The 53,803-nt window shown below is 72.3% G+C and carries 55 protein-coding genes, 1 pseudogene and 1 riboswitch (1 of these 57 running past the window's edge); of the genes and pseudogenes, 24 read left to right on the top strand and 32 right to left on the bottom strand.

Annotated elements, in window-relative coordinates:
- The 3 genes from FHU40_RS29910 to FHU40_RS24235 form a co-directional block, all read right to left on the bottom strand.
- The coding region (locus tag FHU40_RS29910) for a helix-turn-helix domain-containing protein (RefSeq protein ID WP_183595065.1) at positions 1 to 278 on the bottom strand (278 nt) is incomplete at its 3' end.
- Positions 279 to 341: 63 nt separating this feature from the next.
- Positions 342 to 641, bottom strand: a complete 300-nt coding sequence (locus FHU40_RS24240) for a type II toxin-antitoxin system RelE family toxin (protein WP_183595064.1) — start codon at positions 639 to 641, stop codon at positions 342 to 344.
- Positions 638 to 904, bottom strand: coding sequence for a type II toxin-antitoxin system Phd/YefM family antitoxin (locus tag FHU40_RS24235; protein ID WP_183595063.1), 267 nt, complete (start codon positions 902 to 904; stop codon positions 638 to 640). Before FHU40_RS24235 ends, FHU40_RS24240 begins: the two co-directional genes overlap by 4 nt.
- A 247-nt stretch (positions 905 to 1,151) precedes the next feature.
- Here FHU40_RS24235 and FHU40_RS24230 point away from each other — a divergent pair, with 247 nt between their 5' ends.
- The gene (locus FHU40_RS24230; protein WP_246391522.1) at positions 1,152 to 2,069 is read left to right on the top strand and encodes an aminoglycoside phosphotransferase family protein; all 918 of its coding nucleotides are present in this window, start codon (positions 1,152 to 1,154) and stop codon (positions 2,067 to 2,069) included.
- 150 nt (positions 2,070 to 2,219) lie between these two features.
- Positions 2,220 to 3,305, top strand: coding sequence for a phospho-N-acetylmuramoyl-pentapeptide-transferase (gene mraY, locus FHU40_RS24225; protein WP_183595061.1), 1,086 nt, complete (start codon positions 2,220 to 2,222; stop codon positions 3,303 to 3,305).
- A 57-nt stretch (positions 3,306 to 3,362) separates the two neighbouring features.
- On the opposite strand, the gene FHU40_RS24220 is transcribed toward mraY, so the two are convergent.
- From FHU40_RS24220 to FHU40_RS24200, 5 genes are all read right to left on the bottom strand, one after another.
- Entirely contained in the window at positions 3,363 to 3,674 is a 312-nt protein-coding gene (locus tag FHU40_RS24220; RefSeq protein ID WP_183595060.1) for a hypothetical protein, read from the bottom strand.
- The gene (locus FHU40_RS24215; RefSeq protein WP_183595059.1) at positions 3,671 to 4,009 is read right to left on the bottom strand and encodes an AbrB/MazE/SpoVT family DNA-binding domain-containing protein; all 339 of its coding nucleotides are present in this window, start codon (positions 4,007 to 4,009) and stop codon (positions 3,671 to 3,673) included. Before FHU40_RS24215 ends, FHU40_RS24220 begins: the two co-directional genes overlap by 4 nt.
- Positions 4,010 to 4,095: 86 nt before the next feature.
- Positions 4,096 to 4,911, bottom strand: a complete 816-nt coding sequence (locus tag FHU40_RS24210) for an acyl-CoA thioester hydrolase/BAAT C-terminal domain-containing protein (protein ID WP_221200227.1) — start codon at positions 4,909 to 4,911, stop codon at positions 4,096 to 4,098.
- Positions 4,912 to 5,128: 217 nt separating this feature from the next.
- Complete coding sequence (locus tag FHU40_RS24205; RefSeq protein ID WP_183595058.1) at positions 5,129 to 5,305, bottom strand: hypothetical protein; 177 nt, start codon at positions 5,303 to 5,305, stop codon at positions 5,129 to 5,131.
- Positions 5,306 to 5,478: 173 nt separating this feature from the next.
- Positions 5,479 to 5,811 (bottom strand): hypothetical protein, encoded by a 333-nt coding sequence (locus FHU40_RS24200; protein WP_183595057.1) that lies wholly within the window; start codon positions 5,809 to 5,811, stop codon positions 5,479 to 5,481.
- 107 nt (positions 5,812 to 5,918) lie between these two features.
- Between FHU40_RS24200 and FHU40_RS24195 the strand changes: the two genes are divergently transcribed.
- Entirely contained in the window at positions 5,919 to 7,073 is a 1,155-nt protein-coding gene (locus FHU40_RS24195) for a GDSL-type esterase/lipase family protein (protein ID WP_183595056.1), read from the top strand.
- A 3-nt stretch (positions 7,074 to 7,076) separates the two neighbouring features.
- On the opposite strand, the gene FHU40_RS24190 is transcribed toward FHU40_RS24195, so the two are convergent.
- Both FHU40_RS24190 and FHU40_RS24185 read right to left on the bottom strand, forming a co-directional pair.
- Positions 7,077 to 7,952 carry a TIGR03560 family F420-dependent LLM class oxidoreductase gene (locus FHU40_RS24190; protein WP_183595055.1) on the bottom strand — a complete coding sequence of 292 codons (876 nt, stop codon included), beginning with the start codon at positions 7,950 to 7,952 and terminating at the stop codon, positions 7,077 to 7,079.
- A gap of 9 nt (positions 7,953 to 7,961) precedes the next feature.
- On the bottom strand, positions 7,962 to 8,672 hold the full coding sequence (locus tag FHU40_RS24185; RefSeq protein ID WP_183595054.1) for a M50 family metallopeptidase: 711 nt from the start codon (positions 8,670 to 8,672) through the stop codon (positions 7,962 to 7,964).
- Between the two features lie 42 nt (positions 8,673 to 8,714).
- Between FHU40_RS24185 and FHU40_RS24180 the strand changes: the two genes are divergently transcribed.
- From FHU40_RS24180 to FHU40_RS28625, 4 genes and pseudogenes are all read left to right on the top strand, one after another.
- Positions 8,715 to 9,209 carry a hypothetical protein gene (locus tag FHU40_RS24180; RefSeq protein WP_183595053.1) on the top strand — a complete coding sequence of 165 codons (495 nt, stop codon included), beginning with the start codon at positions 8,715 to 8,717 and terminating at the stop codon, positions 9,207 to 9,209.
- A gap of 14 nt (positions 9,210 to 9,223) precedes the next feature.
- Complete coding sequence (locus tag FHU40_RS24175; protein ID WP_183595052.1) at positions 9,224 to 10,060, top strand: aldo/keto reductase; 837 nt, start codon at positions 9,224 to 9,226, stop codon at positions 10,058 to 10,060.
- Positions 10,061 to 10,107: 47 nt separating this feature from the next.
- Entirely contained in the window at positions 10,108 to 10,785 is a 678-nt protein-coding gene (locus FHU40_RS24170; protein ID WP_183595051.1) for a peptidylprolyl isomerase, read from the top strand.
- A 32-nt stretch (positions 10,786 to 10,817) separates the two neighbouring features.
- A pseudogene (locus FHU40_RS28625) lies at positions 10,818 to 12,266 on the top strand (sulfatase-like hydrolase/transferase); the annotation flags it as partial.
- A 55-nt stretch (positions 12,267 to 12,321) separates the two neighbouring features.
- Here the strand turns inward: FHU40_RS28625 and FHU40_RS24165 are convergent.
- From FHU40_RS24165 to FHU40_RS24155, 3 genes are read right to left on the bottom strand one after another with little or no spacing between them, the layout of a single operon-like run.
- On the bottom strand, positions 12,322 to 12,951 hold the full coding sequence (locus FHU40_RS24165; RefSeq protein WP_183595050.1) for a CDP-alcohol phosphatidyltransferase family protein: 630 nt from the start codon (positions 12,949 to 12,951) through the stop codon (positions 12,322 to 12,324).
- Positions 12,952 to 12,995: 44 nt separating this feature from the next.
- Positions 12,996 to 13,886: an oxidoreductase gene (locus tag FHU40_RS24160; RefSeq protein ID WP_183595049.1), complete on the bottom strand. Its 891-nt coding sequence runs from the start codon at positions 13,884 to 13,886 to the stop codon at positions 12,996 to 12,998.
- Positions 13,887 to 13,888: 2 nt separating this feature from the next.
- Positions 13,889 to 14,338 carry an OsmC family protein gene (locus FHU40_RS24155; RefSeq protein WP_183595048.1) on the bottom strand — a complete coding sequence of 150 codons (450 nt, stop codon included), beginning with the start codon at positions 14,336 to 14,338 and terminating at the stop codon, positions 13,889 to 13,891.
- A 112-nt stretch (positions 14,339 to 14,450) separates the two neighbouring features.
- On the opposite strand from FHU40_RS24155, the gene FHU40_RS24150 reads away from it, so the two are divergent.
- From FHU40_RS24150 to crcB, 4 genes are all read left to right on the top strand, one after another.
- Positions 14,451 to 14,735, top strand: a complete 285-nt coding sequence (locus tag FHU40_RS24150) for a Fe-S cluster assembly protein HesB (protein WP_183595047.1) — start codon at positions 14,451 to 14,453, stop codon at positions 14,733 to 14,735.
- 179 nt (positions 14,736 to 14,914) lie between these two features.
- Positions 14,915 to 15,469: a fluoride efflux transporter FluC gene (locus FHU40_RS24145; protein WP_183595046.1), complete on the top strand. Its 555-nt coding sequence runs from the start codon at positions 14,915 to 14,917 to the stop codon at positions 15,467 to 15,469.
- Positions 15,470 to 15,588: 119 nt separating this feature from the next.
- Positions 15,589 to 15,978: a DUF190 domain-containing protein gene (locus tag FHU40_RS24140; protein ID WP_252275350.1), complete on the top strand. Its 390-nt coding sequence runs from the start codon at positions 15,589 to 15,591 to the stop codon at positions 15,976 to 15,978.
- The gene (gene crcB / locus FHU40_RS24135; protein WP_183595045.1) at positions 15,975 to 16,343 is read left to right on the top strand and encodes a fluoride efflux transporter CrcB; all 369 of its coding nucleotides are present in this window, start codon (positions 15,975 to 15,977) and stop codon (positions 16,341 to 16,343) included. The genes FHU40_RS24140 and crcB overlap by 4 nt, the downstream gene beginning before the upstream one ends.
- 18 nt (positions 16,344 to 16,361) lie before the next feature.
- On the opposite strand, the gene FHU40_RS24130 is transcribed toward crcB, so the two are convergent.
- Together FHU40_RS24130 and FHU40_RS24125 are read right to left on the bottom strand one after the other, a co-directional pair.
- Positions 16,362 to 16,772 carry a VOC family protein gene (locus tag FHU40_RS24130; RefSeq protein WP_183595044.1) on the bottom strand — a complete coding sequence of 137 codons (411 nt, stop codon included), beginning with the start codon at positions 16,770 to 16,772 and terminating at the stop codon, positions 16,362 to 16,364.
- Between the two features lie 74 nt (positions 16,773 to 16,846).
- A complete protein-coding gene (locus tag FHU40_RS24125; protein WP_183595043.1) occupies positions 16,847 to 18,469 on the bottom strand; it encodes an aminotransferase class V-fold PLP-dependent enzyme in 1,623 nt (540 codons plus the stop codon).
- Positions 18,470 to 18,603: 134 nt separating this feature from the next.
- On the opposite strand from FHU40_RS24125, the gene pepN reads away from it, so the two are divergent.
- From pepN to FHU40_RS24090, 7 genes are all read left to right on the top strand, one after another.
- Positions 18,604 to 21,063, top strand: coding sequence for an aminopeptidase N (pepN, locus tag FHU40_RS24120; RefSeq protein WP_183595042.1), 2,460 nt, complete (start codon positions 18,604 to 18,606; stop codon positions 21,061 to 21,063).
- Positions 21,060 to 21,893 carry a formate dehydrogenase accessory sulfurtransferase FdhD gene (locus tag FHU40_RS24115; RefSeq protein WP_183595041.1) on the top strand — a complete coding sequence of 278 codons (834 nt, stop codon included), beginning with the start codon at positions 21,060 to 21,062 and terminating at the stop codon, positions 21,891 to 21,893. Before pepN ends, FHU40_RS24115 begins: the two co-directional genes overlap by 4 nt.
- Positions 21,894 to 22,112: 219 nt before the next feature.
- A complete protein-coding gene (locus FHU40_RS29765; protein WP_183595040.1) occupies positions 22,113 to 23,294 on the top strand; it encodes an exonuclease SbcCD subunit D C-terminal domain-containing protein in 1,182 nt (393 codons plus the stop codon).
- A gap of 2 nt (positions 23,295 to 23,296) precedes the next feature.
- A complete protein-coding gene (locus FHU40_RS24105) occupies positions 23,297 to 25,930 on the top strand; it encodes an AAA family ATPase (protein ID WP_221200264.1) in 2,634 nt (877 codons plus the stop codon).
- A gap of 18 nt (positions 25,931 to 25,948) precedes the next feature.
- Positions 25,949 to 26,710 carry a class I SAM-dependent methyltransferase gene (locus tag FHU40_RS24100; RefSeq protein WP_183595038.1) on the top strand — a complete coding sequence of 254 codons (762 nt, stop codon included), beginning with the start codon at positions 25,949 to 25,951 and terminating at the stop codon, positions 26,708 to 26,710.
- Between the two features lie 122 nt (positions 26,711 to 26,832).
- The gene (locus tag FHU40_RS24095; RefSeq protein WP_183595037.1) at positions 26,833 to 28,353 is read left to right on the top strand and encodes a TldD/PmbA family protein; all 1,521 of its coding nucleotides are present in this window, start codon (positions 26,833 to 26,835) and stop codon (positions 28,351 to 28,353) included.
- Positions 28,353 to 29,741 carry a TldD/PmbA family protein gene (locus FHU40_RS24090; RefSeq protein WP_183595036.1) on the top strand — a complete coding sequence of 463 codons (1,389 nt, stop codon included), beginning with the start codon at positions 28,353 to 28,355 and terminating at the stop codon, positions 29,739 to 29,741. Before FHU40_RS24095 ends, FHU40_RS24090 begins: the two co-directional genes overlap by 1 nt.
- Here FHU40_RS24090 and FHU40_RS24085 read toward each other — a convergent pair.
- Entirely contained in the window at positions 29,666 to 30,553 is an 888-nt protein-coding gene (locus FHU40_RS24085; RefSeq protein WP_183595035.1) for a CHAD domain-containing protein, read from the bottom strand. The two genes, FHU40_RS24090 and FHU40_RS24085, sit on opposite strands and share 76 nt — an antisense overlap.
- Before the next feature lie 200 nt (positions 30,554 to 30,753).
- Between FHU40_RS24085 and FHU40_RS24080 the strand changes: the two genes are divergently transcribed.
- Positions 30,754 to 31,497: a hypothetical protein gene (locus tag FHU40_RS24080; RefSeq protein ID WP_183595034.1), complete on the top strand. Its 744-nt coding sequence runs from the start codon at positions 30,754 to 30,756 to the stop codon at positions 31,495 to 31,497.
- An 8-nt stretch (positions 31,498 to 31,505) separates the two neighbouring features.
- Here the strand turns inward: FHU40_RS24080 and FHU40_RS24075 are convergent, their stop codons facing one another.
- The 13 genes from FHU40_RS24075 to FHU40_RS24015 form a co-directional block, all read right to left on the bottom strand.
- Positions 31,506 to 32,846, bottom strand: a complete 1,341-nt coding sequence (locus FHU40_RS24075) for a serine hydrolase domain-containing protein (protein ID WP_183595033.1) — start codon at positions 32,844 to 32,846, stop codon at positions 31,506 to 31,508.
- Between the two features lie 31 nt (positions 32,847 to 32,877).
- Positions 32,878 to 35,763: an aminomethyl-transferring glycine dehydrogenase gene (gene gcvP / locus FHU40_RS24070; RefSeq protein ID WP_183595032.1), complete on the bottom strand. Its 2,886-nt coding sequence runs from the start codon at positions 35,761 to 35,763 to the stop codon at positions 32,878 to 32,880.
- Between the two features lie 93 nt (positions 35,764 to 35,856).
- Positions 35,857 to 35,958, bottom strand: a riboswitch (glycine riboswitch).
- Positions 35,959 to 36,047: 89 nt separating this feature from the next.
- Positions 36,048 to 36,641, bottom strand: coding sequence for a MerR family transcriptional regulator (locus FHU40_RS24065; RefSeq protein WP_183595031.1), 594 nt, complete (start codon positions 36,639 to 36,641; stop codon positions 36,048 to 36,050).
- Between the two features lie 307 nt (positions 36,642 to 36,948).
- The gene (locus FHU40_RS24060; protein ID WP_183595030.1) at positions 36,949 to 37,416 is read right to left on the bottom strand and encodes a bifunctional nuclease family protein; all 468 of its coding nucleotides are present in this window, start codon (positions 37,414 to 37,416) and stop codon (positions 36,949 to 36,951) included.
- Positions 37,417 to 37,514: 98 nt separating this feature from the next.
- Entirely contained in the window at positions 37,515 to 38,264 is a 750-nt protein-coding gene (ftsR, locus tag FHU40_RS24055) for a transcriptional regulator FtsR (RefSeq protein ID WP_183595029.1), read from the bottom strand.
- A 7-nt stretch (positions 38,265 to 38,271) separates the two neighbouring features.
- Positions 38,272 to 38,793, bottom strand: coding sequence for a zinc-ribbon and FHA domain-containing protein (locus tag FHU40_RS24050; protein WP_183595028.1), 522 nt, complete (start codon positions 38,791 to 38,793; stop codon positions 38,272 to 38,274).
- Positions 38,794 to 38,932: 139 nt separating this feature from the next.
- Entirely contained in the window at positions 38,933 to 39,319 is a 387-nt protein-coding gene (gcvH, locus tag FHU40_RS24045; RefSeq protein WP_183595027.1) for a glycine cleavage system protein GcvH, read from the bottom strand.
- A gap of 77 nt (positions 39,320 to 39,396) precedes the next feature.
- Positions 39,397 to 40,173 (bottom strand): DUF881 domain-containing protein, encoded by a 777-nt coding sequence (locus FHU40_RS24040; RefSeq protein WP_183595026.1) that lies wholly within the window; start codon positions 40,171 to 40,173, stop codon positions 39,397 to 39,399.
- A gap of 4 nt (positions 40,174 to 40,177) precedes the next feature.
- Positions 40,178 to 40,510 (bottom strand): small basic family protein, encoded by a 333-nt coding sequence (locus FHU40_RS24035; protein WP_183595025.1) that lies wholly within the window; start codon positions 40,508 to 40,510, stop codon positions 40,178 to 40,180.
- Positions 40,507 to 41,370: a DUF881 domain-containing protein gene (locus FHU40_RS24030; protein WP_183595024.1), complete on the bottom strand. Its 864-nt coding sequence runs from the start codon at positions 41,368 to 41,370 to the stop codon at positions 40,507 to 40,509. The genes FHU40_RS24035 and FHU40_RS24030 overlap by 4 nt, the downstream gene beginning before the upstream one ends.
- The gene (gene clsA / locus FHU40_RS24025; RefSeq protein ID WP_183595023.1) at positions 41,363 to 41,962 is read right to left on the bottom strand and encodes a cardiolipin synthase ClsA; all 600 of its coding nucleotides are present in this window, start codon (positions 41,960 to 41,962) and stop codon (positions 41,363 to 41,365) included. The genes FHU40_RS24030 and clsA overlap by 8 nt, the downstream gene beginning before the upstream one ends.
- 244 nt (positions 41,963 to 42,206) lie before the next feature.
- A complete protein-coding gene (locus FHU40_RS24020) occupies positions 42,207 to 43,256 on the bottom strand; it encodes a hemolysin family protein (RefSeq protein WP_183595022.1) in 1,050 nt (349 codons plus the stop codon).
- Positions 43,253 to 44,617, bottom strand: a complete 1,365-nt coding sequence (locus FHU40_RS24015) for a hemolysin family protein (protein WP_183595021.1) — start codon at positions 44,615 to 44,617, stop codon at positions 43,253 to 43,255. Before FHU40_RS24015 ends, FHU40_RS24020 begins: the two co-directional genes overlap by 4 nt.
- A 249-nt stretch (positions 44,618 to 44,866) precedes the next feature.
- Here FHU40_RS24015 and FHU40_RS24010 point away from each other — a divergent pair, with 249 nt between their 5' ends.
- From FHU40_RS24010 to FHU40_RS29760, 3 genes are all read left to right on the top strand, one after another.
- On the top strand, positions 44,867 to 46,309 hold the full coding sequence (locus tag FHU40_RS24010) for a DUF1800 domain-containing protein (RefSeq protein WP_183595020.1): 1,443 nt from the start codon (positions 44,867 to 44,869) through the stop codon (positions 46,307 to 46,309).
- 5 nt (positions 46,310 to 46,314) lie between these two features.
- A complete protein-coding gene (locus FHU40_RS24005; protein WP_183595019.1) occupies positions 46,315 to 47,562 on the top strand; it encodes a DUF1501 domain-containing protein in 1,248 nt (415 codons plus the stop codon).
- A gap of 131 nt (positions 47,563 to 47,693) precedes the next feature.
- The gene (locus tag FHU40_RS29760; protein WP_183595018.1) at positions 47,694 to 48,749 is read left to right on the top strand and encodes a dihydrodipicolinate reductase; all 1,056 of its coding nucleotides are present in this window, start codon (positions 47,694 to 47,696) and stop codon (positions 48,747 to 48,749) included.
- A gap of 141 nt (positions 48,750 to 48,890) precedes the next feature.
- Here the strand turns inward: FHU40_RS29760 and FHU40_RS23995 are convergent, their stop codons facing one another.
- Positions 48,891 to 49,994, bottom strand: coding sequence for an NAD(P)H-dependent flavin oxidoreductase (locus FHU40_RS23995; RefSeq protein WP_183595017.1), 1,104 nt, complete (start codon positions 49,992 to 49,994; stop codon positions 48,891 to 48,893).
- Between the two features lie 12 nt (positions 49,995 to 50,006).
- Positions 50,007 to 51,668, bottom strand: a complete 1,662-nt coding sequence (locus tag FHU40_RS23990) for an acyl-CoA synthetase (protein ID WP_183595016.1) — start codon at positions 51,666 to 51,668, stop codon at positions 50,007 to 50,009.
- A gap of 45 nt (positions 51,669 to 51,713) precedes the next feature.
- Between FHU40_RS23990 and FHU40_RS23985 the strand changes: the two genes are divergently transcribed.
- Positions 51,714 to 52,529 carry a crotonase/enoyl-CoA hydratase family protein gene (locus FHU40_RS23985; RefSeq protein ID WP_183595015.1) on the top strand — a complete coding sequence of 272 codons (816 nt, stop codon included), beginning with the start codon at positions 51,714 to 51,716 and terminating at the stop codon, positions 52,527 to 52,529.
- A 118-nt stretch (positions 52,530 to 52,647) separates the two neighbouring features.
- The gene (locus FHU40_RS23980; protein ID WP_183595014.1) at positions 52,648 to 53,466 is read left to right on the top strand and encodes a phosphatase PAP2 family protein; all 819 of its coding nucleotides are present in this window, start codon (positions 52,648 to 52,650) and stop codon (positions 53,464 to 53,466) included.
- On the opposite strand, the gene fadD8 is transcribed toward FHU40_RS23980, so the two are convergent.
- On the bottom strand, positions 53,425 to 53,803 hold the final stretch of the coding sequence (fadD8, locus tag FHU40_RS23975; RefSeq protein WP_183595013.1) for a fatty-acid--CoA ligase FadD8. 1,226 nt of this gene lie beyond the right edge of the window; the window shows 379 of its 1,605 coding nt (coding positions 1,227–1,605); its start codon lies beyond the right edge, outside the window; the stop codon is at positions 53,425 to 53,427. The genes FHU40_RS23980 and fadD8 overlap by 42 nt on opposite strands.

Here is a 53,803-nt window from a genome sequence, read left to right as displayed (position 1 = left end):
CATGAAACATCAAGTGGTAGTTCAAGTTGGGCGGTATCGCCATAAGTGTTGTACGTACGTTCTCTAATCTCAGGACGTAGACGAAGCCTCAAAGCCTCACAAGGAATCCTGATGAACCAAGCCGACGAGTCACCAATGCGGTTATGAGGGAAGGTTCCTGACGCGCAAGCGTCATAGAGCGTGTCTGTGTGAACTCGGAGAAGACGTGCAGCATCCTCAACAGTCCACCAAGCACGCTCAGTCCAGACGACAGGCCACTCATGGCCGTACTTGTCCATGTCTCACCCAGATCTGTGAAGGGTGTGACAAGAACCGATTGATCGCCGATAACTGGCATTATGTCAAGTTCTAGCCTTGCGTGCTACGCCAGATGAGCGGCGGTAGACGTTGCGTCGGTGCCCGACCGCGAGGACTAGCACCCGCAGCACGTGGTCGTGGATCTCGTACACGATGCGGTAGTCGCCAGTCCGCACGCGCCACTCACCTTCGCCTCCGACGAGCTTCTTGGCGCCCGGAGGCCTCGGATCGCTAGCGAGCAGCTCGACGGCGGCCTGGATGCGACGCCGAGCGGGATGGTCCAGCTTGCGCAGTTGGCGGGCTGCCGTTAGCGCTACCTCGATCCGGTAGGTCGGGCCGGTCATGCGAGCCCGAGGTCGGCCTTGACCTGGTCCCAAGGGATCGCGGCCTCGCCGGTCTCGGCCATCTCCGCGCGGGCCTCGGCTGCCGCCTGGATGTCGGCGAGATCCTCGGCGTCCTCGAGCAGCTGCTGGAGCTGCTCAGCATCTACGACGGCCGCGACCCGGCGACCACGCCGAGTCAGGAACACCGGGTCTCGTGCGACGCGGGCCGCGTCAACGACGTCGGCCAGCCGGGCCCGGGCCTCACTCACGGTCATCTCGCTCATGACGTCCAGCGTAGGTAGGACCGCGAAACTGTACAAGAGCGCATAATTCGCGGAACCTTGGAGGCGCGAGGCTTCGCGAGACGGAAGTGCGCTGCTGACAGAAGAGCTCAGCTCCCTCCTGGCCCCGTCCCGCTCATCCGCCGTCAAGTCCGACTCCAACAGTTCTGCGCCGCAGCCGCATGCCCCTGCTCGCTCGAAACGGGTGGCGAGCCCCCACGGAGTCGGCAACGATCCACCCGTGGCCGCGATGCATGACGATGAGTTGACCATCGACGCCTCCCTGGTGCGGAGCCTCGTCCAGGTGTCACTGCCGGAGCTCGGCGATCTTGCTGTCGAGCCGGTGGACGCCTCCGGTTCGACGAATGCGCTGTTCCGTCTCGGCGACGACCTGCTTGCTCGGCTGCCACGCCAACCCGGCGGGTCGGCAACCGTCGAGAAGGAGGCGCGGTGGCTCCCCCACGTCGCCAGCGGACTGTCGACCGCGGTGCCGGAGCTCGTCGCGGTCGGCGACCCCGGGTTCGGCTACCCCGAGAAGTGGTCGGTCGTGAGGTGGATCGAGGGTGCTGCGCCGTCGGTGCCATGGGACTCGTCCCGGCACCGGTCGTCGGAGCCCCTTGCCGCCGACCTTGCCGAGCTGGTCGCGGAGCTGCGGCAGGTGCCCGTCCCGGTCGAGGCACACGACGACCCGGCGCTGCACTCCTATCGTGGCGGTCAGCTGGCGGAGTTCGCGGATGACTTCCACGAGTTGGCCGAGGCGTGCCGCGCCATCCCCGACCTCGGCCTGGACCTCGACCGCGCACGGGCGATCTGGACCGACGCCGTCGCGGCCGAACGATCCCTCGTGGAGAGCCGCAGCTGGTACCACGGCGATCTCCTGGCCGAGAACCTGCTGCTCCGGGACGGTCGGCTGGCCGCGGCTCTCGACTTCGGTGGCCTGGCGGTAGGCGACCCCACCGTCGACCTGATCGTCGCCTGGGAGGTGCTCGACGGCGCCGGCCGTGCCGAGTTCCGCGGGCTGCTCGACCTCGACGATGCGACCTGGGCGAAGTCGATGGGCTGGGCGCTCCTGATCGCCCTGATCACCTTTCCGTACTACTGGCAGACGATGCCGTCCCGGTGCGCAGACCGCCGGGCGATGGCGGCGGCGGTCCTGGCCGAGGCTTGAGACAGCGCGCTCGCCGCCTCTCCCCCGATCGCCACCGGCCGGTGTGCCGTGGCCGCCTCCCCGCTCCCGCTACCCCACAATGGCGGTGAGACGACTCCCTCGTGCCTGGAAGGGATCGACCGATCCTGATGGCCGAGGGGGCTGGACTGCATGCGGGCGATACTCCTGAGCGGCGGGCTCGCCGTGATCTGTTCGCTGCTGGGCACCCGGATCGCGATCGGATGGTTCACCCGGCACGGCTTCGGCCAGCCGATCAGGGACGACGGACCGACGACCCATCACGTCAAGCGGGGTACGCCGACCATGGGCGGGCTCGTGATCCTGCTGGCGGCGACGGCGGCCTACCTGGCCGCCACGGCCCTGACCGGCAGGTGGCCGAGCGCGAGTGCCTGGCTCGTGCTGCTGCTGTTCCTCGGCTGTGGCGTCGTGGGCTTCCTCGATGACTTCATCAAGGTCTACACGCAGAACAACGCGGGCCTGAGCAGCCGGGCGAAGATGGCCGGTCAGACCCTGATCGCGCTCGTCTTCGGGGTCCTGGCCACCCAGTTCTTCGCCGACGAACGGGGAGTCACGCCGGCGTCGCAGTACCTCTCCACCACGCACGACTGGGGAGTCAAGCTGCCGCTGGTCGTGGTCCTGCTGCTGATCTGGTTCATCGTCACCGCGACCTCCAACGCGGCCAACCTGACCGACGGCGCCGACGGGCTCCTCGCCGGCGCCTCGACGTTGATCTTCGGTGCCTACACGATCGTGAACGTCTGGCAGAACAACCAGATGTGCGGCTCCTCCCGACCCACGGTGGTGGAGTCCCAGTGCTACCAGGTGCGCGATCCCCTCGATCTCGCGGTGTTCTCCGCCGCCGTCATGGCGGCGTGCATCGGCTTCCTCTGGTGGAACGCCAAGCCCGCGCAGATCATCATGGGCGACGTCGGCTCGCTCGCGATCGGGGGCGCGCTGGCCGGGCTGGCGATCATGTCGCGCACCGAGCTCCTGATGGCCGTCATCGCGGGACTGTTCGTGCTCGAGACGCTGTCCGTGCTCCTCCAGATGAGCTACTTCAAGCTCACGAGGCGACTCACCGGCACGGGGCGGCGGATCTTCCGGATCACCCCCATCCACCATCACTTCGAGCACCTGGGATGGGACGAGGTCACCGTGGTGATCCGCTTCTGGATCGTCGCGGGGATCTTCGTCGCGACCGGGCTCGGGATCTTCTACGCCTCGTGGCTGGCCTGAGCCTCGACGAGCTGTCTTACGTCCATGCGCCAGCCAGGACTCCCCCGTACCTGGCGTCTACGGCTCCTTGAAGACGTCGTGATCGCCGACCCGGCGCCACCGGCACCGCAGCTCGCCGCCGATGGTCACGAGCTCGAACGTTGCGCGACCGTCAGGGCTGGCGAACGACCAGGTCATCTCGAGCACGCCGTCGGCTCCGCGGAGCGACTTCACGCGCAGTGAGGCCGGCCACGGCGTCGCAGGGTCAGCGACGTAGGCATCGCACGCCGGCGCGAACCTCTCCTTCACGACCGCCCTGAACTCCGCCAGCCACTCGCGTTCGAGTCTCCGAATGTCGCGGTCGAACGCCGGGGTGGTCTCGAACTTCACTCGCTATCGCTGTCACTGTCAGCGGAACCGTCGGCCACGTCGTCGACGTGGGCGAGGAAGTCCGTCACGTCATCGTGGATCGTGAGCTCGCCGGCCGCGACATGGACCTCGACCTCGCGCTCACGCTCCTGCCAGCTCTGGGTCCAGAACCAGGCCTGCTCGGCCGGCACCGGCAGCGCCGCCCGAAGCTCCAGAACCCCGTCCTCTCGCTCGGTGACCTCAAGCTGCGCGCCCGGCTCATCCAAGTGCATACGCTGCCGAACTTCGGCCGGCAGGGCAACGAGCCCGCGGCGCTGGAGACTCACGTAGCCGTGGTACCGGGGCTTGGTGTCCATGTGTCGATGGTGGCACGCGTACGGAAAAGCCGCAAGGCTGCGATGCGGTAACGTGGCACGGCCGTTGCGTGCCGAAGAGGTTCGGTTCAGTCCAGCCTCAGTACGTTGCGGATGGCCGGCCACGCCAGCGCGCCGATGCGCTCCGCAGCGCCCTCGTCGCCGCCGACGAGATAGCTGCGGGCCGGGTCCGGGGCGACCTCCCCGGGGAGCACGCTCGGATGCCCGGCTCGGGAGTCCTCGATGAGGACGGTCTCCAGGCCGTGTGCCGCTCGACGCGCCACGATGGCCCGAGCGGCCGCGACGCTCGGCCACACCTGATCGTCACCGCCCGCGACCAGCACCAGATCGCCGCGTAGCCGTTCGACCGGGATCGTGGCCGCGTCGACGGTCGCGTCGCCCGCCAGCTCGCGACTGCGCGCGTAGTGCGGGGCGAAGGCGGGCAGCTCCCGGTCCGGCACCCAGCCGCGGTCCAGCGGCACGAACGGAACAGGCCTCCCCCGCCAGGTCCACTTGCTTCGCCGCGGATCGGCATCGTGCCGGTGCTGCCCCTCCCAGACGACGTCCGTGGGCGCGAAGGCGACCACGGCCTGGACCCGCGGATCGCGGACCGCGGTGAGCAGCGCCGCCTCTGCGCCGTAGGACAGGCCCACGACCGCGAGCCGGTCGCACACCGGTGCGAGCAGGTCGAGCGCGTCGACGAACGTCTCGAGGTCGACCTCGCACGGCACTGCGGGTTGCCCCTCCCCGCCGAACCACCGCAACGCGAGCGCGGTCGCGCCGGCGGCGGCGAGGACCTCTGCACGACCCGTATCGAGCCGGCCGCTGGACCCCGCCAGGACGAGCACTCCCGTCCCTCCCCCGCGGCGAGCGCGCGCCCAGTGCAGGTCAGCGTCCGCGATCACCGTCACCGCACGTCACCCAGGCTCCGACGCTACTCAGGCCCGGCGCCCGGACCGGCTAGATGAGTGATTCCAGGGTGTCGTGCAAGCGAGCGGCGGCTCAGCGCCGCGCTGGCCAGGCGCCGGCGCGAAGGCAGACCGGGCGTCTCTCGAGCGCTGGCAACGCAGCCAGCGTGGATGCTGAGCGTCGCGCAGCGTGCGAGACCCTGGAATCGGTCATCTAGGCGTGCGACAGGGCCCGTCCGCCGAGCAGCAGCGCGGTGGCCGCCCGCACGCGGAGCTTGGCTCCGCCCTCGTCGACTTCCTTCGCCTCGTGAGGATCGTTCTGGGACGTGCTGCGCGGCGTCCCGAAGAGCCGAAACATCCGGGCGCCGGTGCGCCGACGGCTGTCCATCATGCGTTGGATCCCCACTTCTGTGCTGCGAGTGGCGACCACCCGCCCTGGGCGGTCGCATCACCCTTCAGACCACGAGCGCGCCACTCGCTTACGCGCGTGCGGCCAACACCGCGGAGAATGGTCCTACCGGGCTATGCCGAGCGACCCGTGCGGGCTACGACAGCCCCAGATGCTCACGGGGAGTCGCTCTCCGTCGACTCCCCGCGCTGCCACAGCATCTCCAGCCCGAGCACGATGGCGCAGCCGACGCCCAGCGACCCCGGCACCGCGACCAGCGCCACGTGGATCGGGTTCCCCTCGTCGTACAGGAAGAGATCGACCCAGCCCAGCGTCAGGGCGGCGGCGGTCGCGACCCCGCCCACTCGCGAGGTCCACTCGAACATCTGCACATGCCACGGGTCGGACGCCGACGGCTGCCGCGACCGGATGTCGATGCTGAAGAAGATCAGCAGGACGGCGAGGAACGAGATCAGCGAGACCATCTCGCTCGAGGGCATCTGGCGCATGCCGGCCGACCGTACGCCACGTCGCGATCGCCGGTCCGGAGAATCGGCTGACCGCCCCGTCGGCCCTCGAGCCTGGGTGCGTAGGGTGCCACGACGGAGGACTGCAGATGAGCTGGACGACGACCCCGATCACCGCGGAGCTGCTACGAGGCTTCGTCGAACTCGAGCACACCGAGCGCGGCGTGCTGCCGCACCGGCTGCCCGCGTGGGCGCGCGCCCAGGCGGCCGACGGCCAGCTCGCGATGGCCGAGTCGCAGCCCGCCGGCGTCCGCCTGCTCCTGCGGACCGCGGCGACCGTGATCGAGCTCGACACGATCCCCACCAAGCGGGAGTACGTCGGCGCGCCCACGCGCCCCGACGGCGTGTACGACGTGGTGGTCGACGGGCGGCTGGCGGCCCAGGGCTCGGTGCCGGGCGGCGACGCGCTGGTCGTCGACATGGCGACGGGCGGGTTCGAGCACCGGCTCGGCGAGTCGGGCACCCTGCGCGTCGTCGACCTCCCGTCGGACGACAAGCGCGTCGAGATCTGGCTGCCCCACGACGAGACCACCGTGTTGGTCGCGCTGCGCACGGACGCTCCGGTCCGGCCGGTCGCGGACACGCGTCGGGTCTGGCTCCACCACGGCAGCTCGATCAGCCAGGGTTCCAACGCGGCGCACCCGACCGGCACCTGGCCGGCCGTCGCCGCTGGGCTCGCGGGCGTCGACCTGGTCAACCTCGGGTTCGGTGGCAGCGCCCTGCTCGACCCGTTCACGGCGCGGACGATGCGAGACACCCCCGCCGACCTGGTCAGCGTCAAGGTCGGCATCAACCTGGTCAACCAGGACCTGATGCGCACCCGCGCCTTCCGGCCGGCCGTGCACGGCTTCCTCGACACGATCCGTGAGGGTCACCCCGACGCTCCTCTGCTGCTCGTCTCCCCCGTGCTCTGCCCGATCCACGAGCACACGCCGGGGCCGAGCGGGCCCGACCTGAGCGGGCTGGCCGAGGGCCGGCTGTCGTTCGTGGCGATGGGCGATCCGGCCGAGGTCGCCGCCGGGAAGCTCACGCTCGAGGTCGTTCGCACGGAGCTCAGCCGGATCGTCGCCGAGCGCCGGACGGCCGACCCGCACCTCCACTACCTGGACGGCCGCCGGCTCTACGGGGCCGAGGACGAGGCCGAGCTGCCGCTGCCCGACTCGCTGCACCCCGACCCGGCGACCCACCGGCGGATGGGCGGGCGGTTCGCGGAGCTGGGCTTCGCGGGCGGCGCGTTCGGGTAGCGGTCAGAGCCGGGCCAGCCGCGGCACCACGTCGGCGCAGACCTGCTCGGTCCAGCCGACCGGGTCGTCGCTCGACGGCATCAGCGTGACGAGCGAGATGCCCAGCTCGGCGTACGCCGCCATCTCCTCGACGAAGCGATCGGGATCGGCGGCCGGATCGGCGCCGCCGCCGCTGACCATCGTCTTCTCGATGCTGTCGTAGTCGCGGCCGACGTCGTCGCAGTGACGGCGCAGTACGTCGAGCTTGTGCCGGGTGCCCTCGACGCTGTCGCGGAAGACGTTGCAGGCGTCGGCGTACCGAGCGACCAGCCGCAGCGTCTTCCGCTCGCCGCTGCCGCCGATCAGGATCGGCGGGTGCGGCCGCTGCACCGGCGGCGGCACGCACACGGTCTCGGCCAGCTGGTAGTGCCTGCCGGCATAGGGGCCGTCGTCGTCGCTCCACATCTGCTGCACGATCTGCAGCGTCTCCTCGAGGCGCTCGAACCGCTCCGAGGTCGGCGGGAACGGCACGCCGAGGGCGAGGTGCTCGCGCTCGTACCACGCGGCGCCGAGGCCCAGCACCGCACGCCCCCGCGACAGCACGTCGAGCGTGGTGACGATCTTCGCGAGCAGCCCGGGGCGGCGGTACGTCGTGCCGGTCACCAGCAGGCCGAGCCGCACGTCGGAGGTGACGCCGGCGAGGTAGCCCAGTGTCGTGTAGCCCTCCAGCATCGGCTCCGCCGGCCCGCCGAGGCTCTCCATCTGGAAGTAGTGGTCCATGACCGTGAAGAGCGACGCCCCACCCCGATCGGCGGCGCGGGCCGTCTCGGTGAGTCGCTCGGCGAGCCGCGACTCCCAGCCGGGATGGGTGAAGTTGGCGTAGTGGATGCCGATCTGCACATCTCGAACCTAGTAGCCAACCCCCAGCAGCCACCACGCCCCCATCAGCAGGCAGCCCGTGGTGACCGCCAGGAAGGCCCCGACCCAGACCAGGCCCGGCACCCGGGTCAGCCGCGCGAGCTGGTCGGCGTCCGAGGTCCGGGCCCAGCCGCGGTGTCGCAGCGCCTGGAGTTCGAGCACCGGCCGGGGTGCCGCGAGTAGCAGGAACCAGGTGCCGAGGTACGCCGCCACCGACTGCAGCGTCCCGCTCCCCCACCACGTCACCGCGAACAGCGCGACGCCGGCGATGCAGACCGACCACAGCCCGAAGAAGTTGCGGATCTGCAGGAGCAGCAGTGCCAGCAGCGCGACGCCCAGCCAGAGCACGGCCAGCGCGTGGTCGTGGTGCAGGAGGTACGCCGCGCCGAGGCCGAGCAGCGCGGGCCCCACGTATCCCGCGAACGCCGTCAGCACCATCCCGGGCCCACCGGGCCGACCGCGCGAGACCGTCAGGCCCGAGGTGTCGGAGTGCAGCCGGATGCCGGTGAGCGAGCGGCCGGTGAGGAGCGCGGCGAGACCGTGCGCGCCTTCGTGCGCGATCGTGACGGCGTGCCGGGTCACCCGCCACAGCGCCGGCACGGCGACCAGGAGCAGGGCGACCGCAGCGAGCGCGACCACCGCCGCGTCCGACGGCGGCGGCTGGGTGCCGGTCACGTCGCGCCAGAGCTCCTCGAGGTCCACGCGGCAAGAGTGCCGGAGCCGTGGAACGGGTACGCCGTCGGCATGACCGAGGAGCGGACTGAAGAGCGGACCGACGAGAGGGAGAGCGGCCCCAACGCCGCGCACCGTCGGCCCGACGGCGTCAACGACGCCACCGTCGAGGCGCTCGGCAAGCTGTCGGAGGCGCTGGAGGTCGCCGAGGTAGCCCGCGGCCATCTCTACATGTTCCATCGGCGGTGCGGCACCGCCGACCTGACGCTCGGCGACGCGGTGCAGCAGCTGCGCGACGCCGGCCACGCCGAGATCGCCGACCGGATCGACCGCGAGCTGGTCGGCCGCAACGTGGTCCCGGGGCACTGGAGCTTCCAGCTCGTCGAGGCCTACGACGACGAGTACTACGCCCTGTTCAGGCAGCTCGAGCAGGCGGCACGGGACCAGCTCGTGCAGGGTCGGCGGCACCTCTACGAGGCGGAGATGAAGGAGCGGCGCCGCAGCGCGGGCCGGCCGGGGCACGAGGCGACGCCCGAGGAGCTGCCCGGGGTGACCGGAGCACGGTGAGTAGGTTGACCGGCATGGCCCTCCCGACGTACTCGCTCAACGACGGCAGCACCTTTCCCGCCATCGGCTTCGGCACCTACCCGCTGAAGGACGGCGAGGCGGTCTCCGCCGTCGTCTCCGCGATCGAGGCGGGCTACCGGCTGCTCGACACCGCGGTGAACTACCGCAACGAGGAGTCCGTCGGCGAGGCCGTGCGCGTCTCGGGGCTCCCCCGCGAGGAGCTGCTGATCGCCAGCAAGATCCCCGGCCGCGACCACGGGTACGACGACGCGATCGCCAGCACCCACGCCTCCTTGGAGCGGCTCGGCCTCGACTACCTCGACCTGCACCTCATCCACTGGCCGAACCCCAGCGTCGACCGGTTCGTCGAGGCCTGGCGCGCGCTGATCGAGCTGCGCGAGCAGGGCCTGGTGCGCACCATCGGTGTCTCGAACTTCACCGAGGTGCACCTCCGGCGGCTGATCGACGAGACCGGGGTGACCCCGGCGGTGAACCAGATCGAGCTGCACCCCTACTTCCCCCAGGTCGAGATGCGCGCGGTGAACGACCGCCTGGGCATCCGCACGGAGTCGTGGAGCCCGCTCGGCAAGCGTCAGGCCCCGTTCGGCGAGCCGCCCGTCGCCGACGCCGCGGCCGCCCACGGGGTGACCCCCGGTCAGGTGATCCTGCGCTGGCAGGTGCAGCTCGGGTCGATCCCGATCCCGAAGTCCGCGACGCCGGAGCGGCAGCGGGAGAACCTCGACGTCTTCGGCTTCGAGCTCAGCGACGCCGAGATGGCGGCGATCACCGGCCTGGCCCGGCCCGACGGCCGCCTCTTCGGTGGCGATCCCGACACCCACGAGGAGATGTGAGCGGGTTCGATCCCGGACCATCGGCACGGCCCTCTACCCTCTCCCCCATGCGTTCGCGTCTGACCGTCGTCCCGGCCACCCTGCTCGCCCTCGCCGCCCTGGCGGGCTGCTCCGGCTCCGACGACACCGACACCGCCGCCGACACCGCGCCGACCGAGGCGACGTCCTGCGACTACCCCAGCTCGTCGACCGGCGCCGCGAAGGACGTCGACCCGCCCCCGGCGTCCACCACGACCACCGGCACCGTGCCGGTCACGATCACCACCAGCATCGGCGACCTCACGGCCGACCTCGACGCCGACGCGACGCCGTGCACCGTGAGCTCCTTCGTCTCGCTCGCGGAGCAGGGCTACTTCGACGGCACCTCGTGCCACCGGCTGGTGACCCCGCCCGCGTCGATCGCCGTGCTCCAGTGCGGCGACCCGACCGGCACCGGCACGGGCGGTCCCGGCTACTCCTTCGCCGACGAGCTGAGCGGCTCGGAGACCTACGGCACGGGCACGCTCGCGATGGCGAACGCCGGGCCCGACACCAACGGCTCCCAGTTCTTCGTCGTGTACGCCGACTCGAGCCTGCCGCCGAGCTACACGGTCTTCGGGCAGCTCGACGAGGAGTCGGTGCAGCTGGTCGCGAAGGCCGCGCGCAAGGGCAGCGACAACGCCAACGGTCCCAGCGACGGCCACCCCACGACGCCGGTCGACATCGAGTCGGTCACCGTCGGCTGAACCCCACGGCCCGCGGGACCGTGTGAACCCGTGTGCTCGACGAGCGACCCACCCGCCGGTGGCGCGCGGTCCCGGCCGCGCTCGTCACCGGATGCGCGGCGCTCCTGGTGCTGGCGGCGCTGAACGTTCCCGACCGGCTCGAGCAGGTCGGGCCGGCGGCGCTCGTGCGGCTGCCCCTGGAGTTGCTGGTGCTCCTCGCCGCAGCGCTGCTGCTGCCGCCGAACCGGCCGCGGCTGCGCACGACGTACGCCGTCGCCGCCGGTCTGCTGGTCGCCGTGACCGCGATCCTCCGGGTGCTCGACCTCGGGTTCCGCGAGGCGCTCAACCGGCCCTTCGACGTGCTCATCGACTGGCAGTACGCCGGCCGGCTCGCCGAGACGCTGCGCGGGTCGGTCGGTGCCGGCCGCGGCACGGCGCTGCTGGTCGTCGCCGCCCTGCTCGCAGTGGCGCTCCTCGTCGTGCTGCCGCTGGCAGCGCTGCGGCTGACCCGGGTCGCCGGCCGCGACCGCGGCGCCGCCGGCCGGGTGCTCGCGGTGCTGGCCGCGCTCTGGCTGGTCCTCGCGCTGGCCGGCGTGGACTCCGGCGGCCGCGCGGTCGCGGGACACGGCACCGCGGCGTACCTCTACGGCGAGATCTCCCGGATCCCGTCGGAGCTCGCCGACGGCCGCGAGTTCGCCCGGGCGGCGCAGGAGGACCCCTACCGCGACGTGCCCGGGTCGCGACTGCTGACCGCCCTGCGCGGCAAGGACGTGCTGATCGTCTTCGTCGAGAGCTACGGCCGGGTCGCGGTGGAGGACCCCGCCATCTCGCCCGGGGTGCGCGACGTGCTCACGCGCGGCTCCGCCCGGCTCGCGGCCGACGGCTTCGGTGCCCGCACGGCGTGGCTGACGTCGCCGACCTTCGGCGCGGTGAGCTGGCTCGCGCACTCCACGCTGCAGTCCGGGCTCTGGGTCGACAGCGAGCAGCGCTACGACCACCTGGTGACCAGCCCCCGGCTCACCCTCAGCCGCCTCTTCGCCCGCGCCGGTTGGCGCACGGTGGCCGACGTCCCGGCCAACACCCGCGACTGGCCCCAGGGCGACTACTACGGCTACGACCGGGTCTACGACTCGCGCAACGTCGGCTACCGCGGCCCCCGCTTCGGCTACCCGACGATGCCGGACCAGTACACCCTCGACGCCTTCCACCGCCTCGAGCTCGCGGCCCGCCACCGGCGCCCGGTGCTGGCCGAGATCGACCTGATCAGCAGCCACGCGCCGTGGTCCCGCACCCCGCGGCTGATCCCGCAGGCTACCGTCGGGGACGGCTCGGCCTTCCTCGGCATGCCCGAGACGCTGCCGTCGGAGGGCGACATCTGGCCCGACCCCGATCGGGTCCGCGCGGCGTACGCCGGGGCGATCAAGTACTCGCTGCGGGCGTTCACGAGGTTCCTGACGGCCTACGGCGACGACGACACGGTCGTGGTCCTGCTCGGCGACCACCAGCCCGCGACGATCGTGTCGGGCAGCCACGCCGGCTTCGACGTACCGGTGTCGGTCATCGCCCGCGACCCGATGGTGCTCGACCGGATCTCGTCGTGGGGCTGGCGGCCCGGCCTGCTGCCCGCGACCGACGCGCCGGTGTGGCGGATGGACGCCTTCCGCGACCGGTTCCTGGCCGCGTACGGACCAGCCACACCACGTCGCGACCGAACGACTCGGCGAGCAGCGCCAGCGCGGCCAGCAGCGCGACCGTCGCGATCGATGCCGGCAGCACGCCCGCGGTGACGACGGTGAGCACAACTCCCTGGACGGCCGCCACGACCTTGCGCCAGTAGCGCGGCGGCACCGGCCGGCGCAGCCACGGCCAGACCAGCTCCGCGGCACCGAGCAGGTAGCGCGCGGCGCCGATCAACAGCACCCACGCGCCGTACGACGCGGCGACGTGGACACTGAGCACGAGGATCAGCAGCGCGTCGGTCTCCATGTCGAAGCGCGCCCCGAACGCCGAGACCGTGCCGGTACGCCGCGCCACCCGGCCGTCGACGAGGTCCAGCACCAGCGCGACCGCCGCGACCGGGACCGCGGCACCGGCCTCCCCCACCGCGAGCAGCCCGGCCACGACGGCCACCAGCATGGCCCGGGCCAGGGTGACCCGGTCGGCCGGGCCGAGCTGCACCGTGGTCATGCCTGCGGATACGGCACCGGCCGACGGCCGGTTCAGGTGCGGGCTCAGGTGTCGAGCGGGAAGCGGGTGCCGGTGAGCTCCTCCGAGCGCCGCCACAGGCCGCGCGCCAGGTCGGGGTCGATCGCGTCCCGGCTGCGGCCGACCGCGGTCGGCCAGCCCCGCATCTCCAGGAGCCCGTCCGGTCCGACGAAGGTGTTGCCCGGCACGTCGACGGTCGCGGCGTAGAGCGTCGTCAGCGCGCCCTTCCACACCGGCATCCCGGCGAGCCGGTGGCCCCAGTCGCCGACCCAGGTCTTGACCGCGCTGCCGGTGTTGCCGGTGATCGCGGTCGCGGTCGAGCCCGGGTGGGCCCCCACCGCCCGCAGCTCCGAGCCGGCGGCCGTGAGCCGACGCTGGAGCTCGGCGAGGAAGAGCAGGTTCGCGAGCTTCGACGAGGCGTACGCGGCGTAGGGCTGGTAGCGACGCCGCTCCCAGTTCAGGTCGTCGAGGTCGACGACGCCGGCCCGATGGGAGTGGGACGACACCACGACCACCCGGTCGCGGATGCCGGGCAGCATCAGGTTCGCGAGCGCGAAGTGGCCGAGGTGGTTGGTGGCCAGGTGGGTCTCGAAGCCGTCGGCGGTGAGCCGGTACGGCACGGCGAGCACGCCCGCGTTGTTGACCAGGACGTCCACCGGGCCGATGTCGGCGGCGAACGCGCGGACCGACGACAGGTCCGCGACGTCGAGGCGGCGCACCTCGACGGCACCCGGCAGCTCGGAGGCGACCCGGTCGCCCTTCCGGACGTCGCGCACGGCGAGCACCACCTCGGCCCCACGCGCGGCGAGGACCCGCGCCGTCTCGAGGCCGAGGCCGCCGCTCGCTCCGGTGACGACGAAGCGCCGGCCGTGCTGCTCGGGTACGGCGTCCCAGCGACCGGGCCGCCTGCGGGGCACGCTCAGCCCTCGACGTACTCGATCGGACCGCCGACCTGGACGGTGCGGCCCACCGTGCACAGCCGGTCACGGGACTGCGCGATCGCGCGCGGCAGCGCCTCGCGAGCGCGGTCGCCGTCCTCGCCCTCGGGGAACTGGACGTCGAAGGTGAGCCGCAGGCCCACGAGACGATTGCCCTGGTCGTCACGGATCTTGTCGCCCTCGGCGGTCACCTCGAACGACGTAGCCCGTGCGCGCTTGCCGGTGATCAGGTCGACGTCGATCCCGCTGCAGCCGGCGATCGCCGCGAGCAGCAGCTCGACCGGGGTGAAGTCCGGGTCGCCACCCGACCCGATCGCGACCACTCCCCCGCGAGCGTTGGTCGCCTTGTACCGGCCCTCCCCGATCTTGGTCAGGTCGATGCGGCGACGGGCGTTCTCGGCGACGGGCGGCACGGGCAGGTCAGGGGTCATGGCGACAGGGTGCCAGAAGCCGCGACACGCCCGGGACGACCTGCGCCCTTGTCTGGCGGCGATCCGTCGGGAAAGGTGGTCTGGACCAGCAACCGCCATCGGAAAGGCGAGCATGCTCACCCTCACCGACAACGCAACCGCCATCGTCAACGAGATCACCAGTCAGCCGGGCCTGGGCGACACCGCCGGACTCCGGATCACCTCCACCGAGACCCCCGACCCCGCCTTCGAGGTCACCGCGGCCGCTCAAGGCGAGCCGGGCGACCAGGTCGTCGAGCAGGGCGGCGCCACCGTCTACCTCGATGAGAACGCCGCCACGATGCTCGACGACAAGGTGCTCGACGCCGCGGTCGACCCGAGCGGGAAGGTGGAGTTCGCGCTGGCCCTCCAGGGCTGACCAGACCCCTCCCCCCAAGCGGGTCCCGGCCGGAGGCCGGGGCCCGCGCTCGTCATGCGACCCGCTCACCGGTGCCGCTACGATGGCACCGAACAGCGATGGCGGTGGGGCTCGCCGAAACCGCGACCGACCAGGTCGCCAACAGTCCCTACCTGACGAGAGCACCAGGTAGGAGACCCATGCCCCCATCAGCAGAGCGCCCCGTGGGCCGGCCGCGGCTCGGCGACGTCGTGCGCGAGCACCGCGACATCCTGGTTGCGGTCGCCGCCGGCGGCGTCGTCGGAAGCCTGGGCCGCTGGGGCCTGGGCGAGCTGCTTCCGCACGAGTTCGGCGGGTTCGCCTGGAGCACGTTCACCGTCAACGTGACCGGGGCGCTCCTGCTCGGCCTGCTGATGGCCTTCATGGTCGACGTCCTCGCCAGCACCCGGTACGTGCGTCCGTTCGTCGGCGTCGGCGTGCTGGGCGGCTGGACGACGTTCTCCACCTACATGTTCGACACCCGCGCCATGCTCGCGACCGGCGACGGGCCCGCGGGCCTGCTGCTCTACCTCGGCGGCACGCTGGTCGTCGGGCTGGTCTGCGTCTGGGTCGGGCTGGTCGCCGGACGCGTCACGATCCTCGCGGCGACCCGCACGCAGCGGCGGCGCCACGGTCACGAGGTCTCCGACGACCATGGTGGGCAGCGGCCGGACCTGCCGGAGCGGGCCCGGCGGCGCCCGGAGGCGGGCCGATGACCGGGCTGGGTCGACCGCCACGCATCACCCCGACCGGCGGTGGCTGCTCCACCTTCTCCGCTCGAGGTTCGGTGGACCGCCCACCGCCGCCCGCACCCGCCGCACCAGGCGGTCGCCCCGTGAGCGGACCCGAGCACGCACCCCAGGAGGACGACATGCATCTGCACAGCGGCCCGGCGCTGCGGCTGACGATCTTCGTCAAGGGCAACGACCAGTGGCACCACCGCCCGCTCTACACCGAGATCGTGCACCGCGCTCACCAGGCCGGCCTCGCCGGCGCCAGCGTCTTCCACGGCATCGAGGGGTTCGGCAAGTCCGACACCGTCCACACGACCCGGATCCTGTCGCTGAGCGACGACCTGCCCTGCTCGATCGTCATCGTCGACGCCGAGGAGCGCATCCGTGAGTTCCTGCCCCAGCTCGACGAGCTGGTCACCGAGGGCCTGGTGATCGTCGACGAGGTCGAGGTGATCCGCTACGTCAGCCGCGCCATCGACGGGCCGTCGTGACCGTCGCCCTCGTCGTGCTCGGCGCCGCGGTCGGCGCGCCGCTGCGCTACCTCACCGACCTGGTCGTGCAGTCCCGTCACGACTCGGTCTTCCCGTGGGGCACGTTCACCGTGAACGTCGTGGGGTCGTTCGTCCTCGGCTGTGTGGGCGCCGCAGTGCTGGTCCAGGACGCGCCGGCCTGGGTGCTCACCCTCGTCGGCACCGGCTTCTGCGGCGCGCTGACGACGTTCTCGACGTTCGGGTACGAGACGGTGCGGCTGGTCGAGGAAGGGGCCTGGCCCGAGGCGATCCGCTACGTCGCCGGCAGCCTCGCCGTCGGCCTGGCGGCGTGCGCGCTCGGCTGGTGGCTGCTGAGCGCCCTGTGAGGCCGCCGGCCGGTGGGGTCACCGTTGCTCCAGCACCGCCTGGATCTCCTCCGGGCTCATCGTCGTCTCGGAGTGCAACAGCCACTGGACGCCGAACGGGTCCCGCACCCGGCCCCACCGGCCACCGAACGGCTGCTCCGACATCTCGAAGACGGTCTCGCCGCCGGCGTCGAGGATCGTCCGGGCGATCCGGTCGGGATCCTCGTGGACGACGTCGAGGATCGGGCCCGGCCCGGTCGGCGCCGGGTCGGCCTCGTCGGCGTCCTTGAGGGTGATGTGCGTGCCGTAGAGCTCGATCTCCGCGAAGACCACCGACCCGCCGACCTCGTACCTGGCGAGCTGCGTGGCATCGAGCACCCGCGTGTAGAAGCGCAGCGCGGCGTCGGCGTCGGCGAGGACGAGCTTGGGTCGGATCCGGTTGTCGGTCATGTCACCACCGTGGCAGGACGGGGCGAGATCGTCTTGAACGGATGGGCACAGGCCGATCGGAGGCGTCCGGTGACTCAGTCCAGCGCGGTCGTGGGCAGGTCGAACCAGCGCAGGTGCTCGAAGTCCGCGCTGACGTTGCCGGGGTGGCCGTCGAGGTCGGGGCCGGTCGCGGCGGCGAGGATCGCGGCACCGTCGCGGAGGTGCTCGGCGAGCAGCTCCTCTCCCCCGGTGGCCGTGTTGCTCGGCATCGACGCGCGGCCGCCGGCGTACGAGACGTCGCGCAGCGACAGCGGCGGGGTGACGACGCCCGCGCGGTGCTGCCACCGGCCCGAGGTCGGGTCGAAGCGGTAGTCGCCGAGGAGCCGCCAGCCGTCGCGGGCGACCAGGCGGACCGCCTCGATCAGGTAGTCGACCACGGCGTCGGAGACGAAGTAGTTGAAGTTCAGCCGCACCCAGCCGGGCTTGATGCCCTCGCAGCCGCCGGTGATCTCGCGCTCGAACTCGTGCGATCGATCGATGTCGATGCCCAGCAGCCGGTGGCCGTACGGCCCGGCGCAGGAGCAGCCACCGCGCGACTGGATGCCGAAGAGGTCGTTGAGCAGCGCGACGACGTAGTTGTGGTGCAGGTAGCGTCCCGACGGGGAGCGCAGCACGAACGAGACGATCGAGAGCCGCTCGGCGTCCAGGTTGCCGAGCAGCTCGATCGTCGGCTCCTCGAGCCAGGCGGACACCGCCCGGCGCAGGTGCCGCTCCTCCTGCTCGCGGATCGTGTCGGTGCCGACGGCCTCCTTGAGCTGGAAGACCAGGCCGGCGCGGATCGACTCGATGATCGCCGGTGTGCCGCCCTCCTCGCGGTGGGTGACGTCGTCGAGGTAGCAGTGGTCGTCGTCGTTGACGTAGGCGACGGTGCCGCCGCCGGGCACGTCCGGCACCCGGTTGACGAAGAGCCCCCGGCGCGCGACCAGCACCCCCGGCGTCGAGGGGCCGCCGATGAACTTGTGCGGCGAGATGAAGACCGCGTCCTTGTACGACAGCGGCGCGCCCTCGACGGCGCGCATCCGGATGTCGACGTACGGCGCGGCCGCGGCGAAGTCCCAGAAGCTCAGCGCGCCGTGCTCGTGCAGGAGCGTCGCGATCCCGGCGGTGTCGGACACGATGCCGGTGACGTTGGACGCGGCCGAGAAGGAGCCGATCTTGAGCGGCCGCTCGGCGTACCTCTCCAGCTGCGCGCGCAGGTCGTGCTGGTCGACGCCGCCGTCGGCGTCCTGGTGGATCGTGACGACGTCGGCGATGGACTCGCGCCACGGGATCTCGTTGGAGTGGTGCTCGTAAGGTCCGGTGAACACGACCGGTCGCCGCGCCGTCGGGATGTGCTCGACCAGCGCATGGGCGTCGTCGAGCACCGACGGGATCCGCAGGCCCAGCACGCCGATCAGCTTCGCGATCGCGCCGGTGCACCCCGCTCCGGCGAACAGCACGACCGTGTCGTCGTCGCCGCCCACGGCGTCGCGGATGATCGCGCGTGCCTCCTCACGCAGGCGGGTCGTCTGGAGGCCGGTGCCGCTCGACTCGGTGTGCGTGTTGGCGTAGCTCGGCAGCACCTGGTCGCGGATGAAGTCCTCGATGAACGTCAGCGCCCGGCCCGAGGCCGTGTAGTCCGCGTAGGTCACTCGCCGGGCACCGTACGGCGTCTCCATGACATGGTCCTCGCCGATCACGGAGTCCCGGATCAGGGCGAGGAGAGCCTGCCGGTCTGCTCCTCCGACCGCCGCCCCAACCGCTGTCCCAACCGTCACCACAGGGTCACGATAAGCCGACGTAGGGTGGCCGCGTGAGCAGTCCGTACCAAAGCCTCCACCACACGGAGGCGATCGCGCGGCGCGAGCTCCTCGACGTGGAGGAGTACGACGTCCGTCTCAACCTCGCCAGCGACGACCAGACCTTCGGGTCGGTGACGACCATCCGCTTCACCAGCCGGGGCGGCCCGACGTTCGTCGACCTCAAGCCGGTGCGGGTCAACCGGCTCACCTTCAACGGGTCGCCGCTCGACGCGGACCTGCTCGATCGCGGGCGGCTGCCGCTGGAGACCGTCGCGGGCGTCAACGAGCTGGTGGTCGACGCGGTGATGCCGTTCCGCAACGACGGCGAGGGTCTGCACCGCAGCAGCGATCCGGCCGACGGCAAGTCCTACGTCTACGGAATGATGTTCATGGACGCCGCGCCCTCGGTGTTCGCCTGCTTCGACCAGCCCGACCTCAAGGCGCCATATACGCTCCACGTCGAGGCACCCGAGACCTGGACCGTGATCGCCAACGCGCCGGGCGAGCGGACCGAGTCCGGGTCGCGGGGCTCGGCCTTGTGGGAGTTCCAGCGCAGCCAGCCGCTCTCGACCTACTTCGTGACCGTGGTGGCCGGGCCGTACCACGTGATCCGCGACGAGCACGACGGCATCCCGCTCGGCCTGTCGGCCCGGGCCAGCATCGCGAGCGCGCTCGACGCGGACGCCGACGAGCTCTTCACGATGACCAAGCAGTGCTTCGACGAGTTCCACCGGCTCTTCGGGATCCGCTACCCGTTCGGCGACTACCACCAGGCCTTCGTGCCGGAGTTCAACGCGGGGGCGATGGAGAACCCCGGCTGCGTCACCTTCCGCGACCCCCTGGTCTTCACCAGCCGGGTCACCCGCGGCATGCGCATCCAGCGCGCGACCACGCTCGCCCACGAGATGGCGCACCAGTGGTTCGGCAACATCGTCACGCCGGCGTGGTGGGACGACCTGTGGCTCAACGAGTCCTTCGCCGAGTACATGGGCAACCGCGTCACCGCCGACGTGACCGAGTACGACGACGCGTGGGTCGACAACGCCTACGCCCGGCGGCAGTGGGGCCTGTACGCCGACCTGCGGCCGACCACCCACCCGGTGGCCGGCAACGGCGCGTCCGACGCGAGCGCGGCGCTGCAGGACTTCGACGGCATCTCCTACGCCAAGGGCTCGAGCATCCTCAAGCAGCTCGCCGCGTCGCTGGGCGACGAGGTGTTCTTCGCGGGCGCGATCGACCACTTCGCCCGGCACCGGTTCGGCAACGCGACCATGCACGACCTCTTCGAGTCGTGGGAGCGCGCGGGCGCCGACGACCTGTCGTCGTTCACCTCCAACTGGCTGCGCACGGCCGGCCCCGACACGATCGTGCTCGACCGGGCGGCGGGCGTCCTGCGTCGTACTCCCCCGGCCGAGCATCCCGCCGACCGCTCGCACACCTTCCGGGTCGCGGTCGCGACCGACGGCAAGTGGAGCACCCGGACGCTGGAGATCGACGCGCCGCAGACGCCGTTCGAGGTCGGCGGCGACGCGGTCGTCCTCGATCCCTACGAGGACAGCTGGGCGGTGGTCCGCCCCGACGCCACGACCGTCGAGCATCTCAAGACCCTGCTGCCCGACGTCGAGGACGACGCGCTGCGCGCCGGCATCTGGAACAACGTGCGCAGCGGGTTCCACGACGCCGCGCTGTCCCCCGCCGACGTGGTCGACCTCGTGGTGGCGAGCCCGCCGGTCGAGTCCACCGAGGACGGCAAGCGCCGACTCGGCTCGTGGCTGCTGAGCGACGTGCTGCCGCTGGCCCCGGCCGGCTCGCTGGAGCGCGTGCACGCAGCGGCGCTGCAGAAGATGGCCACCACGATCGCCGGGTCGGAGCACCAGCTCGCCGGGCTCCGGATGGCGATCTCGACCGCCACCGACCCGAGCCTGCTGCGCTCCTGGCTCGCCGTGACCCCCGACGGCATCGACCTCGACGTCGACCTCCGCTGGCGGCTGCTGGTGCGCCTGGCGGTGCTCGGCGAGACCGACCCCGAGGAGCTGCTCGCCGCGCTGGACGCCGAGCCGACCGGCCACTCGCGGGTCGAGCACATGAAGGCGCTGGTCTCGCTGCCCACGGCCGAGGCGAAGGCGCACGCATGGTCGGTCTTCACCGGCGCGCTCGACGTACCCAACTACGAGCTGGAGGCCGCCGGCCTCGGCATGTGGCGAGGCGGCCAGGAGGAGCTGCTGGCGCCGTACGTCGACCGGTACTTCGACGAGCTGCCGGACACCGTGGCCGTGCGCAGCGGGTGGGTCCTGGCCGACGCGACCGAGTTCTTCTTCCCGGTGACGCCCCTGTCGGACTCGACGCTGGACCGCGCGCGGGCGCTGGCCGCGGACGAGTCCCTGGACCTGTCGGTCCGGCGTCGCCTCGCCGACTGCGCTGACGACCTCGCCCGCCGCCTGGCGACCGCACGCGCCTACCCGCCCGCATGAGCCTCGACCGTCCCCGGCGTCCCGGGCCGACGGTCCGGACCCGGGTGCGCGTGCTGCTGGAGTCGGGAGAGCGTCAGCACGAGGACCGGTTGGCGACCGAGGAGCCGCTGGAGATCCGCCTCGCGTGGCCGGGTGCGCCGGCCCGGCGGGTCTGGGTCACGATGCGGACGCCCGGCCACGACTTCGAGCTCGCCGCCGGCTGGCTCGTGCACGAGGGCCTGTGCCCGCCCGCGGCGATCCACGGCGTGGCGTACTGCACCGACGTGTCGCTGGCTCCCGAGGAGGAGTTCAACGTCGTCACGGTGACCCTCTCCGCCCCACCCCTGCGCGAGCCCGGGCACCGGCACGTCGGGCAGTCGTCGGGCTCGTCGGCGTGCGGGGTGTGCGGCAAGGACAGCGTGAGTGCGGCCCTCGACGTACCGTCGTCGCCGCGGTGGACCGGCGCGCTGCCCGCCCCGTCGGTCGTGCGGTCGCTGCCCGCGCTGATCGAGACGCACCAGCAGGTCTTCGACCGCACGGGCGGCGTACACGCCGCCGCGCTGACCACCGCCGCCGGCGAGGTGCTCGTCGTACGCGAGGACGTCGGGCGGCACAACGCGGTCGACAAGGTGACGGGCGCCCGGGTGCTCGCCGGCGCGGACCCCGCCGAGGCCTGCCTGGTGGTGAGCGGCCGGGCCGGCTTCGAGCTCGTGCAGAAGGCGGTCGCCGTCGGTGTCGGCTCCCTGGTCGCCGTCGGCGCGCCCACGTCGCTGTCGGTGCGGCTGGCCGAGTCCTCCGGCCTCGCGCTCTACGGGTTCACCCGCGCCGACCGGGTCGTGCGATACGCCTGAGGCGCCGCTCGGCGTGGTGGTTTCGAGGCTCAGGCGCTAGCGCGCCTTCGCACCTCAACCACCGACCTCGGTGGTTGAGGTGCGAGCGCAGCGAGCCTCGAAACCACCCCTCCACCCGGTGGTTGAGGTGCGAGCGCAGCGAGCCTCGAACCCACCTCTCCGCCCCCTGCTCGGCGTGGGCTCCCGGGCAGTGTCGGTGCCGCCTCCTAGCGTTGCCGTGTGCGAATCCTCCACACCTCCGACTGGCACCTCGGGCGGTCCTTCCACCGCGAGGGCATGCTGGGGCACCAGGCTGCGTACGTCGACCACCTCCTCGCGGTGGTCGAGCAGGAGCGGGTCGACCTGGTCGTCGTCGCCGGCGACGTCTACGACCGGGCGCTGCCCCAGGTCGACGCGGTCCGGCTCGCCGACGAGACGCTCGCCCGCCTGGCCGCCAGCCGCGCGAAGGTGGTGCTGACCAGCGGCAACCACGACTCGGCGCAGCGCCTCGGCTTCAGCTCCCGGCTGATCGACGCGGCGGGCGTGTTCATCCGCACCGACGCGGCGGGGGTCGGCACGCCGGTGCTGCTCGACGACGAGCACGGCGACGTGGCGGTCTACGGCATCCCCTACCTCGACCCCGACGCCGTCCGTGAGCCGTGGCAGCTGCCGGCCCGGTCCCACGAGGCGGCCCTCGACGAGGCCATGCGCCGGGTTCGCGCCGACCGGAGCAGCCGCCCGAAGGGCACCCGGAGCGTCGTGCTCGCGCACGCGTTCGTGGCCGGTGCGCAGCCGAGCGACTCCGAGCGCGACATCAGCGTGGGCGGCGTCTCGCTCGTGCCCACGACCACGTTCCAGGGTGCCGACTACACCGCCCTCGGCCACCTGCACGGCCGGCACACGCTCACCGAGACCGTCCGCTACTCCGGCTCGCCGCTCGCCTACTCGTTCTCGGAGACCGACCAGCTCAAGGGCTCCTGGCTGGTCGAGCTCGGCGCCGACGGGTTCGCCGCCGCCGAGTTCGTCGAGGCGCCCGTCCCCCGCCGGCTGGCCCGGATCCGCGGCACCGTCGACGAGCTGCTCGCCGACCCCGCCCACCGGCGGCACGAGGACGCCTGGGTCCAGGCGACGCTCACCGACGCCGTCCGGCCGCTGCAGGCGATGGAGCGGCTGCGTGCCCGCTTCCCGCACACGCTGGTGATCGGGTTCGAGCCGGCCGGCGCGGCTCCCCACGGCGTACCCGCGGCCCGCCCCCAGGGTCGCTCCGACCACCTGATCGCGCTCGACTTCGTGACCGAGCTGCGTGGCGCACCGGCCACGGCCGCGGAGTCCGCCCTCCTCCAGGCCGCCACCGAGGCCTGCTGCGACGACCCCGAGGTCGACGTCCTGGTGTCCAGCGAGATCGCGGAGGGTCTCTGGTGAGGATGCACCGGCTGCGCGCGACGGCGTTCGGACCGTTCGCCGGCACCATCGACGTCGACTTCGACCAGCTGTCGACCGCCGGTCTCTTCCTGCTCTCCGGCCCGACCGGCGCCGGCAAGACCAGCGTGCTCGACGCGGTCTGCTTCGCGCTCTACGGCGATGTGCCCGGCGACCGCAACGCCGCGAAGCGGCTGCGCTCCGACCTCGCGGCGCCCGGCACCCGCCCGGAGGTCGAGCTCGAGGCGACACTGTCGGGCCGGCGCTTCCGGATCACCCGGTCCCCGTCCTGGGAGCGTCCCAAGAAGCGTGGTGACGGCATGACCACCGAGCAGGCGTCGGTCACGATCGCGGAGCGGGTGCACGGGACGTGGGTCACCCAGTCCACCCGGCTCGACGAGACCGGCCACCTGGTCTCGCGGCTGCTGGGCATGAACGTCGCGCAGTTCACCCAGGTCGCCATGCTCCCCCAGGGCCGGTTCCAGGCGTTCCTGCGCGCGAGGTCGGAGGAGCGCCACCGGCTGCTCCAGCAGCTGTTCCGCACCGGCCGCTTCGAGGACGTCGAGAAGTGGCTGCGCGACCGCCGCCTCGACCTGCGGCGGCGCACCGACGCGGCGGGTCGCACCGTCGACGACCTGGTGAGCCGGGTCAGCGAGACCACCGGCAGTGAGGTGTCCGCCGACGTCTCGCCCGAGGCCTGGGCCCGCGACCTGCACGCCGACGCGGCGGCAGCCGCGGCCGAGGCGACCGAGACCGCGACCATGGCCACCGAGGCCGAGGCGGCCGCCCGCGCCGCTCTCGACCGGGCGCGCGACCTGCACCGACGGCGGGCCCGCATCGACGCGGCCGCCGCCGACCGGGCACGGCTCGAGGCGAGCGCCGAGGAGCACGCGGCCGCGCTGCGCCGGCTGGAGGCCGCCCGCCGGGCCGCGGGCGTCGTCCCCCTCCACCGGGTGGCGGTCACCGCCGGCCGGGCCCACAGCGCCGCCCGCAGCTCCGTGACCACCGACGACCGACCCGAGCTCGAGCGGGCGCTCGCCGCGGCGGTCGACGGGGCCGCGCGCATCCGAGCGCTCGAGCCCCGGGTCCGGCGGCTCCGGGCGGTCACCACCGAGACCGCCCGGCTGGAGCGACGCGCCACCGAGCTGGCCACGGCCGGCGAGCGGGCCCGCACCGAGGCGCACGCGTTGGTGGCGAGCCTGACCGCGCGGCTCGGCGAGGCCGAGGCGGCGCACGCCGCCGCCCGGCAGGAGACCCTCGACCGTCGGGAGCGGGCCATCGGGCTCCGGGAGCAGCGGGTCAACGGGATGGCCGCCGAGATCGCCGCCGGCCTCGTCGTCGGTGGCTCCTGCCCGGTCTGCGGCTCCTGCGACCACCCGCACAAGGCGGCCGCTCCCCACGACGCTCCCGACGAGGCGGCCGAGAAGGCAGCCCAGAAGGCGGCCGACGACGCGGCGGCCACCGAGTTCGTCCGCGCGGGCCAGGTCCGCGACCTGCAGACCTCGCTCGCGGCGGCGACCGAACGGGTCGACACCGTCCCGCCCGAGATCGCGACCGAGGCCGGCGCGGTCGCCGCCGCTCTCGACGCCCTGCACGCCGAGGCCGACGCGCTCCGTGGGGAGCTCGTCGACTACGACGAACACCAGCTCGTCGCCTGCCAGCAGGCCGAGCACGACGCCCGTGCCGGTCTCGCCGCGCTCGACCGGTTGGCGGCCGCCGAGAGGTCCCTCGCCGAGGCTGAGCAGGCGCTGGCGTCCGCCGTCGTCGACGCCGGGTTCGCCGGATCCGAGGAGGCGCTGGCGGCGGCACTCGACCAGCGGGCCTACGACGACCTGGCCCGGCACACCGCCGACCACGACCGGCGCCTGGCCGCGGTCGCGGCCGTGCTGGCCGAGCCGGGTGCCGACGAGGTCGCCGCGGCGGACCCGCCCGACCTGCCGGTGCTCACGCAGACCCACGAGGAGGCGCTGCGCGGACTGCGCGACGCTCATGCGCGGCAGGCCGCCACGCACGCTCGCGCCGAGCGCTTGGAGCGACTCACCGCCGACCTCGCCCGGGCCGTCGCGGTCTGGCGACCCGTGAGCGAGGAGCTCGACGTACTCACCCGGCTCTCGGCCTTCGTCGAGGGCAAGGCGGCCGACAACCGGCTCCAGATGCGGCTGTCGGCCTACGTCCTCGCCTACCGGCTCTCCCAGGTCGTCGCGGCCGCCAACGAGCGGCTCGACCGGATGAGCGACCGGCGCTACACCCTCGAGCACACCGGTCGTCGCGGCGCCGGCGAGACCCGGGGCGGGCTGAGCCTGCTGGTGCGCGACGACTGGTCCGGCGAGGCCCGCGACCCGGCGACGCTGTCGGGCGGCGAGACGTTCGTGGTCTCCCTGGCCCTGGCCCTCGGGCTCGCCGACGTCGTCACCCAGGAGGCCGGCGGCGCCGACCTCGACACGCTCTTCGTCGACGAGGGGTTCGGCGCGCTCGACGCCGACACGCTCGACGACGTGATGGACACCCTCGACTCCCTGCGCGACGGCGGCCGGGTGGTCGGCGTGGTCAGCCACGTCGCCGAGATGCGCGACCGGATCCCCACCCAGCTGCTCGTCAGCAAGTCGCGGGGCGGCTCGACGGTGGCGATCAGCCGCTGATCGGGCGTACCGTCGAGCATGGCCTTCGACGTGGCCGCCGACGCCTACGACCGATTCATGGGTCGCTACTCGGTGCCGCTCGCGAGCGAGCTGCTCGAGGCCCTCGGCGTGGAGCCGAGCGATCGGGTGCTCGACGTCGGCTGCGGCCCCGGCGTACTCACCCGCCGGCTGGTCGAGCTGCTCGGTCCGGCCCAGGTCGCCGCCGTCGACCCGTCGACGCCGTTCGTGGGGGCGGCCCGCGAGCGACTGCCCGGCGTCGACATCCGGCAGTCCCCCGCCGAGGAGCTGCCCTTCGCCGACGACAGCTTCGACGCCGCGCTCGCCCAGCTCGTGGTGCCGTTCATGGCCGACCCGGCCGCCGGGATCGCCCAGATGCGCCGGGTCACGCGACCCGGCGGCGCGGTCGCCGCCACCGCCTGGAACCACGCGGCCGACGGGACGGGCCCGCTCTCGCCGTTCTGGCGTGCGGTGAGCGCGGCCGACCCCGGGGCGTACGACGAGTCGGACCTGCTCGGTCAGCGGGAGGGCGACCTCGTCACGCTGTTCCGGGACGCCGGGCTGGCCGATGTGCGCCAGCTGACGCTGACGATCGAGGTCACCCACGGCACGTTCGAGGAGTGGTGGGAGCCCTACACCTGGGGCGTCGGTCCCGCCGGCGACCACGTCGCCGGACTCGACGACGCCGGCCGGCAGCGGCTCCACGACCGCGCTCGGGAGCTGCTCGGCGACGGGCCGATCACGATCGTCGGCAACGCCTGGTGCGCGGTCGGTCGGGCCTGACCCGGCCCCGACCTGCGGCATCGGCCCGCGGCGGGTGGTGTCGGCCACCATCCGAGAGACCCGGCCACCCCACCCAGACCGACGCGCGAAATCCGCTGGACAGCATCGGATAGGTTCGCCGCATGGGTGCCCGCGAGCTGGATCCGACGTTCACCGCACTCCCCTACCGCGGCCTCGGCGACGCGGCCCTCGCCCGGGCGGCCGAGCTCGGGGCGAGCCACGCCGACTTCCGCTTCGAGCGGGTGCGCTACCAGGAGCTCGCGGTCCGCGACGGCGCGCTCCAGGGGGCGAGCGACACCGAGGACCTCGGCTTCGCGGTGCGCGTGGTCCACGGCGGCGCGTGGGGCTTCGCGTCGGGGGTCGTGCTCACCACCGACGAGGCGGTGCGGGTCGCCGAGACCGCCGTCGCGGTCGCGCGGGTGGCCGCCGAGATGACCGGCAGCCCGGTCGAGCTGGCTCCCGAGCCGGTGCACGCCGACGCCACCTGGGTGTCGGCCTACGAGGTCGACCCGTTCGACGTACCGGTCGCCGAGAAGGCCGCACTGCTGGTCGACTGGACCAACCGGCTGCGCACCGGCGCGGCCGTCGACCATGCCTCCGCGCACCTCCTTCAGGTGCACGAGAACAAGTACTACGCCGATCTCACCGGCACCCGCACCACCCAGCAGCGCATCCGCCTGCACCCCGGCTTCGAGGCGATGGGCGCCGGAGCCGACACCTTCGACTCGATGGCGAGCATCGCCCCGCCGGTCGGTCGCGGCTGGGAGTACCTCACCGGTGGTGGGGGCGGCTGGGACTGGGACGCCGAGATCGAGGAGGTGCCCGAACTGCTCGCCGAGAAGCTCAAGGCGCCGAGCGTCGAGGCCGGCAGCTACGACCTGGTCATCCACCCCTCCAACCTGTGGCTGACCATCCACGAGTCGATCGGCCACGCCACCGAGCTCGACCGGGCGCTGGGCTACGAGGCGAACTACGCCGGTACGTCGTTCGCCACACCCGATCAGCTCGGCACCCTGCAGTACGGCAGCGGCGTGATGAACGTGACCGGCGACCGCACGCATCTGCACGGGCTCGCCACCATCGGGTACGACGACGAGGGCGTGGCCACCCAGAGCTGGGACATCGTCAAGGACGGCACCTTCGTCGGCTACCAGCTCGACCGGTCGATGGCCGCCATGCACCCCGAGCTCAACGACAATCGCTCCAACGGCTGCGCCTATGCCGACTCCCCCGGCCACATCCCCATCCAGCGGATGGCCAACGTGTCGCTCCAGGCGGCGCCGGACGGCCCGAGCACCGAGGAGCTGATCGGCCGGGTCGAGCGCGGCCTCTACGTCGTCGGCGACAAGTCGTGGTCGATCGACATGCAGCGCTTCAACTTCCAGTTCACCGGACAGCGCTTCTACCGGATCGCCGACGGCGAGCTGGTGGGCCAGGTCCGCGACGCGGCGTACCAGGCCACCACGACCGACTTCTGGAACTCGCTCGAGGCCGTGGGCGGCCCGGACACCTGGGTGCTCGGCGGCGCGTTCAACTGCGGGAAGGCCCAGCCCGGACAGGTAGCGGCCGTCAGCCATGGCTGCCCGACGTCGCTCTTCCGCGGAGTCCGGATCCTCAACACCCTCACCGAGGCGGGCAACTGATGACCCTCTCTCCCCAGACCTTCGTCGAGCACGCGCTGGCCACCTCGGCGGCCGACAACTGCATCGCGATCGTGCGCGACCGGACCAGCGCCAACCTGCGCTGGGCGAACAACACGCTCACCACGAACGGCGTGATGCACGGCGTCGACGTCACGGTGATCTCGTTCGTGCGCACCGCCGACGGCGTGGCGACCGGATCCGTCACCGGCACGGCCACCGACCTGGCCGGGGTCGCGGCCCTCGTCGAGGCCGCCGACGGCGCGGCCCGCTCGTCCACCCCGGCCGAGGACGCGGCGGAGCTGGTCGCCGACGCCACCTCGACCGACTGGGACGACGCGCCGGTGCCGACCGACATCCACGTCTACGACGCGCTCGCACCCGCCCTCGGCGAGGCGTTCGGCCGCGCGGGCGCCGAGGGCCGCGTCCTCTACGGGTTCGTCAACCACGAGCTGACCACGACGTACCTCGGCTCGACGACCGGCCTGCGGCTCCGTCACGCGCAGCCGACCGGCCACTACGGTTGCACCGGCAAGCCGAGCGACCTCTCCACCAGCGCCTGGGTCGGCGGCGCGACCCGCGACTTCAGCGACGTCGACCCGCTGGCCTTCGACGCCGAGCTCGCCCGCCGGCTGCGCTGGGCGGAGCGCAAGGTCGACCTCCCGGCTGGTCGCTACGACACCATCCTGCCGCCGAGCGCGGTGGCCGACCTGATGATCGACGCCTACTGGTACGCCGGGGCCCGGGTCGCCCACGAGGGACAGTCGGTCTACAGCGCCAAGGGCGGCGGCACCCGGGTGGGCGAGCAGCTCGCCGCCACCGGCGTCCACCTCTTCTCGGACCCCGCCTACGCACCGATCCAGTGCGCGCCGTTCAACGTCGCCTCGCAGTCGAGCAACGAGACGTCGGTCTTCGACAACGGGCTGCCGCTCGCGCGCACCGACTGGATCCGCGACGGGGTGCTCACGTCACTGGTCCAGACCCGCCACTCGGCCGCGATGACCGGCCTGCCGGTGACGCCGGGCATCGACAACCTCGTGCTCACCGTCGACGGCGCGTCGGGCACCGAGGAGGACCTGGTCGCCGGCACCGAGCGCGGGCTGCTGCTCACCTGCCTGTGGTACATCCGGGAGGTCGACCCGCAGTCGCTGCTGCTGACCGGCCTGACCCGCGACGGCGTCTACCTGATCGAGGGAGGCGAGATCACCGGCGTGGTCAACAACTTCCGGTTCAACGACAGTCCGGTCGACCTGCTGCGCCGCTTCACCCACGCCTCGCAGACCGTGCCGTCCTTCAGCCGCGAGTGGGGCGACGACTACTTCTCCCGGACGGCGACGCCGGCCCTGCGGGTGCCGGACTTCAACATGTCGAGCGTGTCCCAGGCGCAGTAGCGGGCGCGCAGCTGCTCCGCCCTCGCCCGTTCCCGGCCGTGCAGCAGTCCGTAGGTGAAGGTCGGTTCGCCGGCGCGCGCCGCCGCGCGGGCCAGGGCGGGGAGCTCCCGCCGGCTCATGGCCGTGTCCTGGAGCTCGCCGAGGGTCGCGGTGAGCCGCTTGGCGTCGCGGGCCAGGCGGCGCGCGGGGCCGCCGGCGACGGGCTCGACCGTCTCGGCGGCGTACCGCAGACGCTTCACCGCCTTGCGCGCGTCGTGCCACGCCTCGTCGGTCCCGGCCCCGGCGGCCAGCCGGGCCCGGCGCCGCACCCGCTTGCCGTCCTTGCGCAGCAGGCGCGGCGCGACCTCGCCGACGGGCCGGTCCGCGAGCTCGGTCCAGGGCGGATCGGCGGCCAGCGCCCCCAGCCGGGCCCGGAGGTCGGCGTACCGTGGCGAGCCGAGCGCGGCGCGAAGCTCCGGCTTGCCGCGTCCCTCGAAGGTCGTCCGGAGCCGGTGCCGCACCGGGCCGTGCACGAGTGCCGGCGACTCCTGGTCCACGGCGCCACGGAGCCGGTCGTGGACGACGGCGGCGTCCCGGGCGGCGCCGAGCACCCCCGCCAGCCAGGCCAGCTCGGCACGGATCGGATCGGTCTGCGCGCGGTCGAACACCGGGCGGAAGGTCGCCAGCAGGGCCCGCAGCCGACGGCACACCACGCGCATCCGGTGGATCGCGACGTCGTCGCCGGCGCGGGCGGCGTCCTCCCACCGGCCGAACGCCGCGACCTGCTGCGTCAGGCGGTCCCCGACGAGATGTGCGACCGGCTGACTGCCCATGGCTCATGTGTAGCGGACCGAGGTGAACACCGGCTCGACTACCGGGTCGAGAGCCGATGCGACCGAGCCGGCCTGGTGACCAGGGCGTCCATCTCGGTTCGGCCAACTCAGGTACAGCGAGGGCGTTGGTGGCCTAGGGTCGCCGGGACCAGCATCAGCCCGGGATCGGAGACCCCTTGCGCACCAGCGTCCTCGTCCGTATGTCCGCCCTCGTGGCGGGCGCCGCACTCGGCGCCTCTCTGCTCGTCGTCGCGCCGGTGCACGCCGACGAGCCGGCACCGCCGGTCGTGGTCCCGGACACCCTGACGATGTGGCCCGGCCAGGGCACGGTCATCGACGTCCTCGCGAACGACACGTCCCCGAGCGGCGACGATCTCGCGCTCTGCCGGTTCCCCGAGCCGGACATCTTCACGGAGAAGCTTCCCAGCGTCATGGTGATGCAGAGCCCCGGGATCCTTCCCGACTCCACCGGCGGCCCGGGAGAGCTCCTCGTCGGTCTCGCTCCGCGGGCCCGCGGGACCCACGTCATCGACTACTACGTCTGCGACCACACCCACCTCGTTCCGGCCACCCTCACGGTCGTAGTCCGCGAGGTGCAGCCGGTCGACGTGACCAAGGTGCGCGGCAAGCGGGGCCGGCTGAAGGTCACCAACCACAACGACCGCCCGGTCCGCGTCTGGTACGGCCACCCGCGGGCGATCCGCCCCGACGGCAAGCTGCGCGTCCCCGCCGGTGCCACCCGCACGATCCGCGTGCAGCGCCACAAGATCATGTGGGCAGCGATGATCGGCGGCAGCTCCGGGAAGGCGTCGCTGCTGTCCTCGCCGGGGATCGCCGACCACGGCGTCGTGAAGCACATCAAGCTCAAGGGCGAGCCGCTGCCGAAGCCGAAGAAGTCCGAGCTCGACGACCTCGTGGACCTGCTCGGCCGCTGGGGCGCCTGACCGTCGGCTCAGGCCGATCCCGGGTGGCCGCCCGGGATCGGCGCCTCCGGGTCGTAGGGCTCCCGGGTGTAGACGAACGTCGCGATGTCGAGGTGGCCGACGCGGCCATCGGCACGGCGGACGACGCGCAGCTCCTCGCCCGCGTGGTAGCCGGAGCGCCCCACGACGCGGCCGTCGACGACCGCGAACCGGTAGAGCTCCGCCCCGCCGCGGCGACCGACGAGCTCGACGCCCTCCATCGCGAACACGATCGGCGTGTTGCCCCAGTGCCACACGCCGGGCACGCCCGCGAGCTCGGTGGGCAGCGTGGGTGACGGCGTCCACGCCGGCGCGACCGTCGGCTCGCAGCGCTCGAGCTCGTCGAGCAGCTCGGTGACGATGGCCGCCGGCGAGTAGCCCGCGGTGCCGTTGGCCAGCACCATCCCGCCCACCCGCCGGTCCCGGTCGACAAGGCAGGCCGCCAGGAAGCCCGGCATCGACCCGGTGTGACCGGCCAGCGTGCCGGCACCGCCGGGGAAGAGCTGGAACCCCAGCCCGTGGCCGTAGCCCAGGCCGTCCTTCGGGGTGCCCGACTGAGGGCCGAACGCGCGGGCCAGCTCCTCGGCCGACAGCACGTCGGGATGACCCCCGAGCAGGAACGACGTGTAGCGCGCGAGGTCGGTCGCCGTCGCCCACACCTGCCCGGCCGGCGCCATCGCACCGGTGTCGGTGGCCGGCTCGGCGACGAGCGTCGACTCGTAGGGGTGCACCGACCACCCCTGGGCGGCCGCACCCTCGGGCAGGTACGACGTCCGCCGCATGCCCAGCGGCATCAGGATCCGCCGGTGCACGGCCTCCCACCAGGTGCTGCCGAGCAGCCGGGCGGCCAGCTCGCCGAGCAGCGCGTAGCCGAGGTTGGAGTAGTGGAACTCCTGGAGTGCGGGGAACACCGCACCCGATCCGTCGTTGGCGGCGGTCAGCTCCGCCCAGGACCCGCCGGCCGTGCGCTCCCACCACGGGCCGGCCGGCTCGGACTGCATGCCGGAGCTGTGCGCGAGCAGCGTGCGCACCGAGCGGTCGGCGTACCCGACCTCGCCGAGCACCACCGACGCCGGGTCGTCGAGCCCGATCCGGCCGTCACGGACGAGCTGGAGCACCAGCACCGCGGTCATCGTCTTGGTGATCGACCCGATGCGGTACTGCACGTCGTACGGGTCGTGGCCGGACACCGGCGGGGTGCCGTACGCGTCGAACCACACCGGCTCGCCATCGCGCACCAGCCCGGCCACCACCGACGGCAGCCGGCCGGCCGACTGGGCATGGGCGAGCCGGGCCCGGAGCCGGTGTGCGGTCAGGTCGGAGACGCTCATTCGGGGTCCCCTCGGAAGCGTGGGGTGGTGCTCACTCCGCGAACGCTTCCGGCGGCGGGCACGCGCAGACCAGGTTGCGGTCGCCGTAGGCCTGGTCGATGCGAGCGACCGGGGGCCAGTACTTGTCGCCCGCTCCGTTGGGTCCGGTGACGCCGGTCGGGAAGACCGCCTCCTCGCGGGTGTAGGCGCGGTCCCAGTCGCCGACCAGCGCGCGCGAGGTGTGCGGGGCGCCGCGCAGCGGCGAGGTCTCCGGTGTCCACTCCCCCGAGGCCACCCGGTCGATCTCGCCGCGGATGGCGATCATCGCGTCGATGAAGCGGTCGATCTCGGCGAGGTCCTCCGACTCGGTCGGCTCGACCATCAGGGTGCCCGCGACCGGGAACGACATCGTCGGGGCGTGGAAGCCGTAGTCGATCAGCCGCTTCGCGACGTCGTCGACGCTGACGCCGGTGTCCTTGGTGAGGCCGCGCAGGTCGAGGATGCACTCGTGCGCGACCAGGCCGCCGTGGCCGCGGTAGAGCACCGGGTAGTGCTCGCCGAGGCGGGCGGCGACGTAGTTGGCCGACAGCACCGCGACCGCGGTGGCCCGGGTCAGGCCGGCGGCACCCATCAGGCGGACGTAGGCCCACGAGATCGGCAGGATGCCCGCCGAGCCGTACGGCGCGGCGCTGATCGGGCCGATGCCCTCGCGCTTGGCCTGCTCGGGGTGCATGGCGTGGGAGGGCAGGTACGGCGCGAGATGAGCGCGCACCGCGACCGGGCCGACCCCCGGGCCACCACCGCCGTGCGGGATGCAGAAGGTCTTGTGCAGGTTGAGGTGGGAGACGTCGCCGCCGAACTCGCCCGGCTTGGCATAGCCGAGCAGCGCGTTGAGGTTGGCACCGTCGACGTACACCTGGCCGCCGTGGTCGTGGACGACCCGGCAGAGCTCGGTGATGGTGTCCTCGTAGGCGCCGTGCGTCGACGGGTAGGTCACCATGATCGCGGCGAGGTCGTCGGCGTGCTTCTCGCACTGCGCCCGGAGGTCGGCAAGGTCGACCTCTCCCCCGTCCCCGGACTTGACCACGACGACCTTCATGCCGGCCATGACCGCGGAGGCGGCGTTGGTGCCGTGGGCCGAGCTCGGGATCAGGCAGACGTCGCGGTGCGCCTCGCCGTTCGCGCGGTGGTAGCCACGGATCGCGAGCAACCCGGCCAGCTCGCCCTGCGAGCCGGCGTTCGGCTGGATCGAGACCCGGTCGTAACCGGTCACCTCGGCCAGCAGGCCCTCGAGCTCGTCGACCAGCTGCCGGTAGCCGGTGGCGTCCTCGGCCGGCGCGAACGGGTGCAGGTCGGCGAAGCCCGGCAGCGAGATCGGCTCCATCTCGGTGGTCGCGTTGAGCTTCATCGTGCACGAGCCCAGCGGGATCATGCCGCGGTCGAGCGCGTAGTCGCGGGCCGAGAGCCGGCGCAGGTAGCGCAACATCGCGGTCTCGCTGTGGTGGGTGGAGAACACCTCGTGGGTGAGGTACGGCGTGCCGCGCCGCAGCTGCTCCGGGAGCGCGTCGGGCGTCATCGCGTCGACGGCGTCGAGGTCGGTGCCCGCGACCCCGAAGGCCTTGAGCACGCTGGCGATCGTCGATCGGGTGGTGAGCTCGGAGGTGCTGATGCCGACGTGGTCGGCGTCCACGAGGCGCAGCTGGAGGCCCAGGCCCCGGGCGGCGGTCACGACGTCGTGCGCCCGCCCGGGGACGGCCACGGTCAGGGTGTCGAAGAACTGCCGGTGCCGGGCCGGGAAGCCCGCTTCGGCGAGGGCGGCGGCGAGCACCGCGGCGTACCGGTGGGTGCGGGTCGCGATCGCGCGGAGCCCCTCGGGGCCGTGGTAGACGGCGTACATCGACGCCACCACGGCGAGCAGCACCTGCGCGGTGCAGATGTTGGAGGTCGCCTTGTCGCGGCGGATGTGCTGCTCGCGGGTCTGCAGCGCGAGGCGGTACGCCGGGCGGCCCTCCGCGTCGACGGAGACGCCGACGAGGCGGCCCGGGAGGTGTCGCTCCAGGCCCGCGGCGACGGCCATGTAGCCCGCGTGCGGTCCGCCGTAGAAGAGCGGCACGCCGAAGCGCTGGCTGGAGCCGACCACGACGTCGGCGCCGAGCTCGCCGGGCGACTCGAGCAGGGTGAGCGCGAGCAGGTCGGCGGCGACGACGGCCAGGGCGTTGCGCTCGTGGGCCTGCTCGATCAGCGGGCGCGGATCGAGCACCCGGCCGGACGCGCCCGGGTACTGCACCAGCACGCCGCACAGCTCACCCTCCGGCAGCCCGCCGGTCAGGTCGGCCACGACCACCTCGATGCCCATCGCCTCGGCGCGGGTGCGCACCACGTCGATGGTCTGCGGGAGCGCGTCGGCGTCGACCACGAACGGGCCAGCGGCCGACTTCTTGGCCCGACGTACCAGCGTCATCGCCTCGGCCGCGGCCGTGCCCTCGTCGAGCAGCGACGCGTTGGCGGTGGGCAGCCCGGCGAGGTCGCCGACCATGGTCTGGAAGTTGAGCAGCGCCTCCAGCCGGCCCTGGGAGATCTCGGGCTGGTACGGCGTGTAGGCGGTGTACCAGCTGGGGTCCTCGAGCACGTTGCGGCGCACGACCGGCGGGGTGATCGTCGCGTGGTAGCCGAGCCCGATCATCGCCTCCCCCGGCCGGTTCGCGTGCGCGATCGCGCGCAGCTCGCGCGCGGCCGCCTCCTCGCTGAGCGGCGAGGGCAGGTCGAGCGACGCGGCGACCCGGATCGCGCCGGGCACGGCGGCGTCCATCAGCGCGTCGAGCGAGTCGAAGCCGAGGCGATCGAGCATCGAGGCGATGTCGGCCTCGCGGAGGCCGATGTGGCGCTCGACGAACGGCAGCGCGCCGTCGAGATCGGTCAGGGTGGGACGGTCCGGCACAGGGGGCTCCTCGACGTATCGACTCGATGCGGTCGTTCGGGTGCCTCCCCCTCTGTCACCGGCTCCGAGCAGGCCGGACGGCTCCAGAGTTGCCTGACCCGCGCGGTCCTGGGCGCCTGAGAGGTTCCGGGGAGGGATTGCCCCTTCGGCGCTCCGCCCGGCAGCGCCGGACGAAGACTCTCCCGTGCGGGATTGTCGGCGTGCCCAATCTACCCGTGCCGCGGCGTACAGACGACTCCGGCCCGCCGCCGTGAGGCAACGGGCCGGAGTTGGAAGCGTGAGGATCAGCCGGTCTTGCGTGCCGCGCGACGGGCGGCGAGCTCATCGCCGACGGCCGGGGTCTCCTCGACCTCGGCGGTGCGCTCGGAGGGCAGCTCGGCGAGGGTGCCCTCGATCTCCTGCCAGACGCCGCCGATGGCGATGCCGAAGACGCCCTGCCCGCCCTGGAGCAGGTCGATGATCTCGTCGTTGCTGGTGCACTCGTAGACCGATACCCCGTCGCTCATCAGCGTGACGCGGGTCAGGTCGTCGGTGCCGCGCTCGCGCAGGTGCTGCACGGCGGTGCGGATCTGCTGCAGCGAGATGCCCGCGTCGAGGAGACGCTTGACGACCTTGAGCAACAGGATGTCCTGGAACGAGTAGAGCCGCTGCGACCCGGACCCCTTCGCACCCCGCACGGTCGGCTCGATCAGGCCGGTACGGGCCCAGTAGTCGAGCTGCCGGTAGGTGATGCCGGCCGCGTTGCACGCGGTCGGCCCGCGGTAGCCGGTGTCACTGGGCAGCGGGGAGACATCGTCGGTGAAGAGCAGTCCTTGCTCCTCCGCCGCCTGGGCAGCGACCGACGCCTCGGCGTCGTGCTGCTGCTCGTTCTCGTTCACACGGTCCTCCGTGGGGCTACTCCGTTGAGCGTAACTCGTTCGGGGAAGGTGCCGGTCGGTCCCGGAGGCCGGGGCGTCACAGCGATGGAGTTACAACAGAGACAGTTCAAGGTAGGCCCCCCGCGCGAACGCGTCAAAGACGTGGGCGGCGTGTCGTGACCCTCAACCTGAGGTTGAGGGTTGGGGTTGGCGCTGTGCCGGTTTCGGCGGTCAGCAGCCGAAACCCGCACGCCACGCCGTGTCGCATCGGCATGTCTCGTGGGTTCGGCGGTCAGCAGCCGAAACCCGCAGACCGCAACACCACACCTCAGTGCGCGTCGAAGTCCTCGGGGGTGACATGGTCGAGGAACTCCCGGAACTTCTCGACCTCGTCCTCCTGCTCGGCGGGTACGGCGAGGCCGGCCTCGTCGAGCACGTCCTCCGCGCACACGATGCGGGTGCCGGTGCGCAGCGCGAGCGCGATCGAGTCCGAGGGCCGGGCGCTCACCTCCGCGCCGGAGCCGAAGACCAGGTTGGCGAAGAACACGCCGTCGCGGACCTCGGTGATCTGCACCTCGGTGAGCTCGTTGCCGGTCGCCGCCAGCACGTCCTTCATCAGGTCGTGGGTCAGCGGCCGGGGCGGCACCACGCCCTGCTGTGCGAACGCGATGGCGGTCGCCTCGACCGCCCCGATCCAGATGGGCAGGTAGCGGTCGCCGGCCACCTCGCGGAGCAGCACGATCGGCTGGTTCGAGGGCATCTCGACCCTGACTCCCAAGACATCGACTTCGCGCACGAGACCACCCTACTCCCGCCAACCCGCGGCTCAATCCTCAGCCGATTCCTGCACTTCTCGGGCGTTGCAGCACCCGGCAAGTGCGGGCGGGGGACCAGTCACGCTCCCCGCAGGCCGGCCTTGACGAGGGTGGCGTGCAGGCGTACGGAGAGGGCGGCGATCTCGCTGACGGTCTCCTCGGCGCGGGCCCGCGCGGCGGTGTCGCGGCCGCGCTTGTGCGGGGCGACGACCTGCTCGACGAGCCCGACCTCGCGGTCGGCCGCCGTCTTGAAGGCGCGCAGGTGCCGCGGCTCGAAGCCGAAGTCCGCGAGCTCGCGCGCCGTCTGGGCGATCACCAGTGCGTCCGTGTCGTAGTGGCCGGTGCGCGAGGCCGTCAGCAGGCCGAACTGCTCCAGCTCGCCGAGCAGCTCCTCGGAGATCTCCGCGATCTTCAGCAGCTCGCGCCGCGACAGCCGCAGGTTGTCCCGGCGCCGGAACGACTCGGGGCTCGGCAGCCCGTCGGCGGCCAGGGTCACCTGCGGGACGGTGGGTACGACGGGCTCGATCGGCGGCGGCTCCAGGCCGCGGTCGATGGCGTCGAGGTGCTCGCCGATCACCCGCAGGGGCAGGTAGTGGTCACGCTGCATGCGCAGCACGTAGCGGAGCCGGTCGACGTCGTCGACCGAGAACTTCCGGTAGCCGGCCGGGGTGCGCTCGGGCTTGATCAGCCCTTTGTCCTCGAGGAACCGGATCTTGGGGATCGTGATCCCGGGGAAGTCCGGCCGCAGCTGGTCGAGGACCTGCCCGATGTTCATCCGCGCCCGGGGCGCGGACGAGGCCCCGGCGGCGGAGCCGGCCGGACTGCTCATCGGGTGTTCACGCGCCCGGGTGGCCTGCGAAGAAGACGAGCCGGAACTTGCCGATCTGCACCTCGTCGCCGTCGGTGAGCTGCACCCGGTCGATCCGGTCGCGGTTGACGTAGGTGCCGTTGAGGCTGCCGACGTCACTCACCGTGAACGAGTCGCCCTGCCGGTGGAACTCCGCGTGCCGGCGCGAGACGGTCACGTCGTCGAGGAAGATCTCGCTGTCGGGGTGCCGCCCGGCGCTGATCACGTCCTGGTCGAGCAGGAATCGGCTGCCGGCGCCCGGCCCCCGCTGCACGACCAGCAGGGCGTGGCCCGCCGGGAGCGCGTCGACCGCGGCGGCGTCGACCGGGTTGAGCTGCCGGTCGGAGGTCTCGACCTTGTCGGCCGACCCGATCTGGATGGTCGCCGTGGTCTCCCCCGCGCCCTCCCCCGGATGGGTCGGAGCGGGCGGCGAGACCAGCCGGTTGCCGCACTGGGCGCAGAAGCGCGCGTCGTCAGGGTTCTGCGTGCCACAGACTGTGCAGAACGGCATCGGTCAGTCCTTCGATCTCGCGGCAAACCCTCAAGGGTCGGTTGAGGTTGACGGTTGCCCCGAACCTATCAGTCCGCCGGGGGCGATCAAGCGAACTCCCCGTCGTTCCTGGGGACGGTCGGCGGCCGGGCCGGCGGGGTCAGCCCTCGAGCGTCCCCTGGTACGTCGCGGCGTCCATCAGGTCGGTGAGCTGGCCGCGGTCGGACGGCACCACCTCGAAGAGCCACCCGCCGGCGTACGGGTCGCTGTTGACCAGCTCGGGGGTCGCGTCGAGGGCCTCGTTGCGAGCGACGACCTCACCGGAGACCGGCGCGTAGATGTCGCTGACCGACTTGGTCGACTCGAGCTCGCCGCACGTCGAGCCCGCCTCGACCGCGTCGCCCAGCTCCGGGAGCGAGACGTAGACGATGTCGCCGAGCGCGTCCTGGGCGTAGTGGGTGATGCCGATCCGCACCGCACCCTCGTGCTCGCCGGGCTCGCGGACCCACTCGTGCTCGCTGGTGTACAACAGGTCGTCGGGGTACACGTCGTCTCCTCTGAGTCGTGCGCCTGAGTCGTGCGGCGGGTCGGGTGATCGGGAGGGCGCGGGTGCGCTCGCTGAGGTTACTGCGACGAGTCGGGTTCGGCGTACTCAGGCCGGCGCGGCTCGACGACGGTCTCGATGTCCAGCGAGGCCAGCTCCTCGACCTCGACGGTCGCCCCCTCGTCCTCGAACTGGTCGCGCGGGCCCTTGGGGAAGTCGACCGCGCCGTGGAGGGTGCGCGGGTCGCCGATCACGTCGACGACGTACGGCGAGCTGATCGTCGTGCCGTCGACCTCGATGCCGCCGACGGCGTCGTCGAAGGAGCTCTGCGCCACCAGGCGCACCTCCTCGTTGATCTGGATCGCCTCCGCGCCGGCCGTGCGCAGCTCCTGCACCAGGTCGACCATCGTGTCGACGTCGACGGTGCCCTCGTTCTCGGTGATCGTGATCCGGATGCCCGGGCCGGTCACGGGCACCAGGCCGGCCATGATCGCGAGCGTGTTGGCCTGCTCCTCCGCCTGCGCGAGCGCGGCCTCGCGCTGGCCGGTGTCGGACTGCAGGTCGTCGCGGGTGCGCTCGAGCCGCGCGATCTCGGCCTCCGCGCGCTGGGTCTGGGCGGCCAGGCCGTTGAGCACGTCGATGAGGTCCTGCTCGCGCAGGCTGGCGTAGGTGTCGTCGACGGTGGTGAACCGCACCTGGGTCACCGCGGCGTACCCCAGCAGCGCGAGCAGCACGGCCACGACCACCTGCCCCCGCGACGGGCGCAGCAGCGCGTGGCGCAGCCGGTCGCGCCCGGAGCGCTGCTCCGGCTCGGCGGACTCGCCGTCCGGCTGCGGGGTGGGGTGGTCGTCGGCCATCGGATCAGGCGTGGAAGAGGTGCCGCCGGATGGCGGCGACGTTGGAGAAGATCCGGATGCCGAGGACGACGATGACGCCGGTGGACAGCTGTCCCCCGACGCCCAGCTTGTCGCCGAGGAAGACGATGCCCGCGGCGATCACGACGTTGCTGACGAACGAGACCACGAACACCTTGTCGTCGAAGATGCCGTCGAGGTAGGCGCGCAGCGCGCCGAAGACCGCGTCGAGCGCGGCGACCACGGCGATCGGCAGATAGGGCTCCAGCCAGTTCGGCACGTCCGGCTGGAAGACGATGCCGAGCAGGATGCCGGCGAGGAGCCCGAGAGCGGCGATCACGGCGCGGTCTCCTTCCCGTGCTTGATGCGGTTCTGCTCCGCGGTGCCCTTCACCGCGTAACGCAGACGGAGCTGCCGCTGGGTGGCGGCGGGCAGCGTGACGTCGTCCACATTCTGTCGCTTGACCGAGAACCCGAGGACATCGGCCACGTTGGTGAAGGCCAGGCCGCTCGAGGTGTCGAGCAGGTCCGCCGGCAGCGTCTTGTTGTCGCCGATCGCCGAGACGACGTACGGCGGCGACATCGGCGGTGGTCCGTTGAGGTTGATCGCCGCCCCGGAGTTGTGCAGCGCCGACCGCGCGGTCAGCCGCTTGCCGTTGATGGCGACCGCCTCCGCGCCCGCCTCCCACAGCCCGTTGACCAGCAGCGCCAGGTCCTCGCCGCGGACCGTCTCCCCGTCGGGAGCGTCGTCGACGGTGATCACGACGCCCGGACCGCTGACGGCGCCGAAGCCGGTCGTCGCGGCGAGCCGCTCGGTGCGGTTCTCGGCGCTCTGCGCGTTCTCGGCGGCCGACTCGTACTTCGTCTGCAGCCCGACGATCAGCTCGCGCAGTCGCACGATCCTGGTCTGCAGGTCGGCGGCCTCCGCGCGCTGGTCCTCCATCCGCCGCAGCAGCGAGTCGCGGTTGGCGTCGTTGATGCCGGAGGACGCCGAGGTCTGCACCGCCGCGATGGTCACCAGCACACCGAACGCCGCCACGACCACCGCCGCGGTCCAGTGCGAACGGCGCCCGGTGGGCGCCGGCTGCCGGGACGCGGCCCGCCGGTCGGCGACGTGCTGGTAGTCCTCGTCCATCGACTCCTGGGTGATCAGGGTCAGCAGCGGGGTCCGGGCGCGGTCGGATGTCGGGGCGTCAGGCATCGCTCACCGCTCGGCGTCGCTCGGTGGTGCGCAGCAGGGTGCGCACCTGCCAGGCGTAGAGCAGCCCGGCCCACCAGTAGAGCCCGATCCCCCAGATCGCGAACGCCCAGCCGAAGACCTGGGCCAGCGTCGCGACCGTGCCGTCGCCGTCGCCGAGCAGCAGCAGCGGGAAGGCGTAGAGCAGGTTGAACGTCGCCGCCTTGCCGAGGAAGTGCACCGGCAGCGCGCTGTAGCCGCGGGTGCGCAGCAGCGGCACCAGGCCCCACAGCAGCAGGTCGCGCAGCGGCAGCGAGAGCGCCACCCACCAGGGCACGATGTCGCGCAGCGCGAGGCCGACCACGACCGCGAGGATGTAGAGCCGGTCGGCCACCGGGTCCAGCACCTGGCCGAGCACGGAGGTCTGGCCGAGCCGGCGCGCGAGGTAGCCGTCGAGGAAGTCGGTGATGCCCGAGAGCGCCAGCACGCCGAGTGCGAGCAGGTCGGCCTCGGGTCCCAGGACCAGCCAGAGGAACAGCGGGACGCCCGCCAGCCGCAGCGCACTGAGCAGGTTGGGCAGCGTCCAGACGCGGTGTCGCGTCGCGTCGTCTCCCACCGTGCTCCCGCCTGCGCTTCTCCGGGGTGCCTAACGAGGCACACCCTAGTGGCGTGCGTTGGAAGTTGTTAAACGGTTGGCGTGCTCAGGGTGGGTGCGCTGCCAGGCGCCGGAGCGCCGCCATACCCGCTCGTCTCGCAGGCGACGGCAACGCCGCAGAGCGCGTGCCATGAGTGCGCGAAGCGCACCAGAACTTCTGACGCACGGCACCAACCGCCGAACGGCGGCCCGCCCGACTCCCGGGTCAGACCGGCTCGTCCTGATGCGCGGCGTCGCGGATCTCCCCGACCAGCTCCTCGATCACGTCCTCGAGCGTCGCGAGCCCGAGCGTCGTGCCGTCGGGGCCGACGACGCGCGCCATGTGGGCGCCGCGGCGCTGCAGCTTCTCCAGCGCGTCGTGCAGCGCGTCGGTCGGGGCGACCGGAGCGAAGGGCCGGATCCACTTGTCCTGGACGACCCGGTCGCGCCCGTTCGGGTCGGTCTCGATGACGTCCTTGATGTGCAGGTACCCGACCAGGTCGCCGTCGGCCCCGGTGACCGGGAACCGGCTGTAGCCGGTGGCGGCGCACACCGACTCGACCTCCGCGACCGACGAGCCACGGCGCACGGTCGTGAGGGACTCCGACGGCATCAGCACGGCGGACACGGTCTTCTCGGTGAAGCCGAGCGCCCCGGCCAGCCGGTCGTACTCGTCGCTCTCGATCATGCCCTCGCCGTGCGACTCCTCCACCAGCGCCGCCACCTCCTCGCGGGTGTACGTCGAGTTCACCTCGTCCTTGGGCTCGATCCGGATCAGCCGCAGCATGCCGTTGGCGATCGCGTTCAGCCCGACGATCAACGGGCGCAGCACGGTGACGATCGCGTACATCGGCGGGCCGAGCACCAGGGCCGCCCGGTCCGGGCCGGCGAGCGCGATGTTCTTGGGCACCATCTCGCCGAGCACGACGTGCAGGAACACGACGATGCCGAGCGCGATGACGAACGCGATCGGGTGCAGCAGCCCGTGCGGCACATGCAGCGCCTCCAGCAGCGGCGCGATCAGGTGCGCGACCGCGGGCTCGCCGACGGCACCGAGGCCGAGGGAGCAGATGGTGATGCCGAGCTGGGCGCCGGCCATCATCAGCGACACGTGCTCCATCGCCCGCAGCGTCGTCCGCGCCAGGCGGGAGCCGTCCTGGGCGCGCGGCTCGATCTGGCTGCGTCGAGCGGAGACCAGCGCGAACTCGGCACCCACGAAGAACGCGTTGAGCACGAGCAGCACGACGGCCAGCAGGACCGCGGTCACGTCGTTCACGAGTCGCTCCCCTCGCCGCCGACCAGCTTCAGCGAGAGCCGGTCGATGCGCAGCCCGTCCATCCGCTCGACGGTGAGCACGGCGAGCCGCTCCCGGGGCTCGTACTGGTCGGCGTCGTCGGCCGCGCTGCGGTCGGGTACGACGATCTCGGCGACGTCGCCGATCTTCGGCACCCGGCCCAGCGAGCGGAGCACCAGGCCGGCGATCGTGTCGTAGTCCTCGTGGTCGGGCAGCTCGATGCCCGTCGCTCCCTCCACCTCGTCGGGCCGCAGCAGGCCCGACAGCGACCAGCCGCCGTCGCGGAGCCGGCGCGCGCTGGCGTTGAGCCGGTCGTGCTCGTCGGAGATGTCGCCGACGATCTCCTCGACGACGTCCTCGAGCGTGACGGTGCCGGCGAACCCGCCGTACTCGTCCAGCACGACCGCGAGCTGGAAGCCGTCCTTGCGCAGCAGCGCCAGCAGCGGGTCGAGCCGCAGCGAGTCCGGCACCAGGATCGGCTTGGCCATCAGGTGCTTGACCTTGGTGGTGGCGCGCTCGCCGACGGGCAGCCCGACGGCGTTCTTGACGTGCACGGTGCCGACCACGGTCTCGTCGGTGTCGAGCACCGGGAAGCGCGAGTGGCCGGACTCGCGGGCGCGCTCGATCAGCGTGGTGGCCCGGTCGTTGACGCCCAGGGTCGTCGTCCGCACCCGGGGCGTCATGATCTCGCCGGCGGTCCGCGCCCCGAACTCCACCGACCGCTCCATCAGCTCGGCGGTCTCGACGTCGAGCGTGCCGAGGGTGGCCGAGCGCTGGATCAGCGAGGCGAGCTCGGAGGAGCTGCGGGCGGAGCGGAGCTCCTCCTGCGGCTCGATCCCGAGTCGGCGCACGATCGCGTTCGCGGAGCCGTTGAGCACCCGGATCGGCCCGCGGGCCACGGCGGTGAAGGCGCTCTGGAAGCGCTCGGTCGCGAGCGCGACCGCCATCGGCTTCGCGATCGCCAGGTTCTTGGGCACCAGCTCGCCGAAGATCATCGTGAGCACGGTGCTGAGCGAGAGCGCGATCGCGATGGCCACCGGCCGCACCGCGCCCTCGGGGACGCCGAGGTCCGCGAGCGGCTGGTCGATCAGGTCGGCGATCGCCGGCTCGGCCAGGTAGCCGATGGCCAGATTGGTGATCGTGATGCCCACCTGGGCACCGGAGAGCTGGGTCGACAGCGAGCGCAACGCGCCCTGCAGGCGACGCGCCCCGCCGTCACCGGCCGCGGCGGCGCGGTCGACCTGGCCGCGGTCGACGGTGACGAAGGAGAACTCGGCCGCGACGAAGACGCCGCACGCCGCAATCATCAGCAGGGCCGTGGCGATCAGGATCCACGTGGTCATCGGAGGGGCTCTCCCTGGTCAGGGGCCGGGGAGAGCCGGGGACTTTGAGAGCCGTCCATGGCTGGGTTCGAGAGTTCCTCACGGGAGGCGAACAGGTCCCGACGAATGTTACCGGCGCACCGGTCGCCGAGAACACTCGGCACAGATGCGGCGCATCGCGGCCCCGACCCCCTACCGTGGTCTGGACCACGGTCCGCGGCCCTCTCGGGATCAGGTCTCGTGTCCCCCTGCCAGACCGGAGTCCGCCCCATGCCCGAGCTGCTGTCCCCCGCGGCACGCCACCTCGTCGGCCGGTTCTCGTACGGCGTCACACCGGCCCTGGCCCGCGACGTACGCCGGGCCGGGGGCGCCGGTGCCTGGTTCGAGCAGCAGCTCGCGCCCGGGCGGATCCACGACGGCGCCGCCGACCGCCTCCGCGGCTGGTGGCCCAGCCTCGACCGTGGTCCGACCGATCTCTGGAAGCGGCAGGACCGCGGGATCGAGGGCGGCTGGGAGGTGATGGCCGACTACCAGCGCTGGGTGCTGCTGCGCCGGATGCGGTCGCGCCGCCAGCTGCACGAGGTGATGACCGAGCTCTGGGAGCACCACTTCCACGTGCCGGTGAACGGCGACGCCCAGTTCACCTGGCGCTCCGACTTCGGCACCGTGATCCGCCGGCACGCCCTCGGGCGCTTCGACGAGCTGCTGCGGGACGCCGTGACCCATCCCGCGATGCTGATCAGCCTCGACAACGTCAGCTCCACCAAGAGGTTCCCCAACGAGAACCTCGGCCGCGAGCTGCTCGAGCTGCACACCGTCGGCCGCGGCGCCTACGACGAGCGCGACGTCAAGGACTCGGCCCGCATCCTCACCGGCTGGACCGTCGACATGTGGGAGACCTTCCGGCGGCAGTACGACGAGGAGGCCCACGCGCGCGGCCGGGTGCGGGTGATGGGCTTCCGGCACCGCAACGCGTCGGCGAACGGCCGGGAGGTCACCCGGAGGTACCTGCACTACCTGGCCCACCACCCGGCCACGGCCCGCACGGTGGCCCGCCGGCTCGCGACCAAGTTCGTCCGCGACGAGCCGCCGGCCGAGCTGGTCGCCGAGCTGGCCCGGGTCTACCTGCGCCACGACACCGAGATCCGCCCGGTGCTGCGCGCCCTGGTCGACTCCCGGGCGTTCCGCAGGTCGGCCGGGTCCAAGGTCCGCGACCCCGGCGAGGACCTGGTCGCGACGTACCGCGTGCTGGGCATCGACGTCCGCCGGCCGCCTGCGGGCGCGGCCGGCGACAAGCACGCCGCCAACCAGCTGCTCTGGCAGGTGTCGGGCATGGGCGTGGCGCCGTTCTCGTGGCCGCGGCCCGACGGTCAGCCGATCGACAGCGTGTCGTGGTCGTCGCCGGCCCGGCTGATCGCGTCGATGGAGGTGCACCAGAGCCTCGCCGCCGGCTGGTGGCCCAGCGTCGGTGTCCGCTACCGGCGGCCCCGGGCGTGGCTGCCGAGCGACACGGTGCGGTTCGAGGAGCTGGTCGACGACCTGTCGCGCCGGATCCTGCACCGCCGCGCCACGCCCCGCCTGCTCCAGGCGTGCTGCCAGGCCACCGGCTGCCGGCCCCGCGAGCGGATCACCGCCGACCACCCCCTGGTGCGTTGGGGGATGTACCGGCTCCTCGCGACCCTCCTCGACTCCCCCGCCCACCTGACCCGGTGATGACGATGACGACTCCTGACCAGTCCCCCTGCTGCGCCGAGTTCGCGGCCGTCTCCCGGCGCGGCCTCCTCTCGGGCGCGGTCGCGCTCGCCGGTGCCACCACCCTGGTCGGCTCGGCGGCGGTCACGACGTCCGCCGCCGCTGCCGGCCCGGCCACGTCGGTGCTCGTCGTGCTGTCGCTGCGCGGCGCCGCCGACGGGCTGTCGCTGGTGGTGCCGCACGCCGACCCGGCGTACTACGCCGCCCGCCCCGGCATCGCGGTGCCGGCCGACCGGCTGCTGGCCCGCGACGGCATGTTCGGCCTGCACCCCGAGCTCGCGCCGCTGCTCCCGCTCTGGACCGAGGGCCGGCTCGCCGCCGTGCACGCGACCGGCCTGCCCGCGCCGAACCGCTCGCACTTCGCCGCCATGGAGGAGGTCGAGGACGCCGATCCGGGGTCGTCGGTGCGCAGCGGCTGGCTGAACCGCCTGATCGGCGCGACGCCCGGCCGCTCGCCGCTCGACGGGCTCAGCCTGGGCGGCGGGGTCGCCCCGACCTCGCTGTTCGGGCCCGAGCCGACCATGTCGGCCGGCGCGGTCGACGACGTGTCGCTGCCCGGCGAGGGCGACGACGACCGCGGCCGGCGCCGGGCCTCGCTGCGCACCCTCTGGGAGCACGACCGCTCCCCGCTGGCGCGCGCGATGCGCTCGACGTACGCCGCGGTCGACGGGTTCGGTCCCGCGAAGGCGGCCGCCGACAACAGCGCGAGCTATCCCGCGACCGACCTCGGCCGCGCGCTGGCCGAGGTCGCCCGGGCGATCCGCGGCGACGTCGGCATCGAGGTCGTCACCGTCGACCACGGCGACTGGGACATGCACTCCGGCATGGGCTCCGCCGACGGCGGCTGGCTGGTCGACAACACCCGCGAGCTGGCGGGCGCGATCGCGGCGTTCTTCGGCGACCTGGGCGACCAGGCCGCGAAGGTCACCCTCGTGACGATCAGCGAGTTCGGCAGGCGAGTGGTCGAGAACGCCAGCCGCGGCACCGACCACGGGTACGGCAACGTCATGTTCGTCGCCGGCGCGGGCGTCAGGGGCGGCCGCTACTACGGCTCCTGGCCCGGGCTCGGCACCGGCCCGGACGCCGACCTGCTGGTGACCACCGACTACCGCAGCGTGCTCGCCGAGATCGTCGCCACCCGCTTCGGCGCCTCGACGGCGGCGGTCTTCCCGCGCTTCGCACCGGAGGCGGTCGGTGTGATGTCGTCGCTGTGAAGCGGTGTCGCGACCTTCGTCGTCGCGGCGAGGTTCATCGTCCAGGCGTGAGAAACGTCGGCCGGCCGACGAAACTCCCCACGCCGCCCGACCCATAGACGAGAACACGTTCTACCTGCGAGGGTGAGCCCGTGCGCGTCATCCAGTGGGCCACCGGCAGCGTCGGCAAGGCCGCCATCGAAGGCATCCTGCTCCACCCGGAGCTCGAGCTGGTCGGCTGCTGGGTGCACTCCGAGGAGAAGCACGGCCGCGACGTCGGCGAGCTGATCGGCGGCGAGCCGCTGGGCGTGCTAGCGACGTCGCGCATCGACGACGTACTCGCCCTCGACGCGGATGCCGTCCTCTACGCGCCGCTGATCCCCAACCGCGACGAGGTCGCCGCGATCCTGCGCTCGGGCAAGAACGTGGTCACCCCGGTCGGCTGGTTCTACCCGACCGAACGCGACGGCGCCCCGCTCGCCGCGGCCTGCGCCGAGGGCGGCACCACCCTGCACGGCACCGGCATCAACCCCGGAGGCACCACCGAGCTGCACCCGCTGATGTTCTCGGCGCTGTCGTCGGGGGTGACGTTCGTACGCGGTGAGGAGTTCAGCGACATCCGCACCTACAACGCCCCCGACGTCGTGCGCCACATCATGATGTTCGGCGGCAAGCCGGAGGATGCCATGGGCGGGCCGATGCTCGGGCTGCTCTCGGGCGGCTTCGTGCAGTCCGTGCGGATGTGCCTCGACGTCCTCGGCTTCTCCGCCGACGCCGACATCCGGACCTCCCAGGAGGTCGCGGTCGCGACCGCCCCGATCGACACGCCGATCGGCGTCATCGAGCCCGGATTGGTCGCCGCGCAGCGGTTCGTCTGGGAGGCGCACGTCGGCGACGCGTGCGTGATCCGGATCGCGGTGAACTGGCTGATGGGCGAGGAGCACCTCTCCCCCGCCTGGAGCTTCGGCCCCGAGGGAGAGCGCTTCGAGGTCGAGGTGCTGGGCGACCCCGACACGTTCGTCACGATCAAGGGCTGGCAGCCCACCACCGTCGCGGAAGGCCTGGTGCGCAACCCCGGCGTGGTCGCCACGGCCATGCACTGCGTGAACTCGATCCCGTACGTCGTCGCCGCCGAGCCGGGCATCCGCACCTACCTCGACCTGCCGCTGATTGCCGGCCGGGCGCACCCGGACCTGCGCGGTGGTTGAGCTGCTCCGGAGCGGTGGTTGAGGTGCTCCGGAGCGAGGGACGAGCGGAGGAGCCTCGAAACCCCGCAAGCCGAGAACCAGCCTTGAGAGCGAGCTCGTAGCGCTGCTCACCGGGTTTCGAGGCCTCAACCACCGGCGGCTCTACTTCCGGATCGACTCCAGCCGCGAGACGGCGTCCTCGAACTCCGCGATCAGGCCGGCCATCACCTCGGCGACCGGCCGGACCTCGTTCATGCGACCGACGATCTGCCCGATCGGCATCGAGATGACGTCGGGGTCGCCGGAGGCGTTGATCCGGTTGTGGGCGTCGGCGACCAGGAGGTTCTGCAGCGGCATCGGCAGCGGCTCCGGCGCGTCCTCCTCGGCCCACGCCTCGGTCCACTTCGTCTTGAGCAGCCGGGCCGGCTTGCCGGTGTAGATCCGGGTGCGCACCGTGTCCGACGACGTGGCGCGCGTGAACGCCTCGGTCCACCCGGCGTTCGACTGGAGGTTCTGGTACTCGCTGGTGCCCAGCCAGATCGAGCCGGTCCACACGCCCTGCGAGCCGAGGGCGAGGGACGCCGCGATCTGGCGACCGGAGCCGATGCCGCCGGCGCCGAGCACCGGCACGTCGGGCCCGACGGCGTCGACGATGTCGGGCTGCAGCACCATGCTGGCGATCTCGCCGGTGTGGCCGCCGGCCTCGTAGCCCTGGGCGACGATGATGTCGACGCCGTTGCGCACGTGGGAGACCGCGTGCTTGGCCGCGCCGGCGAGAGCGGCGACCAGGATGTCGTGCTCGTGGCACTTCTCGATCACGTCGACCGGCGGCGAGCCGAGTGCGTTGGCGATCAGCACCGGCCGGTGCTGCAGCGCCACGTCGAGGTGCGAGCGCGCGACCGAGTGCAGCCAGCCGAGCACGCCCTCCCGGCCCTCGCCCTCGGCCAGCGGCGGTACGCCGAGGCGCTGCAGGGTCCGCTCGACGAAGGTGATGTGCTTCTGCGGGATCATCGCCTGCAGATCGACCGACTTGCCCTCGGTCGGGATCTTCATCGGCATCACGATGTCGACGCCGTACGGCTTGCCGTCGGTGTTGTCGTCGAGCCAGCTCAGGGTGCGCTCGAGCTCGTCGGTGTCGTTGAACCGGACGCAGCCGAGCACGCCCAGGCCACCGGCCCGCGACACGGCGGCCGCGACGTGCTCGGACGGCGTGAAGGCGAAGATCGGGTAGTCGATCCCGAACCGGTCACAGAGAGGGGTGCGCATGGTGCTCCCGGGTCAGACGCTGGTCGGGTCGACGGTCGCGGCCTTCGCGGCGAAGCCGGCGATCGCGATGTCCTTGGCGGCGGGGTACTGCGCCTTGCCGGCCGCGTTGCGCGGCACCCGGTCGACGATCGTCAGCGAGCGCGGCAGCTTGTAGCCGGAGAGGAACTCGCGCAGGTAGGTGCGCAGGTCCTCCAGCTCGAGCGACTGGCCCTCGCGCAGCTCGACGACCGCGGCCACGGCCTGGCCGAACTTCTCGTCCGGGATGCCGACCACGAGCACGTCGTACACCGACGGGTGCCCCTTGATGGCCATCTCGACCTCTTCGGGGTAGACCTTCTCGCCGCCGGTGTTGACGCAGTTGGAGCCGCGACCCAGCAGCGTGAGCCGGTTGCCCTCCTCGATGCGCGCGAAGTCGCCGGGCACCGAGTAGCGCTCGCCGTCGATCACGAGGAACGTCGCCGCCGACTTCGCGGGGTCCTTGTAGTAGCCGACCGGCACCGAGCCGCCGCGGCCGAGGCGTCCGGTCTTGCCGATGTCGGTGGCCGGGTCGAGCAGCCGGTTGTTCTCGTCGAGCACCACGGCGTTCGGTCCGATGCCGATCACCGGGCCGTCGGTCGAGATGTTGTTGGGGTCCTGCAGGCCCATCCCCGAGAAGCCGGTCTCGGTCGCGCCGACGGAGTCGGTGAAGATCGAGTTGGGGAAGGCCGCCATCCAGCGCGCCTTCACCGGCGGGCTGAAGATCGCGGCGCTGCTCGAGATCGCGACCAGGTTGGCGCAGTCGTACGCCGTGCCGGTCGCGGCCTTCTCCTCGAAGGCCTCGATGAGCGGGCGCGCCATCGCGTCGCCGGTCATGAAGATCAGCTGCACCTTCTCCTTCTCGATCAGCTCCCAGGTGCGGACCGGGTCGAACTTCGGCTCGAGGATCGTGAGGTGGCCGGCGAAGAGGTGCATGAGCAGCCCCGACTGCGCGCCGCCGTGCATCAGCGGGCTGAGCGGGAAGGTGACCATCCGGGGGTCGGTCGCCTGGCGGGACTGGGCGAACTCGTCCTGCGGCTCCCCGGTGTAGAAGTCGATGCCACCGCCGAGCACCCGCCACCAGTCCTCCTGGCGCCACATGACGCCCTTGGGGAAGCCGGTCGTGCCGCCGGTGTAGATGATGTGGATGTCGTCGGGGCTGCGCTCACCGAAGTCGCGCTCGGCGCTCTGGCCGGCGATGGCGTCGTCGTAGTGCACCGCGCCGTACGACGAGAAGTCGGAGCGGTCGTCGGGGTCGAGCGCGTCGTCGACGACGACGGCGGTCGTCAGCCGGTCGTGCTTGTCCCAGATCGCCGCGACCAGCGGGGCGTAGGAGCGCTCGTGGATCACCGCGACCACGTCGGCGTTGTCGAAGAGGTAGTTGAGCTCGCCCTCGACGTAGCGGTAGTTCACGTTGATCATCACCGCGCGGATCTTCACGATCGCGAGCATGGCCACGACGTGCTCGATGCTGTTCTTGGCGTAGATCGCCACGTGCTCACCCGGCCCGACGCCCTGCGCGGCCAGGTAGTGCGCGAGCCGGTTGGCGTCGGCCTCCAGCTGGGCGTAGGTCACTGTCCGGTCCCCCACCTTGAGCGCCAGGTTGTCGGGGGCAGCGTCGACGGCGTGTTCGAAGAGGTCAGCGATGTTGTGAGCCACGACGCGAGACTAGAACACGTTCTCGTTCTTGGCTAGGCTCCCGCCATGACCAGCGCCGATGTCCAGTCCGGGACGACCCCGGAGCCGCACTGCCTCGTCGAGCAGGACGGCCACAAGCTCGTCGTCACGATGAACCGCCCCGAGGCGCGCAACGCCCTCTCCGGCGAGATGCTGGCGATCATGGAGGAGGCCTGGGACCGCGTCAACGACGACGACTCGATCCGCGCCTGCATCCTCACCGGCGCGGGCGGCTACTTCTGCGCGGGCATGGATCTCAAGGCCGCCACCAAGCGGTCGCCGGACGAGAGCTTCAAGTCGGGCTTCGACCCGTCGGTGCTCAAGGGACTGCTCAAGGGGTTCCGGCTGACCAAGCCGCTGATCGCCGCGGTCGAGGGGCCTGCCATCGCGGGCGGCACCGAGATCCTCCAGGGCACCGACATCCGGATCGCCGGCGAGTCGGCGCGCTTCGGCATCTCCGAGGCCAAGTGGAGCCTCTACCCGATGGGCGGGTCCGCCGTCCGCCTCCCCCGCCAGATCCCCTACACCGTCGCGATGGACCTGCTGCTGACCGGCCGCCACATCAAGGCGCCGGAGGCGCGGGAGATCGGCCTGATCGGGTACGTCGTCCCCGACGGCGGGGCGCTCGCGAAGGCCCACGAGGTCGCCGACCTGATCTGCGCCAACGGCCCGCTCGCCGTCCAGGCGATCCTCAAGACCGTCCGCGACTCCGAGGGCCGGCACGAGGAGGACTGCTGGGCCGCCGACGCGAAGGTCGGCATGACGGTCTTCGCCTCCGACGACGCCAAGGAGGGGCCGCGGGCGTTCGCGGAGAAGCGGGCGCCGCAGTTCCGCGGGCGCTGAGGTCGCGTCGAGACACCTGAGATGGCTGCTGGGGCAGCGGTAGGGCAGCCATTCCAGGTGTCTCGACGGTCTCGGACGCGCCGACGTCGCACCCGAGGGCACCTGCCAGAATCCTCCGGTGCCGTGGCCGACCTGGGAGCAAGCCGTCGTGGCCGCGGCCCTCAGCCTGCTGCTCGGACTCGTGCTGCGCCGCCGGCCCTCCCGGCTGACGGCGTACGTCGAGCCCGCCGCGGCCGAGTTCGCCCTGGTCGCGGGCCTCTACGCGGTGTGGCGGCTGGCCCGGATGCTGCCGATCGCGTCGACCGACGGCGCGCTCCGGCGCGCCCACGAGATCGCCAGCCTCGAGCAGGCCCTGCACCTGCCCGCGGAGCTGTCGCTGCAGCTGTTCGTGCTGCGTCACGATCGGCTCGTCGACCTGTCGGCGTGGTACTACGCGAGCCTGCACGTGCCGGCGCTGATCGCCTTCCTCGTCTGGCTCTTCTATCGCCACCGCGACCACTACCCGCACTGGCGCAACGCGCTCGCGCTGGTCACCGCCGGCTGCCTGGTGATCCGCTTCGTCCGGGTCGCCCCGCCCCGGTTCCTCGGCGAGCTCGGGTACGTCGACCTGACCCACTTCTCGGGACCGTCGGTCTACAGCGCCGACCCCACGACCGGCGTGTCCGACCAGTTCGCGGCGATGCCGTCGATCCATGTCGCGTGGGCGGCGGTGGTGTCCCTGGGCATCGTCGCGGCGAGCACGAGTCGCTGGCGCTGGGTCTTCCTGCTGCACGTCGTGCTGACCATGCTCGTCGTCGCCGCGACCGGCAACCACTGGTGGCTCGACGGCGTCGTCGCCCTCGCCCTGCTCTGGGTCGCGCTGGCGCTCGACACCGCCGTCCGCACCCGCCTGCGATCAGCCGACCGCCCGGTCTCCGGTCCAGAACTGCGCCCGTAGCGCCTTCTTGTCCGGTTTGCCGAGCCCGGTCAGCGGCAGCGAGTCGGCCACGATCACCTGCTTGGGCGCCTGCACCGAGCCCTTGCGGTCCTTGACCAGCTGCTGGATCTCGGCGGTCATCGCCGCGATCGACTCCTCGTCGCGCGGGGCGTCGGAGCGCAGGACGACGATCGCGGTGACCGCCTCGCCGAACTTCTCGTGCGGGGTGCCGATGACACCGACCTGGGCGATCGCGGGGTGCTCGGCGACGACGTCCTCGACCTCGCGCGGGAACACGTTGAACCCGCCGGTGACGATCATGTCCTTGGTGCGGTCGACGATGTACCAGAAGCCGTCC

The organism is Nocardioides soli (genome assembly GCF_014191495.1).
Lineage (GTDB): Bacteria > Actinomycetota > Actinomycetes > Propionibacteriales > Nocardioidaceae > Nocardioides > Nocardioides soli.
This window is presented reverse-complemented; position numbering and strand designations above follow the sequence as displayed.

Coding starts and splice junctions, on each gene's coding strand:
- FHU40_RS24240 (WP_183595064.1), bottom strand. CDS start 641: ATGACCGGCCCGACCTACCGGATCGAGGTAGCGCTAACGGCAGCCCGC.
- FHU40_RS24235 (WP_183595063.1), bottom strand. CDS start 904: ATGAGCGAGATGACCGTGAGTGAGGCCCGGGCCCGGCTGGCCGACGTC.
- FHU40_RS24230 (WP_246391522.1), top strand. CDS start 1,152: ATGCATGACGATGAGTTGACCATCGACGCCTCCCTGGTGCGGAGCCTC.
- mraY (WP_183595061.1), top strand. CDS start 2,220: ATGCGGGCGATACTCCTGAGCGGCGGGCTCGCCGTGATCTGTTCGCTG.
- FHU40_RS24215 (WP_183595059.1), bottom strand. CDS start 4,009: ATGGACACCAAGCCCCGGTACCACGGCTACGTGAGTCTCCAGCGCCGC.
- FHU40_RS24205 (WP_183595058.1), bottom strand. CDS start 5,305: ATGATGGACAGCCGTCGGCGCACCGGCGCCCGGATGTTTCGGCTCTTC.
- FHU40_RS24200 (WP_183595057.1), bottom strand. CDS start 5,811: ATGCGCCAGATGCCCTCGAGCGAGATGGTCTCGCTGATCTCGTTCCTC.
- FHU40_RS24195 (WP_183595056.1), top strand. CDS start 5,919: ATGAGCTGGACGACGACCCCGATCACCGCGGAGCTGCTACGAGGCTTC.
- FHU40_RS24180 (WP_183595053.1), top strand. CDS start 8,715: ATGACCGAGGAGCGGACTGAAGAGCGGACCGACGAGAGGGAGAGCGGC.
- FHU40_RS24175 (WP_183595052.1), top strand. CDS start 9,224: ATGGCCCTCCCGACGTACTCGCTCAACGACGGCAGCACCTTTCCCGCC.
- FHU40_RS24170 (WP_183595051.1), top strand. CDS start 10,108: ATGCGTTCGCGTCTGACCGTCGTCCCGGCCACCCTGCTCGCCCTCGCC.
- FHU40_RS24165 (WP_183595050.1), bottom strand. CDS start 12,951: ATGACCACGGTGCAGCTCGGCCCGGCCGACCGGGTCACCCTGGCCCGG.
- FHU40_RS24155 (WP_183595048.1), bottom strand. CDS start 14,338: ATGACCCCTGACCTGCCCGTGCCGCCCGTCGCCGAGAACGCCCGTCGC.
- FHU40_RS24150 (WP_183595047.1), top strand. CDS start 14,451: ATGCTCACCCTCACCGACAACGCAACCGCCATCGTCAACGAGATCACC.
- FHU40_RS24145 (WP_183595046.1), top strand. CDS start 14,915: ATGCCCCCATCAGCAGAGCGCCCCGTGGGCCGGCCGCGGCTCGGCGAC.
- FHU40_RS24130 (WP_183595044.1), bottom strand. CDS start 16,772: ATGACCGACAACCGGATCCGACCCAAGCTCGTCCTCGCCGACGCCGAC.
- FHU40_RS24125 (WP_183595043.1), bottom strand. CDS start 18,469: ATGGAGACGCCGTACGGTGCCCGGCGAGTGACCTACGCGGACTACACG.
- FHU40_RS24115 (WP_183595041.1), top strand. CDS start 21,060: ATGAGCCTCGACCGTCCCCGGCGTCCCGGGCCGACGGTCCGGACCCGG.
- FHU40_RS24105 (WP_221200264.1), top strand. CDS start 23,297: ATGCACCGGCTGCGCGCGACGGCGTTCGGACCGTTCGCCGGCACCATC.
- FHU40_RS24100 (WP_183595038.1), top strand. CDS start 25,949: ATGGCCTTCGACGTGGCCGCCGACGCCTACGACCGATTCATGGGTCGC.
- FHU40_RS24095 (WP_183595037.1), top strand. CDS start 26,833: ATGGGTGCCCGCGAGCTGGATCCGACGTTCACCGCACTCCCCTACCGC.
- FHU40_RS24090 (WP_183595036.1), top strand. CDS start 28,353: ATGACCCTCTCTCCCCAGACCTTCGTCGAGCACGCGCTGGCCACCTCG.
- FHU40_RS24085 (WP_183595035.1), bottom strand. CDS start 30,553: ATGGGCAGTCAGCCGGTCGCACATCTCGTCGGGGACCGCCTGACGCAG.
- FHU40_RS24080 (WP_183595034.1), top strand. CDS start 30,754: ATGTCCGCCCTCGTGGCGGGCGCCGCACTCGGCGCCTCTCTGCTCGTC.
- FHU40_RS24075 (WP_183595033.1), bottom strand. CDS start 32,846: ATGAGCGTCTCCGACCTGACCGCACACCGGCTCCGGGCCCGGCTCGCC.
- ftsR (WP_183595029.1), bottom strand. CDS start 38,264: ATGAGCAGTCCGGCCGGCTCCGCCGCCGGGGCCTCGTCCGCGCCCCGG.
- FHU40_RS24050 (WP_183595028.1), bottom strand. CDS start 38,793: ATGCCGTTCTGCACAGTCTGTGGCACGCAGAACCCTGACGACGCGCGC.
- FHU40_RS24040 (WP_183595026.1), bottom strand. CDS start 40,173: ATGGCCGACGACCACCCCACCCCGCAGCCGGACGGCGAGTCCGCCGAG.
- FHU40_RS24030 (WP_183595024.1), bottom strand. CDS start 41,370: ATGCCTGACGCCCCGACATCCGACCGCGCCCGGACCCCGCTGCTGACC.
- FHU40_RS24015 (WP_183595021.1), bottom strand. CDS start 44,617: ATGACCACGTGGATCCTGATCGCCACGGCCCTGCTGATGATTGCGGCG.
- FHU40_RS24010 (WP_183595020.1), top strand. CDS start 44,867: ATGCCCGAGCTGCTGTCCCCCGCGGCACGCCACCTCGTCGGCCGGTTC.
- FHU40_RS24005 (WP_183595019.1), top strand. CDS start 46,315: ATGACGACTCCTGACCAGTCCCCCTGCTGCGCCGAGTTCGCGGCCGTC.
- FHU40_RS23995 (WP_183595017.1), bottom strand. CDS start 49,994: ATGCGCACCCCTCTCTGTGACCGGTTCGGGATCGACTACCCGATCTTC.
- FHU40_RS23985 (WP_183595015.1), top strand. CDS start 51,714: ATGACCAGCGCCGATGTCCAGTCCGGGACGACCCCGGAGCCGCACTGC.